Origin of the sequence: Amycolatopsis sp. H20-H5 (assembly GCF_035828755.1) — a bacterium.
In the GTDB taxonomy this organism is placed as follows: Bacteria; Actinomycetota; Actinomycetes; order Mycobacteriales; family Pseudonocardiaceae; genus Amycolatopsis.
Window position 1 is genome coordinate 1 of record NZ_JAYMZS010000057.1, and the last position, 53,910, is coordinate 53,910.

Genomic DNA, 53,910 nt, shown 5'->3' on the forward strand with positions numbered 1-53,910 from the left:
TCGCCGTGGTGATCGCCGCGACCACGACCAGCCCGGTCGCCCACGCCGGGAGGGCCTGCCCGCTCAGCGTCAACAGGATGCCGTTGGGGTCGGTCGTCTTCGGCAGCGTCAGCACCGCGGCGAACCCGAGGATCATGGGCAGCAGCAAGCAGATGGCGTAAACGGGCATCCAGGTGTAGTTGCGGCGCAGCACATCCGGACCGCGGGCCGACATGGTGGCAGGCCACGTGTGCGGCAGGGTCATCAGGCCGACGCCGATGGCCGAGACCAGCATGCTGGTGATGAACCAGGTCTGGTCCTGGGGTCCGGAGTGGATGGTCAGCAGCCGCGGGTGCAGTTCGCTGATCTTGCGGAACACCCCGGGGATCCCACCGGCGAAGTGGGCCGGAACGGCGATGATCAGCACCACCAGCACGACCAGCATGATCCCGTCCTTGAAGTACGACGTCGTCGCCACCCCGCGCAGGCCCGCCCACAGCACGAACGCCACCACCAGCACCGAACCGGCCACCATCGACCAGGTGCTGGACGCCGCGTCGCCGGTGACCAGCCGCACGATCAGGCCCAGCCCGGTGATCTGCAGTTGCAGATATGGCAGCACGAACAGCACGCCGAGCACGGCTGAGACCGTCCCGAGCAGCTTGCTGCCGTACCGGTCTTCGAGGAAGTCTCCCTGTGTGAGGTAGCCGTTGCGCTTTCCCAGCGTCCAAAGCCTTCTGGCCAGGAAGAACAGCAGGATGTAGCCGATCGGGACGTACGGCAGCGCGTACATCGCGGCCACCCCGCCGCCGAACGCCAGCCCCGCCATGCCGAGGAAGGTGAACGTGGTGAAGATTTCCCCCGCCTGCAGGAACCACATCGCGAGCGGGCCGAACTTCCGTCCGCCGACAGCCCATTCGGCCAAGTCCGCGGTCGGCCTGCGGCGGCCCGCGAAGCCCAGCACGCCGATCAGGGCGATCCCGGCGAACGTCATGACGAGGATCGTGGTCATTACTCGTCCCCCTCGTCCGGTCGCTCCCGGCGCATGAGCCGCTCGGCCGCGAGGAGGGCGGGCGTGCACAGGAGGCACCAGGCGGCGCCCCAGACGAGCATTCTGGGCAGGCCGAGCCACAAGCCGGTCGTGTTGACGAAGGGCAGGAACGGCATCAGCGCCAGCGCGAGCGCCGGGATCGCCGGTATCAGGTGGTAAGGGCGCATCGGCGCCTCCTCTGGTGCGTGGTCTCCGAGACAAGGTGCAGAGCGGAAGTCAACCTCAGCGCGCCCGCTCAGCGGGTGGCCGCGGCCGACGTTCCCCCGTTCGGGTTGGTGAAGCCGACCAGGATCCGGCCGGTGGTTTCCGGCAGCGGGGTCAAGCCCGGCGACACCGTGATCACCCGGCGATCGAGCACCTTGCCCGTGTTGTCCACAGTGAACACATGTGCCGTGCCGTTTTCCCCCGCGGCCAGGAAACCGGGGCCGAGCCACACCGGCTTGGCCGCCGGGGCACCGCCGAGCGGGAAGCCCGTGCGCACCGCCTGGTCGATCGACTGCGGTGAGTCCACCGAGGCAAGCACCTCGAGCGGCAGGACGGGCGCGGGCGGCGCGACCGGCCGGTCCGCGGGTGGCGTGTAGCCCGGCAGGCTGGCCCGGCCCCAGCGGTACGGGTCGCCCTGCACCCCGCCCCAAGTCGACCAGCCGAGCCGGGTCTTGCCGGTCTTGTCCTGGGTGTCGGAGTCGTACACCAGCACGTTCAGCCCGACGCCGGCCGGATCGATCGCCCCGGGCAGCGCGGACATCGGCACGGCCACCTCGACGCTGTAGCCGTGGTAGGGCGAGCTGACTTTCGACGCCACCCGCACGCCGGTGGCCGCGCCCTGGCGATTGTCCGCGTCGCGGACCCCACAGGGCGGCCCGCCGGCGGTGACCGGAAGCGCCGCGAGTTTGAACGTGGTCGACGTGTTCTCCGACGTGCCCCGCGGGTCGACCGTCAGCTCGATCGAATCGGTGCGCCAGTGCCGCTTGCAGTCCGTCACCGCGTCGAGTCGGGTGCCGAGCTTGTCGTCGGTGACCGTGACCAGCGCGTAGAGCGTGTCGTCCCGCCACGAAAGCCGCGCCGTCGCGGAACAGTCCTGAGTGGACGCGCATTCGGTGCCTTCCCAGCGTGACGAGACGTTCAGCGGCGGCCCGGGGTACTCACCCGATCCGGCGACGCCGTCGATCTGGGGTGCGACCGCCGCCATGGGCACCGTCGTGGACGGGACCAGCTCCAACGCCCCTCGCGCCGACCCTGCCAGAGCCCCGTCCGGCTTGACGTGCACGGTGTACTGGTGATCGCCGCCCCGCATTCCGGTCGGCAGCGCGGCATCTGTGTTGCGCACGGAGAACCGGACCGTCTTGCTCGCCCCCGGCGCCAAACTCTGGAACGGCTGGTCCGCTCCGGCGGTGAAGCCCGCGGGCGGCGTGATGCCGACGGTGCCGGAGTAGGCCTGCTGTCCCCGGTTCCGGACGGTGATGTCGAGGTCGCGGCGGCCGCCGACGGGCATCGCCTGAACCGCGGGTACTCGGTCCGCCAGCTCCGGATGTCCCGCCGCGCGTGCCCAGTCCTGGTACTCGGCCAGTTGCGGCAGCAGCGCGGGCTCGGCGACCACGGGCGAGACGACCTCAACGAGCGCCTCGCTGCTCCCGGACCGTCCGTTGTCCCGCGACAGGGTGACGGGTAGCCGGACCTTGCCCGGCTGGGCGTCGGCAGGGGCGGTGACGGTGAACTCCCGGCCGCCGCCGGTCACCGTCCAGCCTGCGGGCGCCGAAAGCGACACACGGCCGGGTGATGCCGTGACGCCGACCTTGACCGATGAACCCGGGGTCATCGTGTACTGGGCGGGTTCGGCGGACAGTGTCGTGCCCAGCGGGAGTGCCCCCGGCAGGAGCGCGCCTTCGAGGAGCCCATCGGCGTCCCTGCTGTCCACGCGGTAGGGCACACGACTCGCTACTTGGGTGAAGTACTCACAGCCGAGCTGCGCCGGATCCTTCGGAGCGTCCGGGAAGGACGCCCAGCCTTGGCTGGCGTACTCCCGTTGCGCCTCCTTCTCCACCTGCGCCCAGGTCTCGCCACCCGGGGACCGCCGTCCCGGCCAGACACCCCACGTCCGGTCGGTGGGCTCGTCGGGGGTGAAGTCGCCGACGCAGGCCGGGCCGAGGTTCCGGCCTCCCCGCAAGCCGTCGGTGAACAGTCGTGACACCGCCCAGGTCCGCAGGTGCTCGCCCGTCAACTGCTCCGGATACGAGGAAGGGTCGGCGGCCGCGTGGTAGGCCGCGATGGCCAGCCGCGCCGCGAACTGGTGGTTGCCGTGGTTGCCAGGCGTTGGCGCCGGATCCATGGTGAAGACCACTTTCGGCCGCGTCTCGCGGATCACCCGGACCAGCTTGCCGAGAGTGTCCTCCTGGCCCCAGGCCTGTGCCGTCAGCGGTGAGCTGACGGTGTAGAAGAAATCCGGCTTGTCGAGGTTGAGCACGTCGCCGATATCCGCTTTGGCGACCGCGCGGCGTTCCTCCGCCTCCCGGATCATGCCGAGCTCCGGGCCCTCCTGCGGGCCGACGGCGCTCCCGCCGCCCTCGCCGCGGGTGATGGTGACCACCCCGGTGCGGAGCCGGTGTTCGGCGTTCAGCCTGCCGAACGTGGCGAGGCTGAAGGCTTCGTCGTCCGGGTGCGCGCCGACGTACAGCACGTCGAGGTGTGCGGGACCCGATCCCTGCGAAGCCCGGGTGACGGGTGTCGCGAAGAAGAGTGCCAGTACCGGCAGGAGAACAGCCCAGCGCATCACAGGTTTCTTGACCATGTCGTCTATCCCTTAAGCGAGCCGTCGACCAGCCCGCGGATGAAGTGCCGTTGAAGGAACAGGTAGAGCAGCACCACCGGCAACGCGACCAGCACGGACGCGGCGGCGAGCAGGGAAACGCTCGTGGTGGCCTTGCCGGAGAAGAACTGCAGGCCGAGCGGCGCGGTGCGGAGTGCCTCGCTGGTGATCATCACCCTGGCGAGCAGGAACTCGTTCCACGTCCACATGAACACCAGCACCACCAGCGTCACCAGCGCCGGACGTCCCATCGGCAGCAGCACCCGCCAGAGCGTCTGCCAGTGCCCGGCGCCGTCGAGGCGGGCCGCCTCGACCACGGCCCGCGAGGTGGAGGCGAAATAGGTGCGCATCCAGAACGCACCGAAGGCCACCGATTGCGCGACCTGCGGGAGGATCAGGGAGAAGTACGTGTCGGTGAGCCCGAGGTCTCGAAGGTCGAAGTACAGCGGGACGACGACCGCCTCCCCTGGCACGGTCAACCCCAGCAGGAGCAGCGCGAAGAGGAGGCCGCGGCCGCGGAATCGCATGGTGCCGAAGGCGTAGGCCGCCAGTACCGAAAGCACCACCGTCGAAACGACCACGGCGACACTGACGATCAGGCTCGACGTCAGGTAGCTGCCGAATCTGGCCTCGGTCCAGGCCGCCGCGAAGTTCTCCCAGTGGATTCCGCCCTGGCCCAGTTCGGTCGAGCGCAGTGCGGTGACCAGGATCGCCGCCATCGGGTACAACGCGAAGAGGGTGAAGACGATCAGCACGGTGTACGTGCCCGCGCGTTCCGCCCTGGAGGTTTTCATGCTCGCTGTCCTCCGGTGATCCGCGTGATGGCGAAGGTGATGGAGAAAGCGAGCACGGTGATCACGATCCCGATCGCGGCGGCCGAGCCGACCTGTCCACTTTGGAACGCGCGGTGGTAGATCTCGTACGCGGGCACGGTGGTGGACCCGCCCGGCCCGCCGAGCGGGGTCATGATGTACACGAGGTCGAACGTGCGCAGCGCCGCGATGACCGTCAGCGTCAGCGCGACGCCGATCTCGGCGCGCAGCGCGGGCAGGATGACGGCGCGGAACTCGGTCCGTGCCAGGGCACCGTCCAGGCGGGCGGCGTCGAACAGCTCACCGGGGATCTTGCCGATGCCGCCGAGGAACAGCACGGTGGCCAGCCCGGTCTGCACCCAGGTCCCGACGACGCCGACGGCGAGCAGTGCCGTGCTCGAGTCGCCGAGCCAGGCATGGGCCAACCCGTCGAGCCCCACGGCTCGCAAGACGTCGTTCAGCGCGCCGTCCGGCGAGAAGATGCGTTGCCACGCGACGGCGACCACGACCATCGCGACGACCTGCGGCAGGAAGAACGCGGTCCGGAAGAAGGCGAGCCCCCGCACCTCGAACCGGTGCAGCGCGGTCGCGAGGACCAAACCGATCGATACCGGCAGCGCGGCGAAGAAGACGAGGAGAACAGCGACATGGCCGAAGGCCGCGATGACGCCTTCGCCGTCGACCAGTGCCGCGTAGTTTCCCAGCCCGATCCACCGGCCGGGGGTCAGCCCGTCCCAGTCGAACAAGGACAGCCATCCGCTGTGCAGCAACGGAATCAGCAGGAAGACGGCGTAGACGAGGAAAGCGGGCAGAATATACAGATATCCGACCCGGCGTGGCTCACCGGCCGCCATGACTTGCGTCCAGATCCGCCTGCAACTTGTCCAGGAAGCCGTTCAGCGTGAGCTGGCCGCTCATCAGCTGCTCGACGCCGCCCGTCACCACTTCGTAGGCGTCGTTGGTGGCGTAGTCCAGGTACGGGATCATCGCGTTCGACGAGGACGCCTTCAGCCAGCCGTCGAAGACCTCCCGCTGTAAGCCCGTCGCCGGTTGGCCCGCCACGTCGAACACGGGCAGGCCGCCGTTCTCCGCCTGGACCTTCATGGCCTCGGCCGAGGTGATGAAGTCGAGGTAGGCCGCCGCCGCGTCCGGGTTCTTGGTCTTCGCACCGATAGCCCAGGGGATCCCGGTCCCGCCGGTCACGCTGACCTCGCCGTTCGACTGCGGTGGGGGAAGCAGGAAACCGACCGAATCGTGCATGGAGGACCGCAGGTCGGGCATGAGCCACGTGCCGTCCACATGGAAGAGCCCTTCGCCCTTCGTGAACTTCGCGGCGGAGTCGTCGCCCTTGAGACCGGCGAACCCCGGCGTCAGATAGCTCCGGCCGACCCAGTCGAGCAACTGCTGCGCGGCCATCCGGTTCGCTTCGGTCTTCCAGGACGCACCGGGGCGCCCGGTCGCCAGTCCGAGCTGCTCGTCCGGGCCGCCGAACCGGTGCATGCCCAGCGTGAACAGGTGCGGTGCGGCGCTCTTGTCCAGGTTCCCGAGCTGGATCGGCAGCACACCGGCGGCTTTGGCCTTGGCCAGTGTCGCGTCGAACTCGCCCCAGGTCTTGGGTGGCTGCAGGCCGAGCTTGGCCAGGATCGTCTTGTTGTAGTAGATGCCGACCAGTTCCCCGGTCTGGGGGACGCCGTACAGGTTGCCCTCACCGAGTACGTCTCCGGTGTCCGGGTAGGTGGCCAGCCGCCACACCGGCTCGGGGAACCGCCGCTCCCAGCCGTAAGCCCGCGCGAAGCCGTTGAGCGGCAACAGGAGCCCGGCCTTCACGAACGCGCCCATGTCCTGCTTGCCGTTGTTCACCTGGACGACGTCGGGGGCGTCGTTGCCGGTCAGGCCGAGTTTGAGGGTGCTGCGCAAGTCGTCGAACGAGCGCGGGACCCGGTTGAGACGCACGTTCGGGTAGCGACGCTGGAACTGCTCGTTCAGTGTGGTGATCTGCTTTTCCTGGCCACCACGAACTTCCTGGTCCCAGATGGTGAGCGTCACCTGCCCCATGGCGGCGACGTCCTTCTTGACATCGCCTGCCTGCCGGTTGACCGGTCGCGAGCCGGAGGAACCGGGGGCGCAGGCCGCGAGGACGAACATCGCGGCCAGCGCGGCGAACGCGAGCTTCTTCACGCGATACCTCGCAGGCCGATGGTCGCGCTCGCCCGCCGCACCCGCGTTTCGCCCCGGCTGCGCAGGAGTTCGTCGAGGAACGCGTACCCCTGCAACGCGCTCTCGTCCCGCCTGCCCACGAGGCTCCACCACGCCGCGATGTCGCTCCACCCGGGCGCCGACTGCGAACCGCCGAAATGCTGGACGGACAACGCGGCGCACACGTTCGCGAAATGGACCCGGTCGCTCAGCGGCCAGCCTGCCAAGGTGCCCACGACGAATCCGGCGCCGAAGACGTCACCGGCGCCGGTCGGATCCAGCGCGGCGACGTTCAAGCCGTGCACTTCCGCCGTTTCGCCCGTGGCGGAGTCCACCGCGTAGGCACCGTTCGAGCCGCGGGTCACCACGACCACCGGCACGATCTCCGCGAGCTTCGCCGCGGCTGCCTTCACATCGTCGCAACGCGTGTAGGCGGTGGCCTCCACACTGTTGGGCAGGAAGACGTCGTACCCGTCGAGCATCTGCCGCAGAGTGGCAGCTTCCCAGCGCTGGGTGGGATCCCAGCCGACGTCGGCGAACAGCAACGAACCCTGTTCTTTCGCGGTGCGTACCCAGTTGTCGGTGTGGAGGTCAACGTGCACGAAACAAGACCGGGTGCGGGGTGGCGGCGTCAACAGGTCGTCAGCGGTCACCGGGGCCGGATGGCCGTGCGTGACCATGCTGCGATCTCTTTCCACCGCCATCGAAACCGTCAGCGGTGAATGCCAGCCGTAGAAACGGCGTGAATGGCTGAGGTCCACACCTTCCTGTCCGGCGAGCACCTCCCAGCAGAAATCACCGTAAGCGTCCTCGCCGAATGCCGCGGCCAGCCCAGTGTGCAAATTCAGGCGGCGCAGCGCGACGGCGAGGTTGGCGATTCCGCCGGGGCTGGAGCCCAGTCCGGTGGCCCATACTTCGGTTCCGCACTTTGGTAGCTGGGGTAATCCAGCGAAGATGATGTCGAGGAACACGGTGCCGGACAGCAAAACGTCCAACTCCGGCTCGGCGGGATCTGGCATCGGTTGAGCTCCTCTCCGAACTCGTGCAGTCTGCACCGGAAAGCACAAGAATGACAAGGTGTGACTAATAATAATCGGCAAGAGCAGCCGATACGCAGCGAAATGAATGATAATGTCTTTTTGTGCTTTCGCAGCGGCGTCACGCCGAAATCCTCCGCATCCTCGCCCGCGACGGGACGGTGTCGGCCGCCCAGCTTTCCCGTCAGCTGGGAGTGAGCAGTGCGACCATCCGGCGTGACCTGATCGTCCTCGAACAGGAGGAGAGACTCAGCAGGGTGCACGGCGGTGCGGTGCTGAACCCGGCGGCCGAACCCTCCTTCCGGCAGGTCGCCCGCGCTGAATTCGGCGGGAAGGAGGCGGTCGCCGATGCCGCCGCCACGATGATCCGCGACGGCGACTCGGTGCTGCTGGACATCGGCACGACGGTCCACCTGCTGGCCAGCAGACTGCACGGCCGCGCCATCACGGTGCTGACCAGCAATCTCGCCGTCTACGAGGAACTGGCCGACGATCACGCGGTGGATCTGGTCCTGCTGGGCGGGATGGTGCGGCGCAACTATCGTTCCACGGTGGGGTTCCTGACCGAGGACGCGTTGCGGCAGGTGCGTGCGAACCGGCTGTTCTTCGGAACCAGCGGAGTCCGGGCCGACGGCTCGGTCATGGACGACACCGTGGTCGAGGTCCCGCTCAAGCGCGCCATGCTGGCCGCCGCGGACCAGGTGGTGCTGCTCGCCGATTCCGGCAAGTTCCCCGGGCGGGGGCTGGGCCGGGTGTGCGGCATCCCGGAGATCGACATCCTGGTGACGAATGCCGGCTCGGGAGTGCCGGTGCTCGGACTGATGAGAGAGGGCGGGGTCACCGTGATCGAGGCATGAAGCTGGTCATCTTGGGCGGGGGTGGATTTCGGGTTCCCTTGGTGCACCAGAGTTTGCTGTCCGATCCCGGCCGCATCGTCGACGAACTCGTCCTCCACGACCTCGCGGGTGATCGGCTGCGAGCGATCCGCGCGGTGCTCGATCAGCAGGCGGCCGGACGGGCCTGGCGGCCACGGGTGCGCGCGACGACGGATCTGGCCGAGGCCCTCAGTGGCGCGGACGTGGTGTTCTCCGCCATCCGGGTCGGTGGGCTGCACGGCCGGTGCGTCGACGAGCGAGTGGCGCTCGCGCAGGGCCTGATCGGGCAGGAGACCGTGGGGCTCGGCGGCATCTGCTACGCGCTGCGCACCGTTCCGGTGGCGCTGAAGATCGCCAGGAAGATCGCCGCGCTGGCGCCGGACGCGTGGGTCATCAACTTCACCAACCCCGCGGGGGTGATCACCGAGGCGATGTCGTCGGTGCTCGGCGACCGCGTGATCGGCATCTGCGACTCACCGGTCGGTCTGTGCCGTCGCGTCGCGGGCGCGCTGGGCCTGCCCTTTCAGGACCTCCGGTTCGACTATCTCGGCTTGAACCACCTCGGCTGGCTGCGAGCCGTGTGGGCAGGCGACGACAACAGGCTGCCTGAGCTGCTGTCTGATGAAGCCGCGTTGACTTCGTTCGAGGAGGGCAAACTCTTCGGCCCGAACCTGCTGCGCGCACTCGGCGCCATTCCCAACGAGTACCTGCACTATTACTACTTCCGGCGCGAAACACTCCAGCAAATGAGGCAGCAGCACGTGACCCGCGGCCAGTTCCTGCGGACCCAGCAGCAATCCTTCTACCTGCGCGTCGAGGATGCACCGGACGTCGCGCTGCGAACGTGGCAGGCCACGCGAGCGGAGCGTGACAGCACTTATCTGGCCGAAGCCAGGGCTGTCGCCGGTGCCGAGGAGCGCCAGGCGTGTGACGTCGACGGCGGAGGCTACGAGCAGGTCGCGCTCGCCCTGATGGCCGCACTCATGACCGATCGTCCCAGTACGCAGATCCTCAACGTGCGAGCGGGCGGCGCCGTGCCAGGAATGGACGAGAACGCGGTGGTCGAGATTCCCTGCACGGTGGACGCCAAGGGGCCGCGCCCGGTGCCGGTGGCCACTGTGGACCACCACAGCCTCGGCCTCATGCATCAGGTGAGAGCCGCGGAACGGGCCGCCATCCGCGCGGCGACCACCCGAAGCCGCGAGCAGGCGCTGTACGCCATGGTCACCCATCCCCTGGTGGATTCGGTCGCGGCCGCCGAACGGGCACTGGACGGCTATTGCCGTGCCTTTCCCGAACTGGCCGACCTTGCCCGGTTCCGGTGATGTCTCGAGTTCGCGGGGCAAAGTCCATCGCGTCGAGCAGGAAGAACTCCCCGATGGCCGGGATCATGATAGATAAATTACCACCGTGCCAACCAGGCTATTTCACCATCGCCGGTTGACTGCCCCAAATCCTGTCGATACTTTGTTGCTGGCAAATTCCGATAATTCGAATTCCAAAAGGTGAGAAATCTTGCGAAAGTACCTGAGTCAGGCCCTCGTGGTAACGGCTGTCACCGCAGCCGCCTCGGCAGTACTCGTGCTCGGTGGTGGGACTGCTTCCGCCGCTCCCGCCAGCGCGGGGCAGTGCAACGAGGGCCAGTTCTGCATTTGGCAAGGATCGAACTACAGCGGTCGCTTCGATCGCATGTACCCCAGCTACGGAGACGGTTGCGGCGAGACGCCGTTCAGAGCAGTTTCGGTTTGGAATCGCAGTGGCGTGACGGTGGAGGTCTTCCACGGTTCGAACTGTTCGGACGGCGGCACGCCGATCTACCCTGGCGAGTACCACGCCGGTGGTGACTACTTCAACAGCAATTGGTCATAGTGGCTCCCTGTCTCGGGGTGTGACAGGGAACGTCGGCCGTGTCAGGATCCGTGTTTCGGCTCCTGGCACGGCCTTTTCCCTGGGACAGGGATGGTTTTTCGGGTGGTACACAGGGCATGCCGGTATCCGTTTTCCCATGATTAGCTGGCAGCTTGTGCGGTTTTCCACGGGGAATACGCTGTCCGCGTCCGAGACACCGGATCTCCGACGATGAGCCGCGGGCGCAAGCCGATCTTTCGGCGTCGCGGCCCTCCCTGTTCCACGACGACACCCAGCCTCTGCCCGCGCTGGAGGTGGCGCCCGGCCGCTGTCGAGTTCCGTCTCCGTTTCGGCTGACGACACGGCCGCCAGGTCGCCGGAAAACGTTCCGGCCCCGGCGAAGCGGCGAACCGAGTCGGCCTCCCGCGGTACGCCGGTCTGGCCGGGCTGAAGCCGGATGAGCACGGCGTGGGTGCTCGTGCAGCGGAACATGCATCCGTCGTCGGCGGAACAACGTGCAACAAAAGAATCGCCAAAATACGATGGCCGATCCCGCTTGATAGCGCGTGAACAGCTTATTGGAACGCGCTTTTGCTGTTAGCGTTGCCGCCAGACTGGTGCCGGGGATAGCTCGCAGAGATGGGAGCGAGGAAGAATGACTGAGGAGAACAGTGCGGTCCGCGGCCATTTGACCTGGATCACCGCCGCGAAAGAACCGGTCGATCATGCGGTCTCCGAGACCGGGCTCGCCTGTGGTATCGCGGCTGGCGGCGTTTTCCTCGCCCTTTGCGGCCTGTGGTTCGGTGCCGCGTCGATGGCCGCCGAGCCTGGCGGCGTGTGCGAGGCGTGCCACGCCGTGGTGGCTCCCCCTGTCCCGGAGCCCCGCCGTCGTCCCGCCGCGCACCGTCCACTGTGGCGCCGCGTGGTGACCGTGAAAGGCCCTTGGCGGGGGATCGGAGCGTGAGAACGCCAGCGTCACCGTGGGCCGACGAGCGATGTCGCGCCGTACGCGGGGAGGCTTTGCAGTACGTCGCGAACGGCTGGGGTGTCGTCCCCGGTTCCGTGTGGAACGGCAGGCGCTACACCCTCGGGCATTGCCCGAGCTTCGTCGACGGCCTGGTCCCGGTCACCTTGTCCGGCCGGACACTGCGCTCGGCGCGTGAGGTCTGGTCGTGGTGGTCGGTGGCCCCGTACGGGGTGCTGATCAGGGCGGAGGAGGACGTCGCGGTGCTCACCGCGCCGAGGAGTCTCGTGGTCAGGGCACTGAAGCGGCACCATCCGGCGATCCGGCGCTGCCCGGTCATCCTGGGTCCCTTCGGCGCCCGGCTGCTCGTGTCCCGCCAGACGCCGCTGAGGAAAGAGCTGCGGGACGATCTGCTCGTGGGCATGATGCCGGCGACCTCGTGTGTCGCGTTGCCGCCCACGAAGGTCCCCGCCGGTTCGCTCAGCTGGCTCCGTGACCCCAGCGAACTCGGGTACCGGCCGGGCAACGCCGACGCGGTCCAGATCGCGCTCGTCGATGCTCTCTGAATACGGCTCTCTGAATACGCTCTCTGAAAGGACGACGCCCTGAAGGCCACCATGACAGCGTTAAACGCCGTGAAGGCTCCCATCAGGGCACACGGCAAGCCTGGGGTGGCGACTGAAGGGGACGCGGCCCCAGGCGCCAAACTGGACGACATGACATCAGTTTCCGGACGCCTTCTGAAATACGGCTCTCTGAGTTACGCCTTGCGGGATCGCACCGTCCGTTCGTGACCGATCGCCACCGTCAGCATGTGGCGCAGGCCAGGGCTCAGCTTCCTGGCCGCCTCGGTCGCTCGCGCCATCGAGCTCCCGCGGACCACGCAGCCCAGCTCCATGAACCGAGCGGCGAGCCACAGCGCGTACCCCGAATTCCCGGCCGCGGTGAGTAGGTCACCGAAAGGGACGGGATCGGTGGCGCTCAGGAAATCACAGCAGACCAGGATGAGGGCGGGAGCCTCGACACACGCGGTTTTCAACGCGGGTAGCGAAGTGCGCGAATCCGGCCCGGTGCTGGATATCTTGTTTTCACCGAAGGAATACAGACCGCGCGGCAGGCCTGTCACGTTGTAGGCGGCTACCAGCGTTTTCGCTTTCGCCGTCACCGCGGTCTCGGGACGGCGGTCCGGCTGGAGCAGCTTATGGGCACGCTCGATCGTGAGCCGGAGTTCACCGAGGCTGATGGGCCGGTCCGAGAAACCTCGGACGGGGTGTCGGCCGGTCAACCTCGTTTCCAGCTGGCGGAGACCGAGACGGGCCGTCGCGCGCAGGGTGGACAGATCGTCCGTGAGCGTGGCGGACAGCGGATTTACGTCCGGCCTGCCCGATCTGACCAGCCTGGTCGTGACGTCTTCTTCGACGAGCAGTGTCACCGCCTGCCTCCTTCGGTGCTGGGTTCCTGCTCGACCGGACTCTCGCCGAAGGTGAACGGCATGAGGGCCGCGCCGGGCAGAACGGACCACGACTCACCAGTGCCGGCACCGGTGAGGACGGACAAGAAAGCGTCGGCGACTTCGGCTTCGTGCACTGTGTCATACGCTGTGTCGAGGTATTCCGCCTCGGCGATGCCGACACACAGGGCGTTGATTCGCACCCGGTGCTCCGCCCACCGTCGGCCGAGTGCGCGGACGAAGCCGACGACGGCGGCTTGACTCGCCCCGTACACCGCGTCGGACGTGGCGGGCAGCAGGTCGGCCACGCTCGTCGTGGCGATGATCTCGCCGCCGCCGGACCCGCGTAGCGCGGGCAGGGCCGCGAGTGCGCCGTACACCACTCCGTCGAGGTTCACCGACATGGACCGCCGGTAGCCTGCCACGTCGAAGGCCTCGCCCGGCCGGAACGCGGCATCGGCTCTGGCATTGAGTGCGACCAGGTCGAGCTTGCCGTATTTGCGCAGGGTTTCGCTGACCGCCGCCGAGTTCTCCGCCCACCCGCGGACGTCGCATTCCACGAAGTGCCCGTCGATGGCAGCCGCGGTCGCTCGTCCCATGACGGTGTCGACGTCGGCGATGACCACGGTCGTGCCGAGACCGGCCAGCCGCCGGGCGATGGTCGCGCCTGTCCCGCGTGCGCCGCCGGTGATCAGCGCGACGGACCCGGCTATCCGGGAGCTGTCCATCGTCACCGCCTCCTTCACCCGAGGGTGGCGCTGACGTTACCAACCTCTTGGTCTTGTTCGGAGAAGAGTTCTTAACGGCCGCCAAAGCCGATGGGAGTGAGTAAAACCACCAGTCTCCGAAGGCCTGCCCGGTCGTCCGATTCTGAAATATTCGAGAGCCGGGTGGGTGGATTTCGAGTGCGATTTGCGAGGTGAGGGCGAGGCCGGGCGGGCGACGGCTGACACCGTCGCGTGCCCTGGGCAGGCTGCACCCGAAGGCTTTGCAAAAGAATGGTAGGTGATGACGATTTGTTCACACCGTGGCAAGTGTGCGCACATTAGGGCTCTGGCGCATTCTTGACGGTCCGGGAATTGGCTGATACCTTCGCATTGGTAATACCGTTTTAACATCCGGTTGGGGCCACTTGGTTGGGGCCACTTGGTTGGGGCCACTTGGTTGGGGCCACTTGGTTGGGGCCACTTGGTTGGGGCCACTTGGTTGGGGCCACTTGGTTGGGGCCACTTGGTTGGGGCCACTTGGTTGGTTGGGGCCACTTGGTTGGGGCCACTTGGTTGGGGCCACTTGGTTGGGGCCACTTGGTTGGGGCCACTTGGTTGGGGCCACTTGGTTGGGGCCACTTGGTTGGGGCCACTTGGTTGGGGCCACTTGTGTCGATCCGGTTGTTCGAACCCTGCTCATCGGAGAGAAGGGTGTTCTCAGTGCTGACAGCTGATCAACTGGACGAGTACTGGGCGAAGGGTTATCTGCTCCTGCCCGGCCTCCTGTCGCCGTCCGAGATCGAAGTGCTGCGGGAAGCGCTTTCCCCGTTGCTGGACCCGGCTCATGAAGCCACGTTGACCAACGAAGGCGATCACTCGGTCCGGCTGGTGTACGGCGTTCATCAAGGAAGCGACGCGTACCGGGTGCTGGTCCGCTTGCCAAGGGTGCTCGAGCCCGCCCGGCAGTTGCTGGACGGCGACGTGTACGTGCATCAGACGAAAGTCACGCTCAACACACCGCAGACCGGGGAGGGCTGGCCATGGCACCAGGACTACGCTTTCTGGCGGACGCGGGACCACCTGCCTACGCCGCGAGTGCTCAGCGCGGCGGTCTTCCTCGACGACGTCACCGCCGTGAACGGCCCGCTGTTCCTCGTCCCCGGTTCACACCGGGCCGCCGTGCCGACCACCGAAAGCGGTGTGCTTGATCGGGTGGACATCGCGGACGTCTGCCGGGAGAACGGGATCGACGTTCCCCAGGGACCCGCCGGGTCGGTGCTCTATTTCGACGGCAACACCGTGCACGGTTCGTCTTCGAACGTCTCGCCGTTCGAACGGCGTGTTCTCTACATCACCTACAACAGCGTCGAGAACGCGCCGTCGCCGACCGACGACCCGCCTCCCGATCACCTCGCCGCCCGCGACCGCCGCGCGATCACCGTGCTCGCGGACGACGCCCTGCTCGCGCACAGCTGAGCCGCGGTCGCGCGGCGTTCCGGAAACCTGAAGGGAAATCGGTGCATGACGTCCACCAGTTCTGACCTCGTCAACGACTTCGGCGACGGCGAAGAGATCGGCAGCCACCATTATCGCGCCTGGGTGGGGCCGCCCGAATACTACGACCGGATCGGCGCGCTGCAGTTCTGCGCGCTGGCCACACTCGGCCTGCGTGAGCACCACGCCCTGCTGGACGTCGGCTGTGGCTCGCTGCGGGGCGGCCGCTTGTCGGTCATGTACCTGCGGCCGGGAAACTATTACGGGATCGAGCCCGCCGCGTGGGCACTCGAAGACGGCAAGCAGGCTCATCTCGGCGATGGCCTGCTCGCCGGGAAGCAGCCGACCTTCAGCAATGACGACAACTACACGCTGACCACCTTCGGCAGGCAGTTCGACTACGTCATGGTCCACTCGGTGTTCACGCACGCGCCCGCGGTGCAGATCTCGCGTTGCCTGGCACAGGCGCGGGAGGTCCTGCACGCCGGATCCGTTCTCGTGGGGACTTTCCTGGAGGGCGAGGCGGATCACGTCGGCGACGACTGGGTCTATCCCTGGGTCACCGAGTACACCAAGGACACGATCACGCGGCTGGTGCGCGAGGCCGGGCTCGCGTGTGTCCACCTGGACTGGCCGCATCCCTTCGATCAGCGGTGGTTCCTCGCCGTCGACCCGGCGACACCGATCGACGTCGACGGCCTGGATCTCGGGAGCGCGTTTAGCTACCCGACCTACCTGCAGGACGAACTGGAGCAGTACTCCGGCCCTCGCCGCAGCCACGTCGACTACCTGCGGGAGGACCTGGCCAAGCGCGCGGAGGGTAAACGCCACCTACCGCGCTGACGGGCTGTTCCAGCTACTGGAAAAGAGGACGCCATGGCCGCATTCGTCGCGGGTGACCCGGCAGGCACGCAGTCGCTGAACGGTTTGGTCGTGATCCCGACCCTCGGCATGCTCGCCGCGCGAGGGGTGCTCGACAGGCTGGACGTGGCCCCGGCGACCGTCGCCGAACTCTACGGCCTGGCGACGGGAAAGTCCGATGTGGACGGTGCCTGCGGTGCGCTGCTGGGCTCGCTCCGCGTGCTGGGTCTGCACGGCTGGCTTCGGCTGACCGGTACCGGCGTGGGGACCGTGGCCGAGCTGACCGGGGACGGGCGGGCCGCCGCCGGGATCGAGCGGTCGCACCGGCCCGCCTTCACCCTGCTCCTTCGTACGCTGCCGGTTCTGCAAGCGCTTCCAGTGACGCTGCGTGTCCCGGACCTTGGCGACGGGTTCGCCGCCGGTCGGCTGCACGAACTCGCGACGCTGAGCCGGAATGGCTGGGGCCTGCGGGCCGAGGCGGGCGACGCGCACGTCGTCGAGCGGTTGCGGACCGATCTCGACGGCGTGCTCGTGAGTCCGCTCGCGGTGGCGATGGGAATGCCGGAATTCCGGTCCGGCGACGGGGTTACACGTCCGTCCGGGCCCCCGTTGTTCGACCTGCTGGACGCCCAGACCGGCCGGACGGACGGCGCCCGCGCGATGTTCGCGGGGGTGCTGGACCTGCTTGACGCCCTCGGTCTGGTGGAGTTGTCCGCGAATGGTCCCGTGCTCACCGCGACCGGGCGCGAACTGCGCGCCGTGGCCGCCAACCACGGCGTGGTGGTGTCCTATCTGAGCACACTGGTACGGCTGGACGAGGTGGTGTTCGGCGGGCTCAGCCGGACGAGCCGTCGAGACGGCGATCTCGACCGGGTGATCAACATCTGGGGCAGCGCGGGAAACTCCGCGGTCCGCGGCCTGCGGCGAGAGCTGCTGAAACAGGTCATCGGGCCGCTGTTCGACCACCCGGACCTGTCCGCGCAGCCCGCGGGCCTCGCGGATCTCGGCTGCGGCTCCGGTGAGCCGCTGCGGGAGATGGTCGAGTTCGTGATCTCCGACACCCGTCGCGGAGCGCGCCTCACGGAATATCCGCTGGCCGTGGTCGGCGCGGACATCAGCCCCTCCGCGCTGCGGCTGGCGAGCGCGACCCTCGACGGGCTCGAGCGACTGGACGGCGTGCGGGTCGCGGTGCTCGAAGCGGATGTCGCGGACCCCGGCGCGCTGGACGGATCCTTGCGCGCGCTCGGGTGGTCAACGGCCGACGGCCGGACCGTCGGCGCGGCCGACCTGGTGCACACGCAGATGTTCCTGGTGCACGATCGGGAGCTGAGCGTCCAGGATGAGGTGCTCGCCGGGAAGATACTCGCGGAGGCCGTCGAGACGGCCAGTCGGTACGCGCTGGCCGACGGGCTGTCCCGGCTCGGCGCGACCGGCGCCACCCCTTCGGTGGTGGCCGCGCAGTTCACCGTCGACCAGTCCGAACACGGCAGGCTCGTCCCGGCGGTGGTCGCGGCCGCGGATCTCGTGCGGACGATGACCCGGTGGCTGCCCTACCTCGGACACGGCCTGGTGCTGGTGGAGGCGCACGTGCCCCGGCTCGACGAGATCACGGGGGATCCCTGGCGCGCCGACGTCGACCCGGCGGCCGCCGTCTGGGGCGTGCACTCCGCCACCAGCCAGTATTTGCTGCCCTACCTGGAGCACGAGCTGGCCCTCGTGCTCGCGGGCCTCGCTCCGGTGCGCAGCCTGGTCACCGGCACCGGCGGGGTGAGCGCGGCGTACTGGCTGCCCGCCAGCCAGCTCTACCTCGACGACGCGCTTCGCGCGGTACCCCGTTTTCCTGACTGTGCCGCCGAAAGGAGCCGGTCGTGACCTCACTCGATCTGTCGGCCTGCCCGCCGCTGCGCGACTACTGGCGCCGTCACCAGGCGGACCTGCCCGCCGCGGCGGCCTTGCCCAGCGATCACCGGAGTGACGATCCACGGCCGCGGACGGCGGCTCTCCCCGCGGTGCCGATGCCTATCGCGCTCACCGGCGGGGACGCTTTCCTCGGCTACGTCTGCGTGGTGACCGCGACCGCGCTCGCGCTGGCGAGGTTGTCCGGGCGGACGAAGTCGACGATCGCGGTTCCACCGCTCCACTCGACCAGTGGCGCGTCGTTGCCCGTGCCGGTCGACACGTCGCCGGTCCGGCAGGTACACGCGCTGCTGAACGAGGTGCGGGAGTGCCTGTTGCAGGTCCACGCCCGCGAGGCCTATCCGGTGGAAGACACTTCCGCCGCAGTGGTCGTGATGGAGGGGCTGCACAGTCTGGACCGGAGACCGTCGAGCGAGGTCGGGGTCCGCTTCGGCGCACCGGGCGACTTCGTCCGTGGTGTGGTCAGCCTTCCCGGTTCGTCCTACCGGTCGGACACCGCGAAGCGACTCGCCGCGTACGTGGCCGCCATCCTCACCGGTCTGTCGCGCCCCGCCGGGCTCGGCTCGGTCGGGGACCTGGTGCGGGCGGCGGAGTCCACCCTCGGGGAACGGCGTGCGGCACTGCGCGGGCCCAGGACAGAGCTGCCGGGCAGTTCGCTCAGCTCCCTGTTCGCCGCCCAGGTGGACGCGACGCCGGACGCGACCGCGCTGCTGACCGTCGAGGGCTCGACCAGCTATCGCGAGCTGGCCGAGGCGGCCGCCGAAGTAGCCGAGCTGCTGCTCGCCGCGGGTGTCCGTCCCGGTGATCTCGTCGGTCTGCGGGTGGATCGATCGCCGCGGGCACTGGCGGGCCTGCTGGGCGTGCTGCGCGTCGGTGCGGCTTATCTGCCCCTGTCTCCGGAGCAGCCGTTCCAGCGATCGGCCGCCGTCGCCAGGGAAGCCGGTGCGGTGCTCGTGCTGGGAGTCCGGGATGGCGGCTGGGCCGACGTCAGCGCGCGGTTCGGTCTTTCCGCCGCCCCGTCGGCCACAGTGTCCGAAAAGGACGATCCGGTGGTCTGCGTGCTGCACACCTCGGGGAGCGCCGGAACGCCGCACGCCGTGCCGATCGGCAGGCGCGCCGTGCTCAACCGGCTCCGGTGGATGTGGCGGGAGCACCCCTTCGACTCCGGCGAGGTCCTCGCGTGGGTGAAGCCGATCGGGCTGGTGGGTTCCCTGTGGGAGTGCCTTGGCGCGCTGCTGCGAGGAGTCCCCACCGCGATCGTCACCTCCGGTGAGCTGGCCGACCCCGAGGCGCTGTGCGCGCGGTTCGTGCGTGACGGGGTGACCAGGCTGTGCGGTGCGCCCGCGCTGGTGGAACTGATCCTGGACGAGGTCGGGGACGATCGTGGTCGCCTTGGCGCCCTGCGCTGGGTGTCCAGCAGCGCGGAACCGCTGCCGCCCGCGCTCGCGGCCCGGTGGGTGCGATCCCTGCCCGACGTGGCGCTGGTCAACCTGTACGGCCTGACCGAATGCGCCTCAAACGTGGCCGTCCAGGACATTCGGGAGGTACCCGCGAGCATGGTCCGGTTGTCGATCGGCAGGCCGATTGACAACTGTGAGCTGCACGTACTCGACGCCGAGCACCGCCCGGTCCCGATCGGCGCGGTCGGCCAGCTCCACGTCGCGGGTGCCTGCGTCGCCGACGGCTACCAGGGGCGTCCGGACCTGACCGCGGAGCGGTTCACCGTCACGCCGTCCGGGGCACGGCGGTTCGCCACGGGTGACCTCGCCCGGGTGGTGGACGGCGATCGCGTCGAACTACTGGGACGCGCCGACAATCAGGTGAAGCTCCGGGGGTTTCGCATCGGCCTGGAGGAGGTCGAGGCGGTGCTCGGCCGGGCCGCGGGGGTGGTCGACGCCGCGGCCGCCGTGATCGGGGAAGGGCGGGATGCGCGACTCGTCGGTTACCTGACGGGCACCGCGGACCTCGGCGAGCTGCGCGGCCACTGTTCCGCCGTGCTCCCGGCGCAGATGGTGCCTTCGGAGTTCGTTCGCCTGGAGTCGCTGCCGCGGACGTCTGCGGGCAAGCTGGCCCGCGCCCGGCTGCCGGAACTCGCGCCGCGCAAGGTGGGTTTCGTCCTGCCCGATGGCGTCACCGCGGCGCAGTCCCAGGTGCTCGCCGAGGTCGCCAGGCTGCTCGGGCACGCGGTGCGGCTCAGTGACCGGCTCGACGAGCTCGACCTCCACTCGCTGAGGATGGTCCGGCTGCACCGGCGGTTGCGGCCGCACGCCCCCGCCGGGCTGGTCGTCGCCGAGCTGTTCCGCTGTGGCACGGTCGCCGCCCTCGCCGGGCTGCTGGAACCGGAGCAGCGGGACGGCCGGGCGGCGGCCAAGGCCCGCGGGCGCCGAGGCAGGACAGCGATCTCCCAGCTGGCCGCGCGCTCGGCGAAGGCGAGGCGTGCACCGTGACCGGCGCGGGCGACGACCACAAGGTGGCCGTCATCGGGATGGCGATCCGGGTGCCCGGCGCGGCCGGGGCGGGACAGTACTGGCGCAACCTGACCGACGGCGTCGAGTCGATCTCGCGGTTCTCCGAGGACGAGCTCCGTGCCGCGGGGGTCGACGGCGAGTTGCTCGCGGACCCGGCCTACGTGCGGGCGAAAGGGGTTCTCGCCGGAGCCGACGAGTTCGACGCCGGGTTCTTCGGTTACGCCCGGCGCGAGGCCGAATTCATCGATCCGCAGCAGCGGGTCTTCCTCGAGGCCGCGTGGTCGGCGCTCGAGGACGCCGGCTACGACCCGGACCGGCTCGACGTCACGGTCGGCGTTTATGGCGGTGGGCGGATGAGCCAATACGTGTTCAACCTCTACGACGCGGCGACCCGGCACACCGAGCTGGACGAGCTGCTGTTCCTGCTCGGCAACGACAAGGACTACCTGACCAGCCGGGTGTCCTACCAGCTGAACTTCACCGGGCCGAGCATCGCGACGCAGACCGCCTGCTCGTCGTCGCTGGTCGCGGTGGCCTCGGCCTACCAGAGCCTGCTCACCCACGAATGCGATCTCGCGCTCGCCGGGGGAGTGCGGGTTTCACTGCCACTGCGCGCGGGCTACCTGTACACAGAGGACGGTATCGGCGCACGGGACGGGCACTGCCGGGCCTTCGACGCGGCGGCCACCGGCACGGTGTTCGGCGACGGGGCGGGCGTGGTGGTCCTGAAGCGGCTGCGGGACGCGGTCGCGGACGGCGACCACGTCGAGGCCGTGCTGTGTTCGGCCGCGGTCAACAACGACGGCTCGGCCAAGCCGGGCTGGACGGCCCCCGCGCTGGACGGGCAGGCCGAGGTCGTGGCCGCCGCGCTGGCCGCCGCCGAGCTGACCGCGGACGCCCTCGGCTACGTGGAGACCCACGGCACCGGCACGCTGCTCGGCGACCCCATCGAGGTCGCCGCGCTGTCCCGGGCGTTCGCGGACGACGACGTCCGGCCAGGGTCGTGCCCGATCGGCTCGGTCAAGCCGAACATCGGGCATCTCAGTGCCGCGGCGGGGATCGCGAGCCTGGTGAAGGTCGTGCTGGCGTTGCGGCATCGTGAGCTGCCACCCAGCATCAACTTCGCCACCGCGAACCCGGAGATCGACTTCGCTTCGAGCCCGTTCTTCGTCAACGGCGAACTGCGGGAGTTCACCGGCCGTGACGGGCACCTGCGGGCCGGGGTGAGTTCGTTCGGCATGGGCGGCACGAACTGTCACGTGATTCTCGAGGAGTCACCGCGATGAGCGCCCCACCGACTCCGCACCTTCTCCTGCTGTCCGCGAAAGGCCTGCCGGAGCTGGAAAAGATGCGGGCGCGGCTTGCCGGGCACCTCCGTGAGCACCGTGACCTCGCGCTCCCCGACATCGCGTTCACCCTGCAGGAAGGACGTCGTGAGCTGCCGTACCGGTGCGCCGTCGTGGCGACCGGGATCGAGCAGGCCATCGCCGGTCTGGGCACCCCGCTGCCAGGAGACGTCCGACCAGCCGGAGCGCCGCCCGCCGTGGCCTTCCTGTTGCCAGGACAGGGCGCGCAACGGCCGGGGATGTTCGGCGACTTGTACCGCGGCGAACCCGGGTTCCGGCAGCACGCCGACCGGTGCGCCGAGGCGCTCTCGGCCGCGCTGGGCGAGGATCTGGCCCGTCTGGTGTTCGATCCTTCGGGTGTCACCGAGGAACGGCTGCGGCGGACCGAGCTGGCGCAGCCCGCGTTGTTCCTGGTCGAGTACGCGTTGGCCGGTTTCCTCCAGGACTGCGGTGTCCGGCCGTCCGCACTGCTGGGCCACAGCATCGGCGAGTACACCGCGGCCTGCCTGTCCGGGGTGTTCGACCTCGATACCTGCGCGCGGATCGTGGTGGCCCGCGCCCGGTTGCTGCAGCGGATGCCGCCGGGGGCGATGCTCGCGGTGCCACTGTCCGAAAAGGACTTGATCGAACGCTTGCCGTCCGGGGTGGAGATCGCCGCGGTCAACGGTCCGCGCGATTGCGTGCTTTCCGGCCGGGAAGAGGCCTTGACGGTCTTCGCCGGGCAGCTCGGCGAGGAAGGGGTGCGGTCCGCGCGCCTGCGCACCTCGCACGCCTTCCATTCGGCCGCGATGGCCCCGGCGGCGGACGAACTCCGCGACCTGATCGCCGGTCACCGGCTCAGCCCGCCACGAATCCCGCTGCTGTCCAACGTCACCGGCGACTGGCTCGACGAACGCCGGGCCACCGACCCCGAGTACTGGGCGAGCCAGCTTCGGCAGCCTGTCCTCTTCGCCCAAGGGGCCGCCAGACTGCTGTCGGCGGAGTCGGGCCGGGTGGCGATCGAGGTCGGGCCCGGGACGGCACTGTCCGCGCTGGCCAGGCTTTCCGCCGCCACGAGGGAGAACGTGGCCGGGTCGATCGGCGGCCACCATGACCTCTACGAAGTGCTCGGGCGGTTGTGGTGCGCCGGGGTGACGGTGGACTGGGCACCGGTGCGCGGCGCCGACCGGCCGCGCCGGGTGAGTCTGCCCGCCTATCCGTTCCGGCGGGACCGGCACTGGATCGACGGCCGCTTCACCCGTTCCGCCGAAGACCTGCCTGTTCGCCAACCACTGCCGGAATGGTTCTGGCGCCCGGAATGGCGTCCTGCCGACGTGCTGGCGGCCACCGCGGAGCGGACGACAGGAGCCTGGCTCGTGCTGGCCCCGGCCGACGCGGAGGGCCCCGCACGCGCGGCCGGGATCGGCGCGGAGCTGGCCACCGCACTGTCCGATGTGGACACCAGGGTGGTCGTCGCCGTGGCGGGGCCGGAGTTCCGCCGGGTGGCTGACGACCGGTATGTCCTCGACCCGGCGAACCTCGGCCACTTCCGCCTGCTGTTCGACGAGCTGGGCGACCGGTGGGCTCTTCGCCGCGTGGTGCACTGCCTGAACACCGGGAAGCCCGCCGACGATCAGGCACGCCGGATGCACGCGGCCTTCCACAGCGTCCTGTGCACGGCGCAGGCGATCCTCGGCCGCTACGGCGACGAGGCCCCCGCGTTCGACGTCGTCTCCGATCGTGTGCACGCGGTCCGTGACGGTGACGAACTGTGCGCGGAACGGGCCGCCCTGCTCGGTCCCGTCCGGGTCCTGCCACTGGAACACGAGGGTTTTCGCTGCCGTGCCGTCGATCTGCCCGCGGGCGGGCTCGGTGGCGATGGAGGACGAGGGCTACTGGCCGAGCTGGCGGGCGGCGTCGAACCGGTTGTCGCGCTCAGGGAAGGGAAACGCTGGACACTGTCCTACCGCCCCATCGCGGAGTCCGCGGTCCCGGCGGCCGCCCGCACCAGAGGCTGTCACCTCATCACCGGCGGCCTGGGCGGCGTCGGCATGGCCTTCGCCCGCCACTGGGGCGGGAACCTGGTGATCACCGGCCGCACACCGCTCGATGCGCCCGGCGCGAGCAGGCAGCGGGAAGCTGTCACCGAACTGCGCGAACTGGGCGCCGACGTACGGTACTTCGCGGCGGATGTGGCCGACGGACCGGCGTTGACCCGGATCGTCCGGGAGGCCGTGCGCGAGTTCGGCGGGATCGCTGGCGTGGTGCACTGCGCGGGGATCGCGGGCGCGGGGCTAGCCATCGGGAAAACCGCCGAGGACGCCGACGCCGTGCTGTCGCCGAAGGTCGCCGGGGGCCGGGCCGTCGCGGCCGCCTTGTCCGCCGCCGTGCAACAACCGGATTTCGTGCTGCTGTGCTCTTCCCACAACTCGATCCTCGGGCGGTTCGGACAGGTCGACTACTGCGCGGCGAACGCGGTGCTGGACGCGCTGGCCGCCGAACTCGCCACGGGGAGTGCCACGCGCTGGATGTCGGTGAACTGGGGCGTCTGGGCTGGGGCGGGCATGGCCGTGGATACGGAGCTGCCCCAGCAACTTCACGGCTGGCGGCAGGAGACCCTGCGGTACGCCATCCGCCAGGACGATCTTCCCCAGCTGCTCACGCATTTGCTGACCATGAAACGTTCCCAGGTCATTGTGTCCACAAGGGACTTCAGCGAGGCGGTGGCCAGGCACGCCGGGGACGAGGCGGACCGGTTCCGCCACGCGCTCGGCAGGCTCGCCAGATCCAAGCCCGAACGGGTGTCGCGCCGGGCACCCGTCGGCGACGCGGCCGGGCCGAGCGGTCCGGTGGCGGCGCGGGTCATCGAGCTGTGGCGGGAAGTCCTTGGCGTCGAAGACATCGGCCCGGACGACAACTTCCTCGACCTCGGCGGCCATTCACTGGTGGCGACGATGCTGCTGGCCCGGCTGCGGCGGGAGTTCGGCTGCGAACTGTCCTTACGGGACTTCCTCGAGACCCCGACCGTCGCCGCGATCGTGGATCGCGTCGGCTCCGGCACGTCGCCCGGCGCGCCCACCGCCCGGCCCGCGCTGGTCGCCGTGCCCAGGGCGACCGTCCGCGTCGGCCCCGAGCAGTCCGAACAGTCCGGAGGCGTGCTCGGCTTGATGTTCTTCTCCGCCGACGCCGAGGACGAGACGGCGTCCGGCTCGCGGTACCAGAGCCTCCTGTCCGCGGCCGTTTTCGCCGACGAGAACGCTTTTTCGGCGGTGTGGCTGCCGGAACGGCATTTCGCCGCGTTCGGCGGGCTTCACCCGAACCCCGCGGTGATCGCGGCCGCGGTGGCCGGGCGGACGAGCCGGGTCCGCCTCCGCGCGGGCAGCGTGATCTCACCCCTGCACGACGCGATCAGGATCGCCGAGGAGTGGGCCGTGGTGGACAACCTCTCCGGCGGCCGGGTGGACCTGTCGTTCGGTTCCGGCTGGCACGTCGACGACTTCGTGCTGGGGCCCGGTCGCTACGAGGACCGCAAGGAGATCGTGGCCGCCGACGTCGACGTGGTACGCCGGTTGTGGCGCGGCGAAACCGTCTCCAGGGCCAACGGCGCCGGGGCGCGCACCTCGATCCGCACCTACCCGCGTCCCGTGCAACGGGAGCTGCCGGTCTGGCTGACCGGCGAATCGAGGAGCACCTTCGAGCAGGCGGGCCGGACCGGCGCGAACGTGCTCACCGCGCTGATGCACCAGACCCCGGAGGATCTGGCCGAGCACATCGACGTCTACCGCAAGACCCGGAAGGACCATGGGCACGATCCGGACACCGGGCAGGTCACCCTGATGCAGCACACACTGGTTGTGCCCGACCTCGACGCCGTCCGCGACCGCATGACCGCCGCGTACACCCGCTACATCGCCACCAACTTCGAGTTGCAGCGGCGCAATGCCCACGGCCTGTCGGTGGACACCGGGGACGTCGGCGCGGACGACGCCAGGGTGCTGGCCGAACGGAACCTCACCGCCCTCGTCGAGCGGACCGGGCTGATCGGCGATCCCGTGGCCTGCGCGGGCCGGGTCGCGCGCTGGCGGGCGATCGGCGTCGACGAGATCGCTTGCCTGATCGACTTCCTGCCCGATCCGGGACTGGTCGAGGACGGCCTGCCGTTCCTCGCCGAACTGGGGAGACTCGTCCGCGATGACCGCTGATTCGCGCGCGGCGGCGTCCTGCGAGTTCCCCGCCACCTTCGCGCAACGGCGATTGTTCTTCGTCGACCGGCTCTCACCGGGCAACCCCGCCTACAACGTGCCCGGCGCGGCGGTCCGGATCCGCGGCAGGCTGGCGGTGGACGTCCTGCACCGGGCACTGGACGACCTGGCGGCCCGGCACGAGACACTCCGGACGCGGGTGACCAGGAGCGCCACCGGCGTCGTGCAGTTGGTCGCGGACACCGGCACGTTCCCACTGCGGATCGAGCCCGTAGACGAGGCCGGTGCCGAGCACCGCGCCGCCGAGTTCCTCGCCACCCGCTTCGACGTTCAGCGCGGCCCGCTCGCGGCGGCGCTGTTGCTGCGCCTCGGCCGGGACGATCACGTGCTCGTCGTCGCCGTGCACCATCTCGTGTGCGACGGCTGGTCCGCCGGGGTACTGCAGCGAGACCTGTCGGAGTGCTACGCCGCCCGGCTCGACGGCCGCCGCCCCGACCTTCCCCGGCTCTCCGTGCAGTACGGGGATTTCGCGATCTGGCAACAGGACGCTGCCGATGGCCCGGCCGCGCGGGCGGAGCTGGACTGGTGGGTCACGAGCCTGGCGGACCCACCGGCCGGGCTCGACCTCCCGCTGGCTCGTCCCCGTCCCCCGGCGCAGACGTTCGACGGCGGCCGCGCTGTCAGGACGATGCCCGCCGCGCTCGAGGCACAGGTGCGCGGAGTCGCGGCCGCGAACGCCGTCACGCCGTATCCGGTGCTCCTCGCCGCGTGGAGCGCGGTGCTCGCCCGGTACTCAGGTCGGCAGGATTTGCTGATCGGGACGCCGGTGGGCGGCCGTCTCGATCCCGCGCTCGAGGACCTCATCGGCTATTTCGCCAACACCGTGGTGCTGCGCGTCCACACCGGTGGACGGCCGGACTTCACCACGTTGCTGGCCCGCGTCGCCGACACCGTGCTGGACGCGCTCGGCCACCAGGAGACCCCGTTCGACCTGATCGTGGACGCACTCGCCCCGGTGCGTGACCGCAGCCGCAATCCGCTGTTCCAGCACCTGTTCACCCTGAACAACTTCACCCCGCCGCGACTGGAGTTGCGCGGGGCGCGGGTCACCCCCTTCACGGTGCCTCGCCGGACCGCGCGGTTCGACCTCTCGCTGGAGATCACCGAACAGGGGCCCGGCCTGCACTGCGCGCTGGAGTACAACGCCGACCTGTACGACCTGGCAGCTGCGGAGAGCCTGCTGGACGCGTGGTTCACGATGCTGCACCGCGCTCTCGCGAACCCGGGGGACCAGGTCGACCGGCTGCCCTTGCTCACCGGCGCCAAGGCCACCACAGCCGCGCACGCCATGGTGGGCGCCCCGGAGCCACTCGCGGCCGCCAGCATCACCGAAATGTTCGCTGGCCAGGCCGCGCGCGCACCGGCTGCCGTCGCGGTGATCGCGGGCGCGGACCGGCTCACCTACCAGGAACTCGACCACCGTTCCGGCGTGCTCGCGAGCGGACTGCTGGAGCGGGGGGCGCGGTCGCCGATCGGCGTCTGCCTGTCTCGCGGCGTGGACGCCGTGGTCGCCATGCTCGGAGTGCTCAAGGCCGGTGCCGCCTATCTGCCGATGGAACCGGCCCATCCGCCGGTGCGGCTCGAACGGATGCTCGCGGACTCCGGCGCGAGCGCGGTGCTGACCGACGACACCACCCGCGACCTGTTCGACGGCACCACCGCTGCCCCGCTCGTGCTGGACGTCTCACGGCTGTGCGGGCAAGACCGGCTCCCGGTGGGACTTCGGGAGCAGGCAACGGAAGCACCGGCCTACGTGATCTACACCTCCGGGTCCACCGGACGGCCCAAAGGCGTCACGGTCGCGCACGGCGGGGTGGTGAATCTGGTCGGCGCGGCAGCGGGAGCGATCGGCGCGACCGGGCGGGACCGCTGGAGCTGTGCGCATTCGTTCGCGTTCGATCTTTCCGTGTGGGAGATCTGGGGGCCGCTGCTGACCGGGGGCAGTGTCGTCCTCGTGCCACCCGGGGCCCAGCGGTCGGTGAGCGCGTTGGACAGGGTGCTGCGCACCCACGAAGTCAGCGTCCTCAGCCTGACGCCTTCCGTGCTGGGCGAACTGGCCCGCTTTCGCCGGGAGGAGACCGGCGGCGTCCCGAGGGTGGTGATCTCCGGCGGCGAGCCACTGCCGAGCGAGCTGGCCGGTGAGGTGCTGGCGTGGCCCACGCGGCTGTGGAACTTCTACGGGCCCACGGAAACCACGGTCTGGGCGGCGATCCACCGGGTCGGCGAAGACGATCTCGGAGAGGCCGTGGTGCCGATCGGCGGCCCGCTGGCGAACACCTCCCTGCACGTGCGGGACAGCGGGCTGCGTCCGGTGCCGGACGGTGTGCCCGGCGAACTGTGCATCGGTGGCCGCGGTCTGGCGCTGGGCTACCACGGCGCACGGGACCTGACGGCCCGGCAGTTCGTGGCCGATCCCGTTGCGGGGCCGCATCCCGTGCTGTACCGGACGGGTGACCTGGTGCTGCGCAGGCAGGACGGGACTCTGCGCTTCCTTGGCCGCGACGACGGCCAGGTCAAGGTCCGGGGCTTCCGGATCGAACTGGGCGAGGTGGAAGCCGCGCTCCGGCGGCTGCCCGGTGTGGGCGACGCCGTCGCCGCGGTCCGTAGCGGTCGTCTGGTCGGCTACCTCGTCGCCCGGCCCGGTCAGGAGATCGAGCAGGAGCCGATCCGCGCCGGTCTGCGTGCCGCACTGCCGGAGCACCTCGTCCCCACCCTCCTCACGGTGGTGGAAGCGATCCCGCTCACGGCCAACGGCAAGGTCGACCGTGCGGCGCTGCCGGAACCCGGCTCTGGTGTTGTCCACCACCGCGCCGAGCCCCCGCGCGGACCGGCCGAGATCCGGATCGCCGCACTCTGGGCCCAGCTGCTCGGGCGGGACGACCTGTCGAGAGAGGACGACTTCTTCGCCGTTGGCGGGCATTCGCTGCTCGCGATGCGGCTCAACGCCGAGCTCAACGAGCTGTTCGGGGTCCGGGTGGGGCTGGAGCAGCTGTTCGGGGCGCCCACGGTCGCCGGGATGGCCGCGCTGGTCGAAGGGGGATCCTCGTGATCACCCCGTGGCTCCTCGGCGATCCGCCCCTTGTGTCCGATCGGCCGAGGTTGTTCTGTTTCCCCCACGCCGGAGGAGGCGCGTCGGCGTTCTCGCCGTGGCTCCGGCGCGGGTCCAGGCTCGACGTCCAGCCGGTTCGGCTGCCCGGCCGCGAGAGCCGGATCGCCGAACCGCCCGTCCGGTCCATGGACGCGCTTCTGGATCTCCTCGTCCCCGCGCTCGTGCCGTTCCTGGACGGCTCGTTCTCCCTGCTCGGCCACAGTGCCGGTGCGGCGGTGGCGTTCGCGCTGGCCCGCAGGCTGGAGGAGAACGGCCGAGTCCCCGTGCGGTTGTTCGTCAGTGGCTGCGCGCCGCCGTCATCCCGCGGACGGGCGAGGAGCATCCATCGGCTTACGGCGGAAGAGATCGCCGGGGTGCTTCGCGGGCTCGGCGGGACTCCGCAGGCCGTGCTCGACGATCCGGACGCGCTCGCGCTGTTCCTCCCGGCGATCCGCGCCGATTTCGAACTGTACGAGACCTGGCACGGCGACTCGGGAGCGCTGCTGTCCTGCCCGGTGTCCGCCTACTACGGGACCGCGGATCCCGGCTGCGACGCGGAGCAGGCGCGAGCTTGGGGTTCGGTGACGACGGGTTCGTCCACCTGTCGCGGTTTCCCTGGCGGGCACCACTTCCTGTTCGGGTCGAGCTCCGGCGACGTCTTGCGGTCCGTGGCCGAAGAGGTCGGCCACGAGCTGTCCACCCGGTCGCGCGTTGAGCGCGACCGCCGTCCCGGGTGCCGGTGCGGAGACCGAAAGGACTGACATGTGCGGGATTGCCGGATGGGTGGATTTCGGGCGTGACCTGCGGGATGAGGGCGAGGCCGGGCGGGCGATGGCCGACACCCTCGCGAGCCGTGGGCCGGACGCGTCCGGGGTGTGGGTGGATCGGTGGGTGGTGCTGGCCCACCGCCGGTTGTCGGTCATCGACGTCGAGGGCGGGGTGCAGCCGATGGAGGTCGAGGGCGTCGCGGCGATGACGTACAGCGGCGAGGTCTACAACTACCGCGAATTGCGGGCGGAGCTGGAAGACCATGGGCATCGGTTCCGTACGGTCAGTGACACCGAGGTGGTGCTGCGCGCCTACCTGCAGTGGGGCGACTCGCTGGTCGACCGCCTCAACGGGATGTACGCGTTCGCGATCTGGGATCGGCGGACGCACGAGCTGCTGCTGGTGCGGGACCGCATGGGTATCAAACCGCTTTTCTACTACCCGACTCCCGGCGGTGTGCTCTTCGGATCCGAGCCCAAGGCGATCCTCGCCCACCCGCTGGCCACGGCCGTGGTCGGCCGGGACGGGCTGCGGGAGCTGCTGACCATGGTGAAGACCCCGGGCCACGGCATCTACGACGGGATGCACGAGGTGCGGCCGGGCCAGCTCGTCCACGTGGGAGCGGGCGGTATCACGCTGAGACGGTACTGGCGGCTGGAGGCACTGGAGCACGTGGACGATCTGGAGACCACCGTCGCCACGGTCCGGTCGCTCCTTGAGGACATCGTGCGGCGGCAGCTTGTTTCCGACGTGCCGCTGTGCACGCTGCTGTCCGGCGGCCTCGACTCATCCGTCCTCACCGCGCTGGCCGCCGGGGCGCTCGCCGAGAGGGGCCTCGGTCCGGTGCGGTCGTTCGCGGTGGATTTCGCCGGTTATGCCGAGAACTTCCAGCCCGACGCCCTTCGTGAGACCCCGGACGCTCCTTACGTCCACCGCGTGGCGGATCACGTTTCCTCGGCGCACCAAGACATCCTCGTCTCCACGGCGGACCTCGCGGAGCCGGCGAACCGGGCGGCCGTGGTGCTGGCGAACGACGGGCCGCCGATGCTGGGCGAGATGTACACCTCGCTGTACCTGCTGTTCAAGGCGGTCCGGCGCGGGTCGACGGTGGCGTTGTCCGGGGAGTCCGCCGACGAGCTTTTCGGGGGATACCAGCAGTTCCACGAGCCGCGGCTGGCCTACGCCGACACGTTTCCCTGGCTGTCCCGCACCGGCCTGGTCGGTGATCGGCCCGCGCTGCTCGATCCCGCCCTGCTCGACGGGCTGGACCTGGCGACCTACTGTGCCGATTCCTACCGGGACGCGCTGGCCGATGTGCCGCAGCTGGATGGTGTGACCGGGCATGAGCGCCGGATGCGGGAGGTCTGCCATCTCTACCTGACTCGGTTCGTGCCGATCCTGCTGGATCGCAAGGACCGGATGAGCATGGCGAGCGGGCTGGAGGTGCGGGTCCCGTTTTGTGATCATCGGCTGGTGCAGTACGTGTTCAACACGCCGTGGGCGATGAAGAGCTTCGACGGGCGGGAGAAAAGCCTTCTGCGCGCGGCGGCCAAGGACCTCCTGCCGGAGTCCGTCGCGTGGCGCAAGAAGAGCCCCTATCCGGTGACCCAGGACCCCGCCTACGCCAGCGCGGTACGCGAGGAGCTGGCGAAAGTGCTGGCGCGGGGAACCACACGGGTCAGTTCGCTGCTCGACGTCGACGCGGTCCGGCGGGCGGTCGAGCTGCCGGTCGCGGAGGATCCCGCCCCGATGGCGACCCGCCTCGCCATCGAGCAGGCGCTGAGCCTGAACGCCTGGCTGGCGCAGCCAGGACTCGACGTGCGGCTGCCGCATTAGGACGGCATCGAGGAGGTTTCGCGAGGGTGAGGAACGGTCAGACCAATTATGAGATATGGTAGTACCGATTGAGGCGGTCAGTCGGCCCTCAGACGCGGGTGTCTCCACCAGGGAAGCTCGTGCGGGAGGGTCCGCGCCGCCCTCGGCCGTCGATCACGGCCCCGCAGTCCCCGCGCCACGAACGCCGCGTCCGAGCCCACCTCGGAAGGCGCCGCGGGGAGCCCGCAGTTCACCCGGCCACCCGGCGGTGGCCGTCCCAGGGGAGTGAAACCTCTTGTCCCAGCCCGAACTCGACTTCGCCACGACCGTGTTCACCAAGGAGTACATCGACGTCGCCGACCGCCGCGAAGCCATCGTCCGGGGCGGGCGGCACCTGTTCGACCGCCTCCCGGCCGCCTTCGACGGGGTGCGGCAGATCGGCGTCATCGGGTGGGGGCCGCAGGGTTCGGCCCAGGCCCAGAACCTCCGTGACTCGCTCGGCGCCGCCGTGCGGGTCACGGTCGGCCTCCGTGCGGGATCCGCCTCGCGCCCCTCGGCGCGAGCGGCGGGATTCACCGAGGCCGACGGCACTCTTGGTGAGATGTTCCAGGTCATCGCCAGTTCGGAGCTCGTGGTCCTGCTGATCTCCGACGCCGCGCAAGCTTCGACCTACGACGAGGTGTTCGCGGCACTGAAACCGGGCACCACGTTGGGGCTCTCGCACGGCTTCCTGCTCGGCCACCTCACCGAGGAGGGCCGGTCCTTCCCAGCGGACGTCGACGTGATCGCCGTCTGCCCCAAGGGAATGGGTGCTTCGGTCCGCGCGCTCTACGTGCAGGGCGCCGAGGTCAACGGCGCGGGGATCAACGCCAGCTTCGCGGTGCACCAGGACGTCACCGGCCGCGCCACGGACCGCGCGCTCGGGTGGTCCGTGGCGCTGGGCGCGCCGTACACCTTCCAGACCACGCTGCGCTCGGAGTACCTCTCCGACATCTCCGGCGAGCGAGCGATCCTGCTGGGCGCGGTGCACGGAATCGTGGAGAGCCTGTACCGGCGGTACCGCGAGCACGGGATGACCGCGGCGGAGGCGTTTCTGCGTTCGGCCGAGTCGGTGACCGGCCCGATCTCGAAGACGATCTCCAAGCACGGCATCGACGGGGTGTACCGGAAGCTGGACGCCGACGGCAAGGAGGTCTTCGCCAAGGCGTACTCGGTGGCCTATCCCGTCGGCCTCGAACTCGTCCACGAGATCTACGACGAGGTGGTGGTCGGCAACGAGGTGCGCAGCGTGGTCGCGGCGGGCGCCCGGCTCGCGCGCTTCCCCATGGGCGAGATCGGCCGGTCCGGCATGTGGCAGGTCGGGCAGCAGGTCCGCGCCGACCGGGTGGACGGCGGCATCCCACTCGACCCGTTCACCGCCGGGGTGTTCTGCGGGGTGATGATGGCGCAGATCGACGCACTGATCGAGGCGGGGCATCCGTATTCCGAGATCGTGAACGAATCGGTGATCGAGGCGGTGGACTCGCTCAACCCGTACATGCACGCGCGCGGGGTGGCGTACATGGTGGACAACTGCTCGGTCACGGCCCGCCTCGGCGCGCGCAAGTGGGCGCCGAGGTTCGACTACGCGCTCACCCAGCAGGCGTATCCGGCGGCCGACGGGGACCAGTCCGTCGACACGACACCGTTCAAGGGCTTCGAGGACCACGTCATCCACGACGTCCTGCGCGTGTGCGGGCAGCTCCGGCCCTCGGTGGACCTGTTCGTCGAGTGACCCTTCCCGGCCGGAGGCGGCGGCGGAGTCTCGCCGTGCTGCTCGGCGTCCAGTGGATGATCACCCTGGACGCGACCGTCGTGAACGTCGCCCTCGACGCCATCGGGCGGGAGCTGGCGTTCTCGGCGGCCGGGCTGGCCTGGGTGGTCAACGGCTACCTGGTCGCGTTCGCGGGCTTCCAGCTGGTGGCGGGGCGGCTCGGCGACCTGTGGGGCGCCAAGCGGGTCTTTCTGGCCGGGGTCGTGGTGTTCACCGCGGCCTCGCTGTGGTGCGGGCTGGCCGGGTCGCCGGTCGTCCTCGTCGCGGCCAGGTTCGTGCAGGGGGTCGGTGCCGCCGTGGCGTCGGCGGTGATTCTGGCGCTCATCGCCGCGGGTAGGCCCGGGACGGGCGCGCGCACCAGGGCGATCGGGTTTCACGGTTTCGTGGGCGCCGCGGGAGCGTCCGCGGGGCTGCTGGTCGGCGGGGTGGTGACCGACGCGGTGGGCTGGCACTGGATCTTCCTGATCAACGTGCCAGCCGGTGTGCTGATCGTGTTCGCCGGGATCCGCCTGCTCGACGACGGCGGCGCGCGGCCCACCGGCGGCCGGGTGGACGCTCTCGGCGGCGTCCTGGTGACCGGTGCCCTACTGCTGGCGGTCTGCGGCCTGATCGACGCTGGCGCTCACGGCTGGACGTCCGCGAGGAGCATGATCATCGGCCTGGTGGTCATGCTCCTCGTCGGAGCTTTCCTGCTCCGGCAGGCGCTGGCCGAATCGCCGTTGGTGCCGCCCGCGCTCTTGGCGGCCCGGTCGTTCCCGATCGGCGGTGTCGTCAGGGTGCTCGTCTCGGCGGGCGCGTTCGGCCAGTTCTTCGTCGAAACGCTGTACCTGCAACGAGTGCTCGGCTACGACGCTTCGGCCGCGGGGTTCGCCTTCGTGCCGTTGACGCTGGTGAACTGCGTATTCTCGCTGTGGATCAGCCGCCGCCTCTGCGGGTGGCTCGGCGAACTGCGCACCCTCGCCGTGACACTGGCGCTTCTGGTGGCGGGCCTGCTGTTGTACGCCGTCCAGCCGCTCGACGCGACCTACCCGGTGGATGTCCTGCCCGCCATGGTCCTGATCGGCGCGGGCATCGGCGGGGCCTGGGTCCCGATGGTGAAGATCGCGATCGACGGCGCGCCCGCCAGCGATTACGGCGTCGCGTCAGGGTTGTTGAACACCGCACAGCAGGCCGGGGCCGCGCTGGGTATCGCGGCCATGGCCGGTGTCGCTTCGACCCGCACCGGCGAACTCCGCGCGACCGGCGCGCTGGCTGACGGCTACCGCCTTTCGTTCGTGGTCGCTGCCATCCTGGTCGCCAGTGCGCTGCCCCTTCTCGTGCTACTCAGCCGCAGGCATTCCGCCGGTGCGAAAACACAGCTACCTCCCAGCTAGACTCGATGTCGACGCGGCGCTTGCCGGGCCGCTATGGCTTCCAGGTGAGCTTTTCGGCGCTGTAGTCGGTGTTCGGCGCCTCATCGGAGTAACTGCCGGAGTCGTACTGTGCGCCGATGACCTCCGCGCCGGGTGACGCGAGCGCGAGCCCGCAGGTCTCGTAGGAAGCGCCCTTGGTGGTGAAGTCCTTGTCCGCGTTCCCGTTGTCACACTTCTTGAATTTGCCGATCACGCTCACTTGCTGCGCCTGGGAGCCGTCGGCGAGTGTGCCGTCGACGCCGCTCAAGGAGCTGTAGGCGAAGCTCGCGCCGCTCTCGTTCGAGATGACCATGCGGATGTAGTACGGCGTCATCCCCTTGGCCTTGTCGCCAAGCTTGAGTAGCGCGAGGTCGGCTTCGGCACCTTTCTCGATGGCCTTGACCGTGATGCCGACCACACCCGTCTCCTTGACCCATTTGAACGGCACGGTGGCCTTCTCGCCAAACTTCAGCTTGCTGCCCTGTTTGGTGAAGTCCCCGCCGGCCGACCCCGTGCTGCTCGGTGCCGCACTGGTCGAAGCCGCGACCTCGGTCGTCGGTGCGCCGACGGAAGAAGGCGCCGCGGAAGGCAGGCCCTTCTTCTGGGCCGAGCAGCTTGCCAGCACCAGAATCGAGGCCGCTACTCCGGTGAACACCAAAACGTGCTTGTGCATCCAACTACTCCTTCATTCTTCGGTTAAGTTCGCAGCTCTGTTAAGGAACAGGCCATCCGCGACGAGTCCCCTCAGTTCGGCTATTGTCCTTTGGCCGCGCGGATTTCAGGGGTCAGCTGCTGGCCGACCTTGTCGGCGAGCAAAGTCATTTCGTACGCGATCAGGCCGATGTCGGTGTCCGGTGACACGAGCACGGCCAGGCATGAGCCATCGGAAATCGTCATCAGCAGCAGGAGTCCGTTGGCCATTTCGACGACGGTCTGCGTGACCGCGCCGCCACCCAGGATCTTCGCGCCGCCCTGCGCCAGTCCGGTCAGTCCGGACGCGACCGCCGAGAGCTGATCGGCCCGGTCCACCGGCAAGCGATCCGAGGCGGCCAGCGGGATTCCGTCCGTGGAGACGACCACTGCGTGTGCCGCGCCCGGGACGCGCCGGACGAACTCCGTCACCAACCAGGCGAAGTCGGGTGACGCCTGCCCTGCCTGTGCTGGCTGCCGTTGCTGCACGGGGTTGTCCCACCTCATGTTCGCTCTTCCCTGTCCGTCGCTCCGTCTGCCTCGCAGACTGGATCGCGACCCCGTTCCTTGAGTGCGTGCCGCCCGCTGGTGTACCCGTGCTGGAACTCGACCATGCGTCCCCGTACGTCGGTCGCCGAGACCGGACGCGACTTCCCCGCCGGCTCGCATCGGCGCTCGATAGTGCCCGGCAGCAGGTTGGTCTGAGGCACTCGCCGCGGCAGGCCGGCCTGAGTTACCGGCGACTCGGAGGCGGAGTCCAGCACTTCGTCCGCGGCGCGCCAGCCTTGATCCGCCGGGCTGCGCCAGCCGTCCTGCGCGTCTCCCGGCTGTTCCGCGGGGTCGAACCAGCGCGACAGCACGGACTGGTAGATCGGCAACCTGCTCGTGTTGACCTCGTCGTCGAGCGCGGTTCCCAGCTCCGGACCGGTGGTTTCGGCCAATGCCACGGGGATGTAGCACAAGTCCTGCTTCGGCAACGCCAGCGGCGCGATCTCGCGGGGCGCGCCGCTTCGCGCCGGTCGACCGGCCGGATCGCCGGGTCCGCTTGAGCGCGCCTGCGGGGTGGTGCGCCCGTTCGGAGCACGCGTCGGGGCGCTGCGGGGATTGGGGATCAGCAGCCTGGCGGGGACCGTGATCCTGACGATCACCCCGCTGTGGTTGTCCTGGTTGTCTCGCAGCCGCACGTCGACGCGGTGCCGTTGCGCCAGCTTGGCGACCACGTAGAGACCCATCCGCCTCGTCATGGAGGCGTCGAGCTCGGGAGGGTCGGCAAGGTTGAGATTGGCGGCCTCGAGCTGCTCCACGGCCATGCCGACCCCGCGGTCGGTGATTTGGATGGCCAGCGAGTCGTGCCGGGTCACCACGGCTCGGATGGTGATGGCCGTTTCGGGATCGGAGAAGAAGGTCGCGTTGTCGAGCAGCTCGGCCAGCAGGTGCATGAGGTCGTGGACCACCCGGCCCTGCACGGAGATATCGGGAACGGCGCCGACCTCGACCCTGGTGTATTGCTCGATCTCCGACACGGCGGCACCAATGACCTCGGCGGCCGACGCGGTCCGCTGCCCGGACTTCGCCAGGACGGCACCGGAGAGCACAAGCAGGCTCTCCCCGTTGCGGCGTAGCCGGGTGGAAAGGTGGTCGAGCTCGAAGAGACGGGCAAGCCGGTCGGGATCCTGCTCGTCGGCCTCGAGCACGTCGATGACCCCGAGCTGCCGTTCCACCAGGCGCTGCGAGCGCCTGGACAGGTTCACGAAGATCCCGCGGACGTTCTCCCGCAGGACAGCCTGCTCGGCGGCGAGCCTGACGGCCTCGCCGTGCACCACGTCGAACGCGCGGGCGACCTGCCCGATCTCCTCGGTGGTGTGCACGGCCACGGGATCGATGGCGGACGCCGCCGCGGCACGGGGATCGGCCTCGCCCATGATCCGCGCGACCGCCTCGGGCAGCTGCCGGTCGGCGACATCGAGGGCGGTGATCCGCAACCTCCGCAACGGACGCAACATCGAGCGGGCGACAAAGGCCATCATCACCAACGCGAGGACCAGCAAACCGAGCATCATCGCGGAGGTGGTGAGCACCGCCCTCCGTTGGGTGACGACCAGGCCGTGGGTGTAGCGCGTGGTCTCGTCGAGCAGCCGGGCTTCCACCTTGCCGATCAGCCCGAGAGTCGCCTTCGAGGAGGACGCCACCGCCGCGGAATCGATCGCCAGCGGCTGGGGGTCCGGCGCGGTGGCCCGCATCAAAGCGAGCTGCTGCAGCTGGAATCGCTGGGAAACCTGCGCCCCGGCGACGGTGTTGGAATAGTCGAGCTGCGCCTCGGGGGTACTCGCGGCGGTGAACCGGTCGATGGTCGCGAGCAGGTCGGACTGCGCGGTGGTGATATTCCTCAGCTCGGCCGGTTCGAACTGATCCTTCACGGCGGCGGCGCGCAGGTACGAGTTCTGCTGCGCGGAATACTCCTTCGCGTCGGAAAGCAGGACGAGCGTGTCGTGCCTGGCTTGCAGGCCCCGGTCGGCAACGTCCGCGCCGAACTTCTCGGCGACGCGCTGCAAGGCGCTGATGACACCGGCATAGGACTCCTGCGCGGCCAGGACGGGGAAGCCCTTGTCGGCATCGGACAGGCGCAACTGAGCCAGCCCGGCAAGCCTGGTCAAGGCCTGGTTATAGGGCCCGGTGGTCGCGCTGTCACCGATTTCGGAAACGAGGGTGACCGTATCCCGGACGTCGTTTTCGGCCGCTTCGGACGCGGTGACGCTCTCGTCGAGCTTCGCCCGATCGCCCGGCCGCCCGGCGGCGATCCACGCGGCCGTTTCCTCCCGCTCCGCCTGCAGACTGCCGACCGTACTGGCGATCTTCCCGGCCAGGCTGAGCCGCTGCTCGGCCCGCTGATAAACGGTGGTGGCCGCGACACCGTCGTGGACCCGCAATCCGGCCAGCACGAGCGCGGCCATGGTCGGCAGGATGAAAGCCGCGGCCAGTTTTCTGCTCAAGCGCCAGTTCGACAGGCCCCGGCGTTGACCCATCGACGACTTCCTTCCGGATCACGGATCGGACGGCCCACCTTTCGCGTCCCACTCGTTTGCCGCCCGACAATAACGATGACCGGACACGGGCGACAGTGGTATTTCCATTCCCCCCACACGCAATCCCTATCGCGAGATCACTTGCCGGTACACCTTGACGACAGCCGGTGACCTGGACCATTCTGCGCGTGAAACGCGAACGCTCTTAAGTGAAAGAAAGGCGATGGGTTTTACTACTAGTACCGGAGGCAACAGGAATGAAGATCAGCCGGGTCCGGGCTTCGGCCCGAACCGCGATCGCCGTCTGCACGACCGTGCTCCTGGCCGCGTCGGGCGCGTGCTCCGGCGAATCCCCAGCGGTACCCGGCAGGGGCGAAGACCAGAACGTGACGCGGAACAGCATGCTGGACAAAGCGCCGATCGCGACCGAGGAGGAATTCGCACAGAGCACGACCGCGCAGGCGATCAAGCAGCGAGGCCAGTTGCTGGTCGGCAGCTCACAGGACACCCCGCTGCTCTCCCAGCAGAACCCCATCACCGGACAGACCGAGGGCTTCGACGCCATCATGGGCAGGCTGCTGGCGAAATACATACTCGGGCGGCCCAATGTCCACATCGTCAACTCCGTGTCGCAGATTCGCGAAGCACTGTTGCAGAACAGCACCGTCGACGTGGTGTTGCAGACGTACTCGGTCACCCCGGCGCGCACCCAGAAGGTCGGTTTCGCGGGCCCGTACTTCATCTCGGGTCCGGCGATACTGGCCAGGAAGGACGACGGCCTGGTCACCAGGGCGGAGGACCTGCGCGACAAGACGGTACTCGCCGTCACCAACTCGACCGGTTCTCAAGTGGTCAGGCAATTCAACCCCAAGGAGGTCATCACCTTCAGCACCAACTCCGAATGCGTCCAGGCGTTGGAGCAGCATCGTGGCGACGTCTACGTCAACGACCTGACCCAGCTCGCCGGTGACGCCCAGCTCAACAACAAGGTCCAGGTCAACAGTGGCACCTTCGGCATGGACCCGTACGGCGTGGGGATCAGGAGGGGCGACGACGCGTTCAGGACGTTCATCAACAACTGGCTGACGAAGATCGAATCCGCGGGCCTGTGGAAGCAGGCTTATCAGGAGTCTCTCGGCACGGTGCTCAAGGGCGAACCACCGGCCCCACCCCAGCCGGGCTCCGTGCCCGGCACTTCGTGATCCGGCAGTGTCCATGAGTGTCTACACAGGTCACTTCGGCGAGCTGGGCCTCGGCTTACTGGTCACCGTCGAACTCACCGGGTCGGCGTTCGTGCTCTCCGTCGTGATCGCCGTGGTCGTGTCCGCCTGCCGGGTGGCGCCGGTGAAACCCTTACGGCTGTTCGGCACCGGGTTCGTGGAGGTGTTCCAGAACATCCCCTTGCTCGTGTGGCTGGCCGTCTTCATGTTCGCGCTGCCGGAAATCGGGCTGGAGTTCGATCTTTTCCCCACCGCGACGATCGCCGTCGCGCTGTACACCTCCGCCTACTACGCGGAGGCCATCCGCTCCGGGATCAACTCCATCGGGCCGGGTCAAACGGAAGCCGCCCGCGCACTCGGTCTCGGCTTCCGCCAGCTCTTGCGGCACGTCGTACTGCCGCAGGCACTGCGCGCCATGCTCCAGCCGATCGGCACGATCACCATCGGGCTGCTGATGAACACCGCACTGGTGGCGGGTGTCGGCGTGCTCGACCTGACCGAGGCCGCACACCGCGTCATCCTGGTCGAGGCCGATCCGCTGCCGGTCTTCCTCGGAATCGGTGTCGTCTACGGCTTGCTGGCGTTGACGATCTCCGCGCTGTTCAGCGCGCTGAACCGGAAACTGGCGCCCCCACGATGACCCGGCCCGGCCCGTCCCTGTTCGACGCCCCCGGCCCGCTCGGCCGAAGGCGTATCCGCATCGCGACGGCGGCGGCGACGGTGCTCGGCCTGGCGCTGCTCGGACTCGCGCTCCGCCAGTTCGCCGTCAACGGCCAGCTCGATCGGGACAAATGGGCTCCGTACGGCACCATGGTCATGTGGCGGTACCTGCTCACCGGGCTCCTCAACACCGTGTTCGCGGCCGCGGTGACACTGCTGCTGAGCTGCCTTTTCGGCATCCTCCTCGCCTTGGCGTGCCTCTCGAAGCACGCGGCCGTCCGCGTGCCTGCCCGCTGCTTTCTCGAGGTCTTCCGAGTACTCCCGCCCGTGCTGCTCATCCTTTTCGCGCTGTTCGTCTTGCCGCGCTACGGGCTGGACCTGCCGCTGCTGTGGAAACTCGTCGTCCCGCTCACCGCCAACCGATCCGCCCAGCTGGCAGTGGTCTTCCGCGCCGGAATCGCTGGGCTGGACCCAGGCCAGCGTGAAGCGGCGGCGGCGCTGGGCATGCGCCAAGCCGGGACGATGGTCCACGTCGTGCTGCCCCAGGCGTTGCGGAACGTCCTGCCCTCACTGGTCAGCCAGACCGTCGGCATCGTCAAGGACACGTCTCTCGGCCTGTTCGTGAGCTACCTCGAACTGCTGAAAAGTGCACAGGTGCTGGCCGCGTTCAATCATCTGCTGATTCAGAGCTATCTGGTCGTCGCTCTCGTGTACCTGCTGGTCAACTATTCGTTGTCGAGGCTGGCGCGGTGGCTGGACGCCCGGCGCTCGCCTGGCATTTCCGGTAACAGAGAGAAAAAATACCAGTCGCGGTAGGTCATCCTTGGACTGTTCACTGTGGTCGGCTGGCCATAAATGGATATGCCCGATATGACGTTCTACCCTGACGAGATGGCGACGGAACTACTGGTGCCGCCGCTGAACCTGCCGGGTCTGGCACTCCTGCGTGACGACGTCAGCGGGACTCAGAAGGCATCCGGAAACTGATGTCATGGCGTCCAGTGACTGACGGGGGACTGTCACGCGGTCTGTTCTGGTGAAGGGGACTTTTGCAAGGTTGAGTCGAGGGTAAGTCCCCTTCAGTCGCGACCCCAGGCTTTGCCGTGTGCCCTGATGGGAGCCTTCACGGCGTTTAACGCTGTCATGGTGGCCTTCAGGGGCACGCGTGAAACGGTCGTGGCGGTATGAAACGGGCGAATGGGTAGACTTTCGTCCTTTGTGGAGGGTAGGCGGCTTCGAAGGCCAGGCGCCCGAGGCTTCGAGCGGCGGCTGCTGCGACAGTTCTCAGACACGTTCTCAGACCCGCGTGTCCGAGTGGGCCAGATCGACGGGACTGGTGTCGGACGAACCAGCCAGCGAACGATTCGATCGAGCGCTGGTCGGATCGGTGGCCTGTTCGGCCTACCCGTACGCACCGGACGGGGTGATCGACCTGGTCGCCGACTGGCTGGGTTGGTACTACGTCTTCGACGATGTCTTGGACGACGTCTTGGACGGCACCCCCGAAGGACTCGATGTCGGCTATGTCGCGACGGTCGTCCACGCGTTGTCCTCGGTGTTCGAAAACGTCGCGCACCGGCATCCGACGCCGGTCGTGGAGGCCTGCCGCGTCGCGCTGACCGACCTGTGGCACCGCAGTTCTGTGAGTATAGGTATTTCTAATACCTTGATGAAGTCGCGACACTTGCCGGTGACTCTCTTGAGTCATCGCGAGCGGGCGTGTATCGGCCGCTGCGCAGTGCCCGGAACAGCGCTATCTTGAAGGCGGGATTATCTCGCCACCTATGGTCTGCCGGGGGCGTACTGAGCGGACCGGCCGAGTAGAACGGACCGTCACATGAGTCCTGATTCCCTCTCCCGGCGCAGCGTGTTGCGTTCCGCTGCCGCCGTTGGACTGAGCACGTCTCTGCTCACCGCATGCGTCACGGGGGGCCGCGACAGCGCCGAGACCCCCGCGTCGCGCGGTACGAAAGACGCGAATAATCCTTTCGGCGTCGAAAACGGCCGCCCACTGGAGGTGGTGGCGTTCAAGGGCGGTTACGGCGATGACTACGTGAAGAACGCCGAGAAGCTGTTCAACTCCCGCTACGCGCGGAGTACGATCGACCACAAAGGACTCCAGAAGGTCGGGGACACCCTGCGGCCGCGGTTCGTGGCCAACACGCCGCCCGACGTGGTGGACAACACCGGGGACGGCAGGCTGGACATCTCCACGCTGGTCTCGTCCCGCCAGTTGACCGACCTGGCCGAACTGCTCGACGCGCCCTCCTGGGACGACCCCACCGTGAAGGTGCGGGACACGCTGTTGCCGGGAGTCGTCGACGACGGCTCGTTCGGCGGCACGTGTCTTTGCCTGAACTACGTCTACACCGCCTACGGGTTTTGGTACTCCAAGTCGTTGTTCGACCAACGTGGCTGGGCCTATCCCTCCACTTGGGACGGTATGGTCTCCCTGTCCGAGGAGATCAAGAAGGCAGGCATCTCGCCGTGGACGTACCAGGGCAAGTACCCCGAGTACGTCAGCGAACCCCTGTTGACCATGGCGGGCAAGACTGGTGGCCCGGCTCTGCTCAAGGCGATCGACAACCTGGAACCCAACGCCTGGCGTACTGAAGCGATGACGAACGCTGCCGAGGCGTTCGCCGAGCTTGCGGGCAAGGGCTTCATCATGCCCGGTTCGGAGGCGCTGTCGCACACTGAGGCGCAGGCCGCGTGGTGTCAGGGCAAAGCGGCGTTCATTCCGTGCGGATCCTGGCTGGAGAGCGAACAGAAGGGCATCACCCCGGACGGGTTCGAGATGGCGATGGGAGTGGTCCCGCCCCGCACGTCTTCGGACAAGATCAAGGCAACGGGGCTCGAAGCCTCAAGCAGCGAGTCGTTCATCGTCCCGGCGAAGGGCAAGAACCCGGCAGGCGGTCTGGAACTGCTGAGGATGCTCTTCTCGAAGGGTGTCGCGAAATCGTTCGCCCAGTCGGCGGGCACACTGCCATCGGTGGCCGGATCGGCCGACGGGATCCGGATGTCGTCCGCGCTCGCCTCGGTTACCGCGGCGGTCAAGGCTGCCGGACCCGATTTGGTCGTCTACCGCCACCGCATTTGGTACGCCGCGTTGGCCAAGGCCACGGACGACGCGGTGGGCGAACTGATCAACGGCCGGATCACGGCGAAGGAGTGGGCCGACCGGATCCAGAAGGCCGCTGACGCCATCGCGAAGGACTCCAGCGTCAAGAAGTACACGCGGCAGTGAGCAGGGGACTCCCGGGTCGGGTTCATCGGCTGCGTGGCGGCTCGGCCTTCGTCATCGTCGCCTTGCTGCCCGCTGTGGTCCTGCACGTCGTGTTCGTGTTGTCGCCGTACGCGCAGTCGTTCTACCTTTCCTTGACCGACTGGAACGGGCTCGCCGGGTCGGCGAGTTTCGTCGGCCTGGACAACTTCGCCCAGCTGGGCTCGGACGGCCTGTTTCTCGACGCGGTGCGGAACAACTTGTTCCTGCTGCTGGTGATGCCGGTGATGACCGTCGCGATCGGCCTGATTCTGGCGTCCACGCTCAAGATGGGCTCGAAGTCCCGCCGTGGCGAGCTGTTCGGCTCGCGCCTGTACCGGATCGTGTTCTTCCTCCCGCAGGTGCTTTCGGTGTCTGTCATCGCCGTCCTGTGGGGGTCCGCGTACAGCCCCAACAGTGGCTTGATCAACGGTGTGCTCCGCGGTGTCGGGCTCGACGGCCTGGCCCGCAGCTGGCTCGCCGAGCCGCGGCTCGCGCTCGTCGCCGTGATGGTGGTGATGGTCTGGTCCGGCGCGGGGTTCTACCTGGTGCTGTTCACCGCGGCGCTGGAGGGCATCCCCCGGGAGATCTACGAAGCGGCGCTGATCGACGGTGCCAACGGCTGGGTCACGTTCTGGCGGATCACGCTGCCGTTGCTACGGGAGAACGTCCAGGTGGCGTTCGTCTACCTCGGCATGGCCGCGCTGGACGGGTTCGCACTCGTGCAGATCATGACCGTCGGCCCCGGCGGCCCGGACGGCGCGACCGAGGTGATCGGGCTTTCGCTGTACCGCGCCGCTTTCACCTACGGCAAGTTCGGCTACGCCTCGGCCATGGGCGTCGCACTGTTCTTCGGCTCGCTGGTGTTCGCGGTGTTCGCCCTGGGCGGCGGCCGGCGCACTCAAACGGAGCTCGCGTGAAACGTGTCCCGCTACACCTGGCGATGATGTCCTGGGCGGTGGTCACCGCGCTACCGCTGCTGTGGGTGGTGTTCAGCGCCCTCAAGTCGAACAAGGAGATCCTCACCAGTCCGTGGTCGCTGCCCTCGCGGCCGCACCTGGACAACTTCGGCAGAGCCTGGACCGAAGCGTCGATCGGCCGCTACTTTCTCAACTCGATCGTCGTCGTGGGGGGCGCGCTGATCTTGACCATAACGGTCGGTTCACTGGCCGCGTACGTGCTGGCGCGGTACTCCTTTCGCGGCAATAGGTTCATCTACTATCTCTTCGTCACCTCGATGTTCTTTCCGATGCTCCTCGCCCTCGTGCCGCTGTTCTTCACCGTCCAGCGGTTGGGTCTGCTCAGCACTCACCTGGGACTGATCCTGGTCTACGCGGCCTACGCGACACCGTTCACGATCTTCTTCCTGCACGCTTTCTTCGGGACGCAACCGACTTCGGTGGCCGAGGCGGCGTTCATGGACGGCTGTTCCCACGCTGGCGTCTTCTTCCAGGTGATGCTGCCGATGGCCCGGCCGGGGATCGTCTCGGTGGCGATCTTCAACTTCCTCGGCCTGTGGAACCAGTACCTGCTCCCACTGGTGCTCAATCCCGACCCCGAGAAGTACGTACTTTCCCAGGGCCTGGCGGCACTGTCCACCAGCCAGGGCTACCGCAGCGACTGGAGCGGCCTGTTCGCCGGGCTGACGATCGCCATGCTCCCGGTCCTCGTCGCCTACGTGGCGTTCCAGCGCTACATCCAGGTCGCCACCACCTCCGGTGCCGCCAACGATCCGGGTCTGGCCCGCTAGAAGCCGCGCCGTCATGCAGCTGACCCCGGGAATCCGCACGAGCAAACGACAATAGTCGTGGCAAACCGCGAGCAGGATTCTATCCTGGTATATTAATTACCCCATTCTTGACTCACCGTTTTTCTTGTTCGCGCTTGACCATGCGGTGTCCGCTGGCTATTTTCATTGTTATTACAACGGATTTTGGGGCGAATAAGCGGGGTGGGATTCTTGAACAAATCACGAAGCAGGTCCCTGACTGTCGCGGCTGTGCTGGCGACGGTCGCGGCGGGCGTCATGGTTTCCGCGGGCGTCGCGAGTGCCGATCCTTATGACTGCCCGGACGGCGCCGTTTGTGCTTGGCCGTATGAAGGTTACAACGGGCAGGTCGCGGTGCATTATGGCGCTGTCCGTCCGGGAGAATGCTGGGCGCCGGGCTTCGAGGCACTGTCCGTGCTGAACTTCACCGGCCAGGACCAGCAGACCTGGAGCGACTACTACTGCACCGTCGGCGGCGACCTCCTCCGCGACGGTCAGGGCCATGGCGGGGGTGGCTACGCCTACAGCATCGGGGCGTACCCGTGAACGGCCGTTGACAGCCGCGCTTCGCCTGGAGTCGCGGCAGGGCCGGGCCCGGATCCTCTCCCCCGGGAGGGTCCGGGTCTTCACCTTTCCGGGTCCTCCCGGTCCTGAACGCCGTCATCGCCACTAGGAGCAACCTGGATGACCCGAAAGCCGCGGTCGCGTCCCGGACGCAGTCTCGGGTGGTTCCTCCTTGTCGTCCTGGCGTTCTACGCACTCGTGTTCTTCACCGGTGACCGGACGCCCGCGGCAAAACTGGGGATCGATCTGCGCGGCGGCACCCGGGTCACGTTGACCGCGCGCACCCCGGACGGCGGGCGGCCGTCACGGGCGTCGCTGGACCAGGCGCGCCAGATCATCCAGACGCGGGTGAACGGCATCGGGGTCGGCGGGACACAGGTGATCCTCGACGCGGACAACATCGTGATCACCGTCCCTGGCGAACAGGGTGACCAGGCCAAGAACCTGGGCAAGACGGCGAGGCTCGGCTTCCGCAAGGTCGTGGCCGCGTACGACGCCGCCACCCCGGTGCCGCCGCCCCCGGCCGGTGGAGGTGCGCCCGGCGCGGCACCCGCTCAGCCGCCGGTGACGCCACCGGTGGACGGTTCCCTCGACGCGAAAACCGCCAAGGAGGTGCAGGACGCCAAGGCGGTCCGGCAGAACCCGGTCCTGCTCCCGTCGAACCAAGCCGATCAAGAAGTCCTGCAGCGTGCGCTGAGTTCCCTGAACTGCCGCCCCGGCGCGTACGACCCGCTGGTCGGCAACGACGATCCAGCGCGGCCGTTGGTGACCTGCGACGAGAAGGGAACGGAGAAGTTCCTGCTCGAACCGGAGTTCCTGCGTGGCACGGAGGTCGGCGACGCCACTTCCGGCTACAACTCACAGGCAGGGGGGCAGACGGTCAACCTGTCCTTCACCGCCGCGGGCACCAAGACCTGGGGCGAGTTCACCTCGGCGAATGTCAACCAGCGCGCGGCCTTCGTGCTCGACACCAGGGTCGTGTCGGCCCCCGGCATCACCAGCGCGATCCTGGATGGGAAGACCGAGATCAGGGGCAAGTTCACCCCGGCGGAGGCGAAGAGCCTCGCCGACATCCTGAAGTACGGTTCGCTGCCGCTGTCGTTCACGTCGTCCGATGCCACCACGGTTTCCGCGACGCTGGGCCTCGCTTCACTTCAGGCGGGCTTGACGGCGGGCGGAATCGGGCTCTTGGTGGTCTTCGTCTACTGCCTGTTCTACTACCGGCTGCTCGGCGTCCTGACGATCCTGTCTCTCGCCCTGTCGGGCACGCTGATCTACGCGGTGCTTGTGCTGCTCGGCCGGTGGATCGGTTACACGCTCGACCTCGCGGGGATCGCCGGCCTGATCATCGCGATCGGCATCACGGCGGATTCGTTCGTGATCTTCTTCGAGCGGCTGAAGGACGAGATCCGTGTCGGCCGGACGCTCCGGTCGGCCGTGTCTCGCGGCTGGGTCCGGGCCAGGCGGACGATCCTGGCGTCGGACGCGGTCAGCTTCCTGGCCGCCGCGATCCTTTATGTGTTGGCGATCGGTGACGTGCAGGGTTTCGCTTTCACCCTCGGGATGTCGACGGTGCTCGATCTGGTCGTGGTCTGTCTGGTGACGCATCCGGTCGTCGCCCTGGTCTCCGACGCCGGTTCGACGTTCCTGTCCGCCCCCCGGAACCTCGGGCTGGGTGCTGTCCAGAGGCTCGGTTCCCACACAGCCTTTCGAAGTCCCTGAGCCGAAAAACGGTGGCCACGAAAGACAGGGCCGTCATTTACCGGGAGAGGAATTACGACATGAACCGCAATCCTATCGGTCGCCTCGCCTTCAGCGTCACGGCTGCGCTTTTGTTACCTGCCAAGGCACTGGTCACCCTGGCCACCGGCGCCGCACCCAATGCCGTACACCTGCGCTACGACGCCCACAGCGCGCCCGACTTCCAGGCCGAAGCAGATCCCGGCCGCAGCGAATTGGGACGCGTCCGTGCGCAACGTGCGACTGCGACCAGGTGGCCGGGGCACCATCAGGATCCACGAAGTGTCCGGCGGTGGTTCCGGCACCGACACGAACGGCCACGGCGACGGTGACATTTCCTGCGATGATGGTCGCACTTGCCGCTGCCGTGGTTTCCTTGGTGACGCCAAGCGTGGCGTCTGCCGCGCCAAAAGCTGGCGACCAGGCGTCTATGGCTATTCATGATGCATCGTGGCGGCCTGGAGGGTTTTCTCTCAGTTCTCGCAGCGCCTACGTGGTCTATCAAAATGATGGCAACCTGGTCATTTATACCAACGGCCGCCCGGTGTGGGCGACCAACACAAGCGGCTACGCTCCGGGGCAACTGGTAATGCAGGATGACAGCAACTTCGTCCTCTACGACATAAACGGCACACCTCGGTGGTCGAGCGGAACCCAATTCGCGTGCTGACGCCAACGACAAGCCCGATTTCGTTACGACCCGGCCGGTGAGCCGAGCAACGACAGCGCCGCGTGGTGATAGGCCGCCTGGACCGCGGGTAAGGCCTCCAGGTGGGCACGCTCGTCGGGCCCGTGAAGGCCCTGATAGGGCAAGCCGAAGCCGGCGGTCGACGGAATTCCCAGCCCTGCCAGGAAGTTACCGATGTTGGACGGGCCGGCGACCTTGTGGCGGGCGTTGATCCCCGCTGCCATGGCTCCCGCGAGCAGCGCGGCGGCCGGTTGATCATCACCGCCCAGCTGGTACGGCGGCCACGAGGTGATCGTCTCGATCGTGGTGGCGCGAGAAGCGGGATACGTCGCGTCCAGCGCGTCGGTGAGGCGGATGTCGATTCCGACGAGGCAATGGTCCGGGACGGTCGAGAAGCTCTCGCCGCCGCGGATCTCGGTGACCGTCAGCTTCGGCGGCAGGGGGAACCCGTTCGGCACGCACCGGGGGAGCGCGGTCGCTTCGAGTGCGTTGACGAGGTGAGCCCCCCGTACGACGGCGTTGCTGGGCGTGGGCTTTGACGTACCAGAGTGACCGGCCTCGCCGAAGACGTGCACGCGAACACGGAACACGCCCCGGCCCCCGACGACGATCTCGTCGAGGCCGGGGTAGCCGATCAGCACACCGGAGACCGGGCGAGAATCGGCGACGAACGCCTGGGCCCCGCCGAAGGTGCCGGTGTGCTCATCGACGTCGAGCAAGACCGTCAACGTTCCTTGGAGGGCTTCGGCGCACGGAACGATGGCGCGCGCGAGATGGCAGAACATCGCGGCAGCCGTTTTGGAATCGGCCGCGCCCCGCCCGCGGATCCAGCCGTCAACCACGTCACCGGCCGTCGGCGGGAACGACCAAGCGTTCAGATCGCCGAACGGAGCGGTGTCGAGGCAGGCGTCCAGCACCCAAGCGGGCCCCTCGTTCCCGCCGACGATCTCGCACGCGAGTCCCACCGGGATTCCGCCGGGACCGGCCAAGCGCCGACAAGGCAGGCCTTGGCCGACCAACCATTTCTCAGCGACCGCCACTATTGGCTCGTGGTCGTCGACACCGCCACGCGACGGCTCGCGGATCAACGCGCAAGCCAGTTCCGTGACTGACTCGGCATCGCCTCGGGCCTGCTCCACCAGCTGGTCTGTCACCAGCCCGCCCTCCACTCTTTGCGGTGCACCTCGCCCTCGATTGTGGCAGCACCTCGTCACCGTGGCAACGCAGGGCGACGCTCGGGCTCCCGAGAGACCACAAAGGACAATCAGAAGCGGACGGAACCCGTTTCCTGACCACTGGGGTTCGGCTAGCAGGACGACTCCGTCGGTGACGAGCTGGTCCATGAAGGCCGCGTGCTCGCGCCAACCGGCTTGCTCGCGGATGCCGCGCGAATCGTCCCAGCCAGGACCATGCGCCAGCATGAGCGCGAAGTTCGCCATTGTCATTCGCCGCGCTCGACCGGGGTGGTCGCCTCGGCGGGCCAACGCGACCAGAGTCCGGCAGTGTCTTCGAACGCGTCTGAGAACTGTCGCAGCAGCCGCCGCTCGAAGCCTCGGGCGCCTGTCCTTCGAAGCCGCTTACCCTCCACAAAGGACGAAAAGTCTACCCATTCGCCCGTTTCATACCGCCACGACCGTTTCGTGCGTGCCCCTGAAGGCCACCATGACAGCGTTAAACGCCGTGAAGGCTCCCATCAGGGCACACGGCAAAGCCTGGGGTCGCGACTGAAGGGGACCTTCCCTCGACTCAACCTTGCAAAAGTCCCCTTCACCAGAACAGACCGCGTGAAAGTCCCCGTCAGTCAACGCGGCCCTAGGCACCAAACTGGACGACATGACATCAGTTTCCAGACGCCCTCTTCGACAACGACGGCGTCATAGTCGTCGAGCATTTGCTCGGCCTGTGCTTGCGGGTCGTTCAACCAATCCGGCCCTTCATAGAAGGCTGCTTTGAGCGTGGTCCGGCTCGCCTCGTCCGGGAAGCCGCGCAGCCACACGAAGGTGCCGTCGTCCTGGTGGGGAAACGGCCCGAGGATCTTTATGCCGAGCCGTCGCTGGATGGGGAACGCGCGGGTGCACAGCAACTCCAGTAGCGGCGCACGCATCGACGGCTTGGCACGACAAGCACGGATCTCCACAACAGCTCCCACTTTGATACCATGAATGATCACGCGGGCGAGTACAAGTACGCACTTCGCGGTGCGTGCCGGAAAGGCATGAGCGATAGTGCTGTATTCGCTCGCGCAGCAACCACGCCGATTCAATGAACTGCAGCGGTTGGCACAGCCAACTCGGCGTGCGGCGATTCGGCGAAGATCAAATCCAGGAGTTGATTGTCGCCATCAGTCCGGCTCGACAGTGATGTGGGTTTCTTTCCCGGCCAAGCCGACCACACCGTCCGCCTCTACAACGACGGGTCGTTCGGCCGCCCGGGCAGGGTAGCGTCGATCACGTGAGTCGCCGATGCGGCGTTCCGAGCGAGGGTGGGAGCTGAGGGCGTGACCAGGGTTGTTCTCATCAGCGGAGGGCTCTGGGAAGACGTTGGAACCGAGCAATTCTGGCGGCGGCCCGGAATCGTTGCCGGGCTGCTGGCAGCTGGCTTTGAGGTTGTGACGCCGCCTCGTCCGGACCGCCCACTCAGCTGGTCACAGGAAGTCGAGTACGTCGGAAGGGCGCTGACCGCGGATCCTGTGACCATCATCGCGGGATCGAACGGGTGCTCCGTGGCGGCCGGGCTGGCCTCGGCCTACCCTGATCGTGTCGCGAAACTCCTGCTGGCGTGGCCCGCGACCGCTGGGGACCCAGGTGTCGACGAGCGAGCCCGTAGTCGGCTGCTCCGACAGGAGGCGAGCCCGGATGTCGTCTGCGCGCTGCTCGCTGGCGACACGCTCCGGGGCCACACAGACCGTCAGTTGTCCACGTTGCGGATGGAAGTCGGCGTCCTTCCCTCTATACCCGACAATCCCGCCCACCAAAGGCGAACAGTCGACGCGCTTCTCAGGGTGCTACCTCGAGTCCAGGAATTGCCGGGCTGCCCCGAATCGCCGAGGCCGCAGTTCGCGGTCCACCTGCGGTCGTTCCTAGGCACCGTGGTGAATTTCGTGCTCGGTGGAAGTTGATCTGGGGATCTATTGAAGGGTTCACGCGGGGAACAGCTGAGCGCCGGGTGTCTGTTCGTCTCTGACGAGGTCAGGGCGCGCGCCGCCCACGGTGGCCGAGAGGCTGACCGGTTGGCCGGTGGGGTCACCGACACGCAGCTGGTCGAGCAGCACGCACCGTCGGGCAGGCGCCCCCGACCTGTCGACGGTGCGAGTCTCGCCGCGCGGCACTGCCGTCAGCCGGTGGGTGCCGGTCAAGGCCTGACGGGCTGCCATCGCCACTGGCGGCCCGGCCCGCATGAGGGACTTCATTTCGTGAGCAACGCGCTCTACGTTGCCATCGTCGTCAACGATGCGTGGGCGTAGGCATCCGCGCCAGGGTCGTAGCGTGGTCATCGCCGGGGCAACGTTTCCGCTGGCCGACTGGCTCCTCCGATTCGACAAGCTGGATGGGCAGGTCTTCCACTAGTTCCTAGCGTTACATTCCTTCGAACGAATTCCTGAGTGAATCGACTGTGTGTGCGGATGCTCACAGTGATGGAATCTGCCCGAAGTTGTCGACTGTGGCGACACCTTTGTGTGGTCTTCGCCCTCTTGCCCGCATGTCATGTTCCATGACAGTGAGTTTCCGTGCAGAACCAGAAGTCTTTTCCAGTATGTGTTGGGGCGCTTGGTCGCGTAAGCTATCGGATTTGCCTTGCGGTCGCTGAACCGGGTGAAGTTCCGTTGAAAGCGGAACCGGGAACGTAAGGTTATTGTCCTGAGTGACCATTAGCTGACCTGGTCGTTAATCTGAACCCGGTCTTGGTGTGGTGGTCAGTGACAGAAACGGAGAGAACGGGACATGATGCTGACCCAACGGGGAAAACGTGCTCGGACGGTGGCGGTGGTGCCGGCGATGTGTGTGGCGATGTTCTTCCCGTTGAGTTCGGCGCAGGCGGCCGCCCTGCCCCCGGGGTGCGTCGGCGCGGTGACATCGGGCAACGACACCGTTACCTGCACTGCCAACCTCGCTGCGGGCGCGGTGATCGACACCGGGGCCGGTGATGACACGATCGTGATCAAGGCTGACGTCCTGGAAGGCGCGGTGGTGCGCGGTGGCGCGGGCAACGACAAGATCTCCGCGTACAACGTCGGCCGGTTCGTCTGCCCTGAGGGAAAGCTGACGCCGGACGACTTCGGGGCGAACGACGTCAACGGCGGCACGCTCGACGGCGGCGCCGGCGACGACGAGATCACCGTCGGCGGACAGGCCCGATCCAAGGCGTGTGACAAGGCCATTGCGGCGGCCACGCCGAACGGCAACGTCGGGCGGCACGGCGCGGTCCTCGGCGGCGACGGCAAAGACACCATCAAGGTCGGCAGCGTCGGCTACGTCTACCAGCCCGACCCCGACAAGAAGAACAACGCCTCCATCGCCCACGGCGGCAGGGTCGCCGGCGACGCCGGTGACGACAGCATCACCATCGGCCTGGCCAGCCTCGGCGAGCGGCCACCGAGCTCCGAATACCCCAACGAGCCGGACGCAGTCTTCGGCGGCGCGGGCAACGACACGATCACCTTGACCAAGATCATGGGTGCCGCGGACATCTACGGCGACGCCTATGCGCCGATCACCGGCGCAGGCAACGACAGGATCTCCGTGGACACCATGGTCAGCGGCTGGGTGCACGGAGGCCCCGGCGACGACGTCATCACCGGCGGCGCGCTTGGCGGCGCGTCCGCCTGGCTCTGGGGCGACGCGGGCAATGACACTATCGAGGCCGTAGACCTCGGCCTGGGGAGCAGCCTCTTCGGAGGCGACGGCAATGACCTGCTTTCGGCCAAGACTGTCAACAAGGACGGCAAGTCCATCTACGGTAACGTCATCGGAGGCAATGGTGACGACAAGATCGACGTCGGGCTCCTCGCTGGCTCCACGTCGTTCATTCGCGGCGACGGTCTGGCCGGTGACACCGATCCCAACCACGGCACCGGCAAGGACACCATCACTGTTGATACCAACAACGGCGAGATCTACGGCGGTAACGCCGACGATGTCATCAAAGTAAAACTCAACAACAAACTCGTCGACGGCGGCGCGGGCACCGACACATGCACCGTCGAGAAGCAAGGGACGAAATCGGCCAGCAAAAGCTGCGAAAAGAAATGGGTGTAGTTCGGCTGGAGTGAGGTGGACTGGTCTGTGACCTGCGGGTTTTCCGGCCCTGATCATGAGGAAGGGCTCCTTCCCGCTACGTTCTTAGGTGCTTACGCCAAGTACGTGGTCAAAGA

At 68.2% G+C, this 53,910-nt stretch carries 43 protein-coding genes; 28 read left to right on the forward strand and 15 right to left on the reverse strand.

Translation table 11 applies throughout. The features are described 5' to 3' along the window. The 7 genes from QMK34_RS27375 to QMK34_RS27405 all read right to left on the reverse strand — a co-directional run. On the reverse strand, positions 1 to 991 hold a 991-nt coding region (locus QMK34_RS27375; RefSeq protein ID WP_326417330.1), incomplete at its 3' end, for a sodium:solute symporter family protein. After that, positions 991 to 1,197 carry a hypothetical protein gene (locus QMK34_RS27380; protein WP_326417331.1) on the reverse strand — a complete coding sequence of 69 codons (207 nt, stop codon included), beginning with the start codon at positions 1,195 to 1,197 and terminating at the stop codon, positions 991 to 993. The genes QMK34_RS27380 and QMK34_RS27375, both read right to left, overlap by 1 nt. Before the next feature lie 68 nt (positions 1,198 to 1,265). Then, entirely contained in the window at positions 1,266 to 3,815 is a 2,550-nt protein-coding gene (locus QMK34_RS27385; RefSeq protein WP_326417332.1) for a sugar-binding protein, read from the reverse strand. Between the two features lie 5 nt (positions 3,816 to 3,820). Then, positions 3,821 to 4,627 (reverse strand): carbohydrate ABC transporter permease, encoded by an 807-nt coding sequence (locus QMK34_RS27390; RefSeq protein WP_326417334.1) that lies wholly within the window; start codon positions 4,625 to 4,627, stop codon positions 3,821 to 3,823. After that, positions 4,624 to 5,499 carry a carbohydrate ABC transporter permease gene (locus tag QMK34_RS27395; protein WP_326417335.1) on the reverse strand — a complete coding sequence of 292 codons (876 nt, stop codon included), beginning with the start codon at positions 5,497 to 5,499 and terminating at the stop codon, positions 4,624 to 4,626. Before QMK34_RS27395 ends, QMK34_RS27390 begins: the two co-directional genes overlap by 4 nt. Next, positions 5,486 to 6,823, reverse strand: coding sequence for an extracellular solute-binding protein (locus QMK34_RS27400; protein ID WP_326417338.1), 1,338 nt, complete (start codon positions 6,821 to 6,823; stop codon positions 5,486 to 5,488). Before QMK34_RS27400 ends, QMK34_RS27395 begins: the two co-directional genes overlap by 14 nt. Then, on the reverse strand, positions 6,820 to 7,860 hold the full coding sequence (locus tag QMK34_RS27405; RefSeq protein ID WP_326417340.1) for a carbohydrate kinase family protein: 1,041 nt from the start codon (positions 7,858 to 7,860) through the stop codon (positions 6,820 to 6,822). The genes QMK34_RS27400 and QMK34_RS27405 overlap by 4 nt, the downstream gene beginning before the upstream one ends. Positions 7,861 to 7,982: 122 nt before the next feature. On the opposite strand from QMK34_RS27405, the gene QMK34_RS27410 reads away from it, so the two are divergent. From QMK34_RS27410 to QMK34_RS27430, 5 genes are all read left to right on the forward strand, one after another. Further along, entirely contained in the window at positions 7,983 to 8,735 is a 753-nt protein-coding gene (locus tag QMK34_RS27410) for a DeoR/GlpR family DNA-binding transcription regulator (protein ID WP_326417342.1), read from the forward strand. Beyond that, positions 8,732 to 10,078, forward strand: coding sequence for a 6-phospho-beta-glucosidase (locus QMK34_RS27415; RefSeq protein WP_326417343.1), 1,347 nt, complete (start codon positions 8,732 to 8,734; stop codon positions 10,076 to 10,078). Before QMK34_RS27410 ends, QMK34_RS27415 begins: the two co-directional genes overlap by 4 nt. A gap of 190 nt (positions 10,079 to 10,268) precedes the next feature. Next, on the forward strand, positions 10,269 to 10,622 hold the full coding sequence (locus tag QMK34_RS27420; RefSeq protein WP_326417344.1) for a peptidase inhibitor family I36 protein: 354 nt from the start codon (positions 10,269 to 10,271) through the stop codon (positions 10,620 to 10,622). A gap of 634 nt (positions 10,623 to 11,256) precedes the next feature. Beyond that, positions 11,257 to 11,565, forward strand: a complete 309-nt coding sequence (locus QMK34_RS27425; RefSeq protein ID WP_326417346.1) for a hypothetical protein — start codon at positions 11,257 to 11,259, stop codon at positions 11,563 to 11,565. Further along, positions 11,562 to 12,131 (forward strand): hypothetical protein, encoded by a 570-nt coding sequence (locus tag QMK34_RS27430; RefSeq protein WP_326417348.1) that lies wholly within the window; start codon positions 11,562 to 11,564, stop codon positions 12,129 to 12,131. Before QMK34_RS27425 ends, QMK34_RS27430 begins: the two co-directional genes overlap by 4 nt. 194 nt (positions 12,132 to 12,325) lie before the next feature. Here QMK34_RS27430 and QMK34_RS27435 read toward each other — a convergent pair whose 3' ends face one another. Together QMK34_RS27435 and QMK34_RS27440 are read right to left on the reverse strand one after the other, a co-directional pair. After that, entirely contained in the window at positions 12,326 to 12,997 is a 672-nt protein-coding gene (locus QMK34_RS27435) for a hypothetical protein (protein ID WP_326417350.1), read from the reverse strand. Next, positions 12,994 to 13,743, reverse strand: coding sequence for an SDR family NAD(P)-dependent oxidoreductase (locus QMK34_RS27440; protein WP_326417352.1), 750 nt, complete (start codon positions 13,741 to 13,743; stop codon positions 12,994 to 12,996). The genes QMK34_RS27435 and QMK34_RS27440 overlap by 4 nt, the downstream gene beginning before the upstream one ends. Positions 13,744 to 14,442: 699 nt before the next feature. On the opposite strand from QMK34_RS27440, the gene QMK34_RS27445 reads away from it, so the two are divergent. The 11 genes from QMK34_RS27445 to QMK34_RS27495 all read left to right on the forward strand — a co-directional run bounded on the left by QMK34_RS27445 (position 14,443) and on the right by QMK34_RS27495 (position 34,906). Then, positions 14,443 to 15,198, forward strand: coding sequence for a phytanoyl-CoA dioxygenase family protein (locus QMK34_RS27445; protein WP_326417353.1), 756 nt, complete (start codon positions 14,443 to 14,445; stop codon positions 15,196 to 15,198). A gap of 45 nt (positions 15,199 to 15,243) precedes the next feature. Beyond that, entirely contained in the window at positions 15,244 to 16,059 is an 816-nt protein-coding gene (locus QMK34_RS27450; protein WP_326417355.1) for a class I SAM-dependent methyltransferase, read from the forward strand. A 33-nt stretch (positions 16,060 to 16,092) separates the two neighbouring features. Next, positions 16,093 to 17,949: a class I SAM-dependent methyltransferase gene (locus QMK34_RS27455; RefSeq protein WP_326417356.1), complete on the forward strand. Its 1,857-nt coding sequence runs from the start codon at positions 16,093 to 16,095 to the stop codon at positions 17,947 to 17,949. Next, a complete protein-coding gene (locus QMK34_RS27460) occupies positions 17,946 to 20,441 on the forward strand; it encodes a non-ribosomal peptide synthetase (RefSeq protein WP_326417357.1) in 2,496 nt (831 codons plus the stop codon). Before QMK34_RS27455 ends, QMK34_RS27460 begins: the two co-directional genes overlap by 4 nt. Further along, positions 20,438 to 21,748: a polyketide synthase gene (locus QMK34_RS27465; protein WP_326417358.1), complete on the forward strand. Its 1,311-nt coding sequence runs from the start codon at positions 20,438 to 20,440 to the stop codon at positions 21,746 to 21,748. Before QMK34_RS27460 ends, QMK34_RS27465 begins: the two co-directional genes overlap by 4 nt. Then, positions 21,745 to 25,989, forward strand: a complete 4,245-nt coding sequence (locus tag QMK34_RS27470; protein ID WP_326417359.1) for a MupA/Atu3671 family FMN-dependent luciferase-like monooxygenase — start codon at positions 21,745 to 21,747, stop codon at positions 25,987 to 25,989. The genes QMK34_RS27465 and QMK34_RS27470 overlap by 4 nt, the downstream gene beginning before the upstream one ends. Further along, complete coding sequence (locus QMK34_RS27475) at positions 25,979 to 29,098, forward strand: non-ribosomal peptide synthetase (protein WP_326417362.1); 3,120 nt, start codon at positions 25,979 to 25,981, stop codon at positions 29,096 to 29,098. The genes QMK34_RS27470 and QMK34_RS27475 overlap by 11 nt, the downstream gene beginning before the upstream one ends. Beyond that, complete coding sequence (locus QMK34_RS27480) at positions 29,095 to 29,898, forward strand: thioesterase II family protein (RefSeq protein WP_326417363.1); 804 nt, start codon at positions 29,095 to 29,097, stop codon at positions 29,896 to 29,898. The genes QMK34_RS27475 and QMK34_RS27480 overlap by 4 nt, the downstream gene beginning before the upstream one ends. 1 nt (position 29,899) lies before the next feature. Next, entirely contained in the window at positions 29,900 to 31,741 is a 1,842-nt protein-coding gene (gene asnB, locus QMK34_RS27485; protein WP_326417364.1) for an asparagine synthase (glutamine-hydrolyzing), read from the forward strand. A 274-nt stretch (positions 31,742 to 32,015) separates the two neighbouring features. Next, complete coding sequence (locus QMK34_RS27490) at positions 32,016 to 33,494, forward strand: ketol-acid reductoisomerase (RefSeq protein ID WP_326417365.1); 1,479 nt, start codon at positions 32,016 to 32,018, stop codon at positions 33,492 to 33,494. After that, a complete protein-coding gene (locus tag QMK34_RS27495) occupies positions 33,491 to 34,906 on the forward strand; it encodes an MFS transporter (protein ID WP_326417366.1) in 1,416 nt (471 codons plus the stop codon). The genes QMK34_RS27490 and QMK34_RS27495 overlap by 4 nt, the downstream gene beginning before the upstream one ends. A 31-nt stretch (positions 34,907 to 34,937) precedes the next feature. On the opposite strand, the gene QMK34_RS27500 is transcribed toward QMK34_RS27495, so the two are convergent. The 3 genes from QMK34_RS27500 to QMK34_RS27510 form a co-directional block, all read right to left on the reverse strand. Beyond that, positions 34,938 to 35,597, reverse strand: coding sequence for a hypothetical protein (locus QMK34_RS27500; protein WP_326417368.1), 660 nt, complete (start codon positions 35,595 to 35,597; stop codon positions 34,938 to 34,940). Positions 35,598 to 35,677: 80 nt separating this feature from the next. Then, a complete protein-coding gene (locus QMK34_RS27505) occupies positions 35,678 to 36,121 on the reverse strand; it encodes a roadblock/LC7 domain-containing protein (protein WP_326417369.1) in 444 nt (147 codons plus the stop codon). Further along, complete coding sequence (locus tag QMK34_RS27510; RefSeq protein WP_326417370.1) at positions 36,118 to 38,637, reverse strand: sensor histidine kinase; 2,520 nt, start codon at positions 38,635 to 38,637, stop codon at positions 36,118 to 36,120. The genes QMK34_RS27505 and QMK34_RS27510 overlap by 4 nt, the downstream gene beginning before the upstream one ends. A 257-nt stretch (positions 38,638 to 38,894) precedes the next feature. Between QMK34_RS27510 and QMK34_RS27515 the strand changes: the two genes are divergently transcribed. From QMK34_RS27515 to QMK34_RS27560, 10 genes are all read left to right on the forward strand, one after another. Then, on the forward strand, positions 38,895 to 39,839 hold the full coding sequence (locus QMK34_RS27515; protein ID WP_326417371.1) for a transporter substrate-binding domain-containing protein: 945 nt from the start codon (positions 38,895 to 38,897) through the stop codon (positions 39,837 to 39,839). Positions 39,840 to 39,852: 13 nt separating this feature from the next. Next, positions 39,853 to 40,497 carry an amino acid ABC transporter permease gene (locus QMK34_RS27520; RefSeq protein ID WP_326417372.1) on the forward strand — a complete coding sequence of 215 codons (645 nt, stop codon included), beginning with the start codon at positions 39,853 to 39,855 and terminating at the stop codon, positions 40,495 to 40,497. After that, the gene (locus QMK34_RS27525; RefSeq protein ID WP_326417373.1) at positions 40,494 to 41,333 is read left to right on the forward strand and encodes an amino acid ABC transporter permease; all 840 of its coding nucleotides are present in this window, start codon (positions 40,494 to 40,496) and stop codon (positions 41,331 to 41,333) included. Before QMK34_RS27520 ends, QMK34_RS27525 begins: the two co-directional genes overlap by 4 nt. 520 nt (positions 41,334 to 41,853) lie before the next feature. Continuing rightward, complete coding sequence (locus QMK34_RS27530; RefSeq protein ID WP_326417375.1) at positions 41,854 to 42,279, forward strand: hypothetical protein; 426 nt, start codon at positions 41,854 to 41,856, stop codon at positions 42,277 to 42,279. 75 nt (positions 42,280 to 42,354) lie between these two features. Beyond that, positions 42,355 to 43,764, forward strand: coding sequence for an N-acetylglucosamine/diacetylchitobiose ABC transporter substrate-binding protein (ngcE, locus tag QMK34_RS27535; RefSeq protein WP_326417376.1), 1,410 nt, complete (start codon positions 42,355 to 42,357; stop codon positions 43,762 to 43,764). Continuing rightward, positions 43,761 to 44,699, forward strand: a complete 939-nt coding sequence (locus tag QMK34_RS27540; protein WP_326417377.1) for a carbohydrate ABC transporter permease — start codon at positions 43,761 to 43,763, stop codon at positions 44,697 to 44,699. Before ngcE ends, QMK34_RS27540 begins: the two co-directional genes overlap by 4 nt. Continuing rightward, positions 44,696 to 45,529, forward strand: a complete 834-nt coding sequence (locus QMK34_RS27545; RefSeq protein ID WP_326417378.1) for a carbohydrate ABC transporter permease — start codon at positions 44,696 to 44,698, stop codon at positions 45,527 to 45,529. The genes QMK34_RS27540 and QMK34_RS27545 overlap by 4 nt, the downstream gene beginning before the upstream one ends. A 249-nt stretch (positions 45,530 to 45,778) precedes the next feature. Then, positions 45,779 to 46,093, forward strand: coding sequence for a peptidase inhibitor family I36 protein (locus QMK34_RS27550; protein ID WP_326417379.1), 315 nt, complete (start codon positions 45,779 to 45,781; stop codon positions 46,091 to 46,093). A gap of 138 nt (positions 46,094 to 46,231) precedes the next feature. After that, positions 46,232 to 47,833, forward strand: coding sequence for a protein translocase subunit SecD (secD, locus tag QMK34_RS27555; RefSeq protein WP_326417380.1), 1,602 nt, complete (start codon positions 46,232 to 46,234; stop codon positions 47,831 to 47,833). Positions 47,834 to 48,194: 361 nt separating this feature from the next. Beyond that, on the forward strand, positions 48,195 to 48,521 hold the full coding sequence (locus tag QMK34_RS27560) for a hypothetical protein (protein ID WP_326417381.1): 327 nt from the start codon (positions 48,195 to 48,197) through the stop codon (positions 48,519 to 48,521). A gap of 23 nt (positions 48,522 to 48,544) precedes the next feature. On the opposite strand, the gene QMK34_RS27565 is transcribed toward QMK34_RS27560, so the two are convergent. Together QMK34_RS27565 and QMK34_RS27570 are read right to left on the reverse strand one after the other, a co-directional pair. Then, positions 48,545 to 49,693 carry a M20 family metallopeptidase gene (locus QMK34_RS27565; RefSeq protein WP_326417382.1) on the reverse strand — a complete coding sequence of 383 codons (1,149 nt, stop codon included), beginning with the start codon at positions 49,691 to 49,693 and terminating at the stop codon, positions 48,545 to 48,547. 647 nt (positions 49,694 to 50,340) lie between these two features. Then, positions 50,341 to 50,676: a hypothetical protein gene (locus QMK34_RS27570; protein ID WP_326417384.1), complete on the reverse strand. Its 336-nt coding sequence runs from the start codon at positions 50,674 to 50,676 to the stop codon at positions 50,341 to 50,343. Between the two features lie 360 nt (positions 50,677 to 51,036). Between QMK34_RS27570 and QMK34_RS27575 the strand changes: the two genes are divergently transcribed. After that, on the forward strand, positions 51,037 to 51,657 hold the full coding sequence (locus QMK34_RS27575) for an alpha/beta fold hydrolase (RefSeq protein WP_326417386.1): 621 nt from the start codon (positions 51,037 to 51,039) through the stop codon (positions 51,655 to 51,657). A gap of 21 nt (positions 51,658 to 51,678) precedes the next feature. Here the strand turns inward: QMK34_RS27575 and QMK34_RS27580 are convergent, their stop codons facing one another. Beyond that, a complete protein-coding gene (locus tag QMK34_RS27580; protein ID WP_326417387.1) occupies positions 51,679 to 51,948 on the reverse strand; it encodes a hypothetical protein in 270 nt (89 codons plus the stop codon). Between the two features lie 532 nt (positions 51,949 to 52,480). Here QMK34_RS27580 and QMK34_RS27585 point away from each other — a divergent pair. Then, a complete protein-coding gene (locus QMK34_RS27585; RefSeq protein ID WP_326417388.1) occupies positions 52,481 to 53,794 on the forward strand; it encodes a hypothetical protein in 1,314 nt (437 codons plus the stop codon). Positions 53,795 to 53,910: the final 116 nt, after the last annotated feature.

What these genes read in the sequence shown, in the direction of transcription:
- asnB (WP_326417364.1), top strand. Translation starts at nt 29,900, where the DNA reads ATGTGCGGGATTGCCGGATGGGTGGATTTCGGGCGTGACCTGCGGGAT.
- QMK34_RS27585 (WP_326417388.1), top strand. Translation starts at nt 52,481, where the DNA reads ATGATGCTGACCCAACGGGGAAAACGTGCTCGGACGGTGGCGGTGGTG.
- QMK34_RS27380 (WP_326417331.1), bottom strand. Translation starts at nt 1,197, where the DNA reads ATGCGCCCTTACCACCTGATACCGGCGATCCCGGCGCTCGCGCTGGCG.
- QMK34_RS27385 (WP_326417332.1), bottom strand. Translation starts at nt 3,815, where the DNA reads ATGGTCAAGAAACCTGTGATGCGCTGGGCTGTTCTCCTGCCGGTACTG.
- secD (WP_326417380.1), top strand. Translation starts at nt 46,232, where the DNA reads ATGACCCGAAAGCCGCGGTCGCGTCCCGGACGCAGTCTCGGGTGGTTC.
- QMK34_RS27510 (WP_326417370.1), bottom strand. Translation starts at nt 38,637, where the DNA reads ATGGGTCAACGCCGGGGCCTGTCGAACTGGCGCTTGAGCAGAAAACTG.
- QMK34_RS27580 (WP_326417387.1), bottom strand. Translation starts at nt 51,948, where the DNA reads ATGAAGTCCCTCATGCGGGCCGGGCCGCCAGTGGCGATGGCAGCCCGT.
- QMK34_RS27425 (WP_326417346.1), top strand. Translation starts at nt 11,257, where the DNA reads ATGACTGAGGAGAACAGTGCGGTCCGCGGCCATTTGACCTGGATCACC.
- QMK34_RS27470 (WP_326417359.1), top strand. Translation starts at nt 21,745, where the DNA reads ATGAGCGCCCCACCGACTCCGCACCTTCTCCTGCTGTCCGCGAAAGGC.
- QMK34_RS27405 (WP_326417340.1), bottom strand. Translation starts at nt 7,860, where the DNA reads ATGCCAGATCCCGCCGAGCCGGAGTTGGACGTTTTGCTGTCCGGCACC.
- QMK34_RS27475 (WP_326417362.1), top strand. Translation starts at nt 25,979, where the DNA reads ATGACCGCTGATTCGCGCGCGGCGGCGTCCTGCGAGTTCCCCGCCACC.
- QMK34_RS27440 (WP_326417352.1), bottom strand. Translation starts at nt 13,743, where the DNA reads ATGGACAGCTCCCGGATAGCCGGGTCCGTCGCGCTGATCACCGGCGGC.
- QMK34_RS27395 (WP_326417335.1), bottom strand. Translation starts at nt 5,499, where the DNA reads ATGGCGGCCGGTGAGCCACGCCGGGTCGGATATCTGTATATTCTGCCC.
- QMK34_RS27450 (WP_326417355.1), top strand. Translation starts at nt 15,244, where the DNA reads ATGACGTCCACCAGTTCTGACCTCGTCAACGACTTCGGCGACGGCGAA.
- QMK34_RS27525 (WP_326417373.1), top strand. Translation starts at nt 40,494, where the DNA reads ATGACCCGGCCCGGCCCGTCCCTGTTCGACGCCCCCGGCCCGCTCGGC.
- QMK34_RS27520 (WP_326417372.1), top strand. Translation starts at nt 39,853, where the DNA reads ATGAGTGTCTACACAGGTCACTTCGGCGAGCTGGGCCTCGGCTTACTG.
- QMK34_RS27560 (WP_326417381.1), top strand. Translation starts at nt 48,195, where the DNA reads ATGATGGTCGCACTTGCCGCTGCCGTGGTTTCCTTGGTGACGCCAAGC.
- QMK34_RS27455 (WP_326417356.1), top strand. Translation starts at nt 16,093, where the DNA reads ATGGCCGCATTCGTCGCGGGTGACCCGGCAGGCACGCAGTCGCTGAAC.
- ngcE (WP_326417376.1), top strand. Translation starts at nt 42,355, where the DNA reads ATGAGTCCTGATTCCCTCTCCCGGCGCAGCGTGTTGCGTTCCGCTGCC.
- QMK34_RS27415 (WP_326417343.1), top strand. Translation starts at nt 8,732, where the DNA reads ATGAAGCTGGTCATCTTGGGCGGGGGTGGATTTCGGGTTCCCTTGGTG.
- QMK34_RS27505 (WP_326417369.1), bottom strand. Translation starts at nt 36,121, where the DNA reads ATGAGGTGGGACAACCCCGTGCAGCAACGGCAGCCAGCACAGGCAGGG.
- QMK34_RS27500 (WP_326417368.1), bottom strand. Translation starts at nt 35,597, where the DNA reads ATGCACAAGCACGTTTTGGTGTTCACCGGAGTAGCGGCCTCGATTCTG.
- QMK34_RS27390 (WP_326417334.1), bottom strand. Translation starts at nt 4,627, where the DNA reads ATGAAAACCTCCAGGGCGGAACGCGCGGGCACGTACACCGTGCTGATC.
- QMK34_RS27515 (WP_326417371.1), top strand. Translation starts at nt 38,895, where the DNA reads ATGAAGATCAGCCGGGTCCGGGCTTCGGCCCGAACCGCGATCGCCGTC.